Here is a 40,787-nt window from a genome sequence, read left to right as displayed (position 1 = left end):
GGGTTAGGTACCGGACTTGATCTTGGTCCACACCCGCGTACGTGCACGCTCGGCGTCGCGCGGCAGCGGCGTCAGGGTGTACAGCGTCTTCATGGCTTCGGCCGTCGGGTACAGGTTGGGGTTGTTGCGGATCGCCGGGTCAACCAGGTCGGTGGCGTCCTTGTTCGGGTTCGGATACCCGACAAAATCACTGATCGGCGCAATCACCTTCGGTTGCAGCAGGTAGTTGATGAAGGTGTGGGCGTCTTCGACGTCTTTTGCACCTTTCGGAATCGCCAGCATGTCGAACCAGATCGGTGCGCCTTCCTTGGGCAGGCGCATGTCGACCACGACGCCGTTCTTCGCTTCCTTGGCGCGGTTGGCCGCCTGGGAGAAGCTGCCCGAATAGCCGACGGCCACGCAGATATCGCCATTGGCGATGTCAGCCATGTACTTGGACGAGTGGAAGTAGGTGATGTACGGACGGATCTTCATCAGCAAGGCTTCTGCCTTGTCGTAGTCCTTCGGATTCTTGCTGTTAGGATCGAGCCCCAGATGTTGTAGGGCCAGCGGCAGAATCTCTGAAGGCGAATCCAGCAGTGTCACGCCGCACTGCTTGAGTTTGCTGATGTTCTCTTCCTTGAAGATCAGGTCCCAACTGTCCACCGGCGCCTTGTCACCCAGCACCGCCTTGACCTTGTCCGGGTTGAAGCCGATCAGGATGGTGCCGTACATGTAGGGCACGGCGAACTTGTTGCCCGGATCGTTGGCCTCCAGCAGCTTCATCAGGCTGGGGTCCAGGTGCGAATAGTTGGTCAGCTTCGACTTGTCCAACGGCTGGAACACACCGGCTTCGATCTGCTTGGCCAGGAACACGTTGGACGGCACCACCACGTCGTAGCCGGAATTGCCGGTCAGAAGCTTGGCTTCCAGCGCTTCGTTGGTGTCGAAGATGTCGTAGATCAGCGGGACCTTGGTGTCCTTCTTGAAGTTTTCCAGGGTCTGCGGGGTGATGTAGTCGAACCAGTTGTAGACGCGCAGGGTCTTGGGCTCGTCGGCGTGCGCTGCGCCGCCGAGCATGACCGCGCCTGAGGTCGTGAGCAGTGCCGATGCGATAAAACGCTTGAGTCTGTTCATCGTTGTTCTCTTCTTCTGATTGATTGGGTCAGACGCTTTCGAAACCTTCCAGCACGTTCACCGCATTGATGCCGATTTCCTCGACGGCATAACCGCCCTCCATCACGAACAGCGTTGGCTTGCCCAGCCGCGCGATGCGCTCGCCCATGCGCAGGTAGTCGGGGCTGTCGAGCTTGAACTGCGAGATCGGGTCGTCCTTGTAGGTGTCCACGCCCAGCGAGACCACGACGATATCCGCGTCGTAGCGTTCGATCTCGGCGCAGGCCTGGTCCAGTGCGGCGCTCCAGGTCGGCCAGTCACTGCCTGCGGCCAGCGGATAGTTGAAGTTGAAGCCTTCACCGGCGCCGCTGCCCAGCTCGTCGTCGTACCCCAGGAAGAACGGAAATTCGGCTTCGGGGTGGCCGTGAATCGAGGTGAACAGCACGTCGCTGCGCTCGTAGAAAATCGACTGCGTGCCGTTGCCGTGGTGGTAATCGACGTCGAGAATCGCGACCTTCTTGTGGCCCTGGTCGAGGAATGCCTGGGCGGCGATGGCGGCGTTGTTCAGGTAGCAGTAGCCACCCATCACGTCGCTGGCGGCATGGTGTCCCGGCGGCCGGCACAGGGCAAATGCGCTGCGGGCGCCATTCTGGATCGCGGCCTGGGCGGTCAGGGCCACCTGAGCTGCGCTGTACGCGGCTTGCCAGGTGCCTGCGGTGATCGGCGCGCCGGCATCGAACGTGTAGTAACCCAACTGGCCATGCAGGCTGGTGGGCATGACCGAACGCAGCGTGCGCGCAGGCCAGGTGTAGGGCAGCAGGTCGCCTTCGGGGTTGGTAGCGGCCCAGCGGTCCCAGGCGCCTTTGAAGAATTCCAGGAAAGCCTGGGTGTGGATGCGCTGGATCGGTTCGATACCGAAATCTTTCGGGGCTTCGACGGCGCCAATCTCGCGGTCCTTGACCCGTTGCAGCACGTGGTCGGCACGGGACGGCATCTCGAAGCAGGGCATCAGCTTGCCGTCGATCAACTCGCAGCGTCCGTGGTGCAGATGGTGATCGTCTGAATAGATCGTCAGCATTTTCTTGTTCTCCTGTGGGCTAGGTTGTCCGACATTCTTGAGGCGCGGGGCCTTTCGGAGAACGGCGGAAACGGCCAAAAGGGGATTTATTCGGCCATAAAGTCTGTCCGTAAATCGCCCCTGAATAGGGCAAAGCGCCCCGTTTCGAGGCATATGACCAAACCCGGGTGGCGTGCGGTCAAACCCGAAACTGACTGGGCGCCACGCCGCTCCAGCGAATGAACGCCTGACGAAAGCTCGCGGTTTCACTGAAGCCCAGCACTTCGGCGATGCGATGGATCGGCAGTTGATCCTCTTGCAGCAGTTGCTTGGCCCGGTCGAAGCGTAGCTCGTCCAGCAACTGCTGATAGCTGCTGCCGGTGGCTTGCAGGTGGCGGCGCAGGGTGCGCTCGGAGCAGTTCATCTTTTGCGCGATTACGCCAAGGCTCGGCGTCTGTTCGAGCTGGTCTGCCAATAGGTGGCGGATCCGCCGCAGCCAGGCCTGGCGTCCGGTGAATTCGATGTTCTGCTTGCGGCAGCGCTCGCGCATGTCGCGGTGGGTGATGGGGTCGGCGAGGGTCAGGGGCTGATCGAGCAGGCGTTTGTCGAAGGCGAAGGCGTTGTCTTCAGCTTTGAAGTGCAGCGGGCAGTCGAAACTCTCGCGGTAGCTGGCCTGATAGTCGGGGGCGGCATGGGCGAAACGGGCACCGAGCAACGGCAGCGATCTGCCCAGCAGGTCATCGCAGATCACCTTCAGCGAGGCCAGGCACAGCTCGGCATTGAACACCCGCAGGCTTTCGTCGTCGCGGTAGTCGCTGGCACTGAACCAGATACGTTCGCCGTCTTCGATCAATTGCAGTTCGAACAGCGTCCCCAGCAGCGCCGGATACTCCAGCGCCAGGCGCAGGGCGTCACCGAAAGTGGCACTGGTGAGCAGGGCGTAACCGAGAATCCCGTAGGACGACACATGCATGCGCCGCCCCAGCGGCAAGCCGATCTCCCGGCGCAACGCCACGGCGTTGGCGCAGACCTGCATTTCCTGGAAGGTCGTGATACGAATGTCCGGCCGCCCGAGGTCGGCTTGCGTGATCCCGCTCCCGGCCAGCAACGCTTCGCTGGCCCAGCCTTCGGCGCAGAACGTTTCCAGCACCAGGGAAACGGCGTTGAGGGTGGTGAGGTGGGAATGCAGCATGAAGACCTTCCGATGGTTCTTTTGATCGGAAGAGGGGAGCAAGACGTGTGCCGCAACGGGCGGGGGCTTTTGATTCTGGCCGAAGGCCGTAGCAGCACGGCTTGCCGGCGGGGCGTTCTCAGGATCGCCCCGCCGGCAAGCCGTGCTGCTACGCGAATGACGCGCTGTTAACGCAACTCCCCACACACATCCAGCTCCACCAACCGGCGCACTTCTGCGATGGACAGGCCTGCGCCGAGCAGGGCGTGCAGCTTGCCGAACGCCGCTTCGCGGGTCATGCCGCCGCCGGAGAGTACGCCCACGGTGCGCAGGCGGCTGCCGGCTTCGTAGACGTCCAGTTCGACGCCGCCTTCGTGGCATTGGGTGATCGCGACCACGCAGATGCCTTGTTCCTGGGCCCGTTGCAGGCTGTCCAGGAAGGCGGGGTTGTCGCTGGGGCCGGTGCCGCTGCCGAAGCATTCGAGGATCAGGCCTTGAATGCCGCTGTCGATCAGGCCGTTGAGCTGACTCGCGCCGATGCCCGGGAACAGCGGCAATACGGCGACTTCGGCCAAGTGTTTAGGCTGCCGGTAGTCCAGCGCCGCAGGCAGATTCCCGGCAGCCTCGCCACCGCGAGCGCGGTTCAGCGCAGCGAAGGGGTTGCGCCCGAAACTGCGAATTTTTGCGCAGCGGGTCGGTTGCAGCAGCTCGCCGTGGAAATACAGATGCACGCCGGAGGCCAGGCCTTCGCCGAGGGCCTGCAGGGCGCCGTTGACGTTTTCCCAGGCATCGCTGTCCGGCACGCCGGCTGGCAGCATGGAGCCGGTGAACACCACCGGCGCATTCAGCCCCAGCAATTGAAAGCTCATGGCCGCCGCGCTGTAGGCCAGGGTGTCGGTGCCGTGCAGGATCAACACAGCGTCGCAACCTTGGCTTTCAACCGCATCGACCACCGCTTCGCGCAGGCGCTGCCAGTAGGCAGGCGTCATGTTGGCGCTGTCGATCAGGGGAGACATTTCGCGAAATTGCCACTGCGGCACCACCAGCGCAGGCTGGCCAGCCAGTTGTGCGGCCATCCGCGCCTGGAATCCGGACGCTGGCGCCAGGCCGTTCTCGCTGGCCTGCATGCCGATGGTGCCACCGGTGTAGAGCACCATCACTTGCTTGGCCGGTGCGTGGTTGTCGCGATTCATGCATGTCTCCCTGGGCTGATGTTCAGATGGTCATGGTGCGTCGGCGAGTGCTTTGTCGCCGGCCTTTGCGGGCTGGGCAGCAGCTTGCTCGTGGCCGGGCTTGGGCCAGGCCTTGAGGTCCAGATCCAGGTCGGGGAACTTGCTGGAGTCGAACACCGGGGTGTCGATGCCTGCCTTACGCTGTTCATCGTAGTCACGCAGGATACGCAAACCGACCTTGAACAGCATCGCCAGCGCGATCAGGTTCACGAACGCCAGTAGCGTCATGGTGATGTCGGCAAATGCGAATACGGTGCCAAGGTCTTCCACCGCGCCCCACAGGATCAGCGCCAGCACCAGTGCACGGTAGCCGAGCAACGCCTTGCGGCTCTCGCCGATCAGGAAGCGCAGGCTGTTCTCGCCCAGGTAATAGTTGTAGAGGATCGAGGTGAAGACGAACAGCGCCAGTGCAACGCTGATGAACAGTTTGCCCCAGTCACCGACCACCGCAGCCAGCGAGTTCTGGGTCAGCGCAATGCCGTCGCCTTCGAAGCCCGGGGTGTAGAAGCCCGACAGCAGGATCAGCAGCGCGGTACAGGTGCAGATGACGAAGGTATCGAGGAACACGCTGAACGCCTGGACCACGCCCTGGGCGACCGGGTGCTTGACCTCGGCGACCGCGGCGACGTTTGGCGCACTGCCAAGGCCCGCTTCGTTGGCGAACACGCCGCGCTTCACGCCCATCACGATCGCGCTGCCCAGCAGGCCGCCGAACACTTCGTCCAGGCCGAAGGCGCTTTTGACGATGGTCATCAGCATGTGCGGAACGTGTTCGAACTGCACGCCGATCACGTAGAGGGTCACGGCGATGTAGACCAGCGTCTTGACGGGTACCAGCAGGTCGGCCACGGCCGCGATGCGCTTGATGCCGCCGACGAAGACCAGGCCCAGCAACACCGCCAGTGCGATACCGGCGTAGGTAGGCGATACCCCGAAGGCGTTATTGAGCGAGTGGGTCACGGCGTGGGATTGCAGGCCGTTGAAGGCGAAACCGAAGGTCACCAGCAGCAGGACCGCCATGACCATGCCCAGCCAGCGCTTGCCCAGGCCGTGCTGGATATAGAAAGACGGGCCGCCGCGGTACTGGCCTTCGGAGTCGCAGCGCTTGTACAACTGACCCAGAGAACATTCGAAGAAACTGCTGGCCATGCCGACCAGGGCAGTGACCCACATCCAGAACACCGCGCCCGGTCCGCCCAGGGTCACGGCGATGCCGACACCGGCGATGTTACCTGCGCCCACTCGGCCAGCCAGGCTGAGCATCAGCGCCTGAAACGAACTCAACTGGCCCGAGCTGCTGCGCAGACTCTCGCGAAACACCGCGAACATGTGAAAGAAGTGACGCAATTGAACGAAACGCGAGCGAATCGTGAAATATCCACCGAGCCCGACAATGAGCACGATCAGTAGTTTTCCCGAGAGGAAGTCGTTGATGACTTCAAGCATTGGATGTTCCTCGCTTTTTTAGAGGGGGCGCACTATACCGGTGCGCGTTATCGGAGTCTGTAGACCGTTTCCTAAATATCCGGAGCCAACACCGACCCTGTAGGAGTGAGCTTGCTCGCGATAGCGGTGTGTCAGCTTGCATATTCATGGCTGATCCACCGTCATCGCGAGCGAGCTCACTCCTACAGGGACGAGATAGGCCTCGAAATCGCGGGCAAAAAAAAGGGCCTGGAAGCGTGTACTTCCGGCCCTCAAAAGGGTGAGGGGTGTCTAGGCCCTCAGCCTGGTGATCGTGTTGCAGTCAAAACGGGTGTCACGCAATCAGGCCTTCAGGGGCACCAATCGTGGAGCGATCATGTTTTCCGGGCGCAGGATGTCGGCGAGCATCACTTCGTCGAGCAGGCCTTCCTCGCGCACCAGTTCCAGCACGCCACGGCCTGTTTCCAGGGCGACGCGGGCGATACGGGTGGCGTTTTCGTAACCGATGTACGGGTTCAGCGCGGTGACCAGGCCGATCGAGTGCTCGACCAGCTCGCGGCAACGCTGTTCGTTGGCGGTGATGCCGACGATGCAGTGCTCGCGCAGCATGTCCATGGCGCGCTGCAGCAGGCGGATCGAGTCGAAGATCTTGTAGGCGATCAGCGGCTCCATCACGTTCAGTTGCAGTTGGCCGCCTTCGGCTGCCACGGTCAGGGCCAGGTCGTTGCCCATGATTTCGAAGGCGCACATGTTCACGGCCTCCGGAATCACCGGGTTGACCTTGCCCGGCATGATCGAACTGCCTGGCTGGCGCGCCGGCAGGTTGATTTCGTTGATGCCGGTGCGCGGGCCGCTGGACAGCAGGCGCAGGTCGTTGCAGATCTTCGACAGCTTGACCGCGGTGCGCTTGAGCATGCCGGAGAACAGCACGAAGGCGCCCATGTCGGAGGTGGCTTCGATCAGGTCGGCGGCTGGAACCAGTGGCTGGCCGCTGATGATTGCCAGGCGTTCCACGGCCAGGTGCTGGTAGCCGGGGTCTGCGTTGATGCCGGTGCCGATGGCGGTGCCGCCCAGGTTCACTTCGGTCAGCAGCTCAGGTGCCAGGCTGCGCAGGCGGTTGAGGTCTTCGGTCAGCGTGGTGGCGAAGGCGCGGAACTCCTGGCCGAGGGTCATCGGCACGGCATCCTGCAGTTGGGTGCGGCCCATCTTCAGGACGTGGGAGAACTCCTGGCCCTTGGCGGCGAACGCCTGGATCAGGCTGTCGAGGCTGGCGAGCAGGGCGTCGTGGCCCAACAGCAGACCCAGGCGGATGGCCGTCGGGTAGGCGTCGTTGGTCGACTGCGCCATGTTCACATCGTTGTTGGGGTGCAGGTACTTGTACTCGCCCTTGGCATGGCCCATCGCTTCCAGAGCGATGTTGGCGATGACTTCGTTGGCGTTCATGTTGGTGGACGTACCGGCGCCACCCTGAATCATGTCGACCACGAACTGCTCGTGGAAATCACCGCGGATCAGACGTGCACAGGCTTCGCTGATGGCTGCGTGCTTCTCGCTGCTCAAGTGGCCCAACTGATGGTTCGCATCGGCGGCTGCTTGCTTGACCATGGCCAGGCCCACGACCAGCTTGGGGTAGTGAGAGAGCGGAACGCCGGAGAGGTGAAAGTTGTTCACCGCGCGCAGGGTCTGGATGCCGAAGTAGGCATCAGCGGGGACTTCGAGGGTGCCAAGCAGATCTTTTTCGATGCGAAATGATGCAGCGGAGGACATGATAGAGAAACTCTCAAATGGGACACGGTCTGAGCCGGAACGCCTTGAATACTAGGCTTGTGGATGATTGCGGACCAATGCTGTTAAGCGCTAGCCTATGCACAAACGGCATAATGTTGATGTGACGTTCGGATTGTGACGAGCGTGTGAACAGATATTTTGAAAGCCCCACGTTCCTGTAGGAGTGAGCTTGCTCGCGATAGCTTTTGGTTTGGACCGAATTGGTTGTCCGGCACACCGTCATCGCGAGCAAGCTCACTCCTACAGTGGATCGCATTCGAACCGAATCACGGCGTGCAGCCAAAATCGCCAAGACGGGTAGCCCCGGAGAACACCATGAATCTGGAAAGCAAATGGCTGGAAGACTTCAGCGCCCTGGCTGCCACTCGCAGCTTCTCCCAGGCGGCCGAGCGGCGGTTTGTGACCCAGCCGGCGTTCAGCCGCAGGATTCGCAGCCTTGAGGCCGCATTGGGCCTGCAACTGGTCAACCGCTCGCGCACGCCCATCGAGCTGACGGCGGCGGGGCAACTGTTCCTGGTCACGGCGCGCACGGTGGTCGATCAGCTCGGCGAAGTGCTGCGCCATCTGCATCATCTGGAGAGCGGGCAGGGCGAGGTCATGCAGATTGCGGCGGCGCACTCGCTGGCATTGAGCTTCTTCCCGCGCTGGATCGCCCAGTTGCGCAACGAAGGCCTGAACATCGCTACCCGGCTGGTCGCCACCAACGTTGGCGACGCCGTGCATGCCCTGCGCGAAGGCGGCTGCGACCTGATGCTGGCCTTTTATGATCCGGATGCCGCGCTGCAGATGGACGCCGAGATATTCCCTTCGCTGCACCTGGGCATGACCGAGATGCTGCCGGTCTGCTCGGCAGATGCCGACGGCAAACCGTTGTTCGATCTGGAGAGCGATCAGAGCGTGCCGCTTCTGGCTTACAGCGCCGGGGCGTTTCTGGGCCGTTCGGTGAATCTGCTGTTGCGCCAGCGTGCGCTGCGCTTCACCACGGTGTATGAAACGGCGATGGCCGACAGCCTCAAGGGCATGGCCCTGCAAGGATTGGGGATCGCCTGGGTGCCAAGGTTGTCCATCGCCGCCGAGCTGGAACGAGGCGAACTGGTGGTCTGCGGTGGTGCGCAATGGCATGTGCCGCTGGAGATTCGCCTGTACCGCTGCGCCCTGGTGCGCAAGGCCAACGTGCGGTTGCTGTGGCGCAAGCTCGAGGGTGGCGTGGCGCAGCCGGTCACTTGACCTGCAGGTCAGTAATCACGGGCGCTGGCGGCTATTTGCGGGCTGCTGACAGGAGGTCATCAGCCGTCTGTCAAACCTCACTCTTTGCGGTATACTGCGCGGCCTTTGGCCGGTTGCACTGGTCATAATTCGTACGACAAGCCACGCCGGTTCTCCCGCGTGGCTTGTTGTTTTTAGACGCGCCTGCGGGCGCCCGATGAAGAGGCACGACGATGAGCGCACTGGTTGGCGTGATCATGGGCTCCAAGTCCGATTGGTCCACCCTTAGCCACACCGCCGATATGCTGGAAAAGCTCGGCATTCCGTACGAAGTCAAAGTGGTATCGGCCCACCGCACTCCGGACTTGCTGTTCCAGTACGCTGAAGAGGCTGAAGGCCGTGGCATCGAGGTGATCATCGCCGGTGCTGGCGGTGCTGCTCACCTGCCGGGCATGTGCGCCGCCAAGACCCACCTGCCGGTGCTGGGCGTGCCTGTGCAATCCTCGATGCTGTCGGGTGTCGATTCGCTGCTGTCCATCGTGCAGATGCCAGCAGGCATTCCGGTTGCCACCCTGGCGATTGGCAAGGCCGGTGCGATCAACGCAGCGCTGCTGTCGGCCAGCATCCTGGGCGCCAAGCACCCGCAATTCCATGCAGTGCTGAAAAAATTCCGCACTGAGCAGACAGACAGCGTTCTGGACAATCCAGACCCACGCGAGGCCTGAGTTTTCATGAAGATCGGCGTAATCGGTGGCGGCCAGCTGGGTCGCATGTTGGCACTGGCGGGCACCCCGCTGGGTATGAACTTCGCCTTCCTGGACCCTGCGCCGGACGCGTGCGCCGCTGCACTGGGCGAGCATCTGCGTGCCGATTACGGCGATCAGGACCACTTGCGTCAGCTGGCTGACGAAGTGGACCTGGTGACCTTCGAATTCGAAAGCGTGCCTGCTGAAACCGTGGCGTTCCTGTCGCAGTTCGTGCCGGTCTACCCGAGCGCCGAAGCCCTGCGCATCGCCCGGGACCGCTGGTTCGAGAAGAGCATGTTCAAGGACCTGGGCATCCCGACGCCTGCGTTCGCCGACATCCAGTCCCAGGCGGACCTGGACGCGGCAGTCGCCAGCATCGGCCTGCCGGCGGTGCTGAAAACCCGCACCCTGGGTTACGACGGCAAGGGCCAGAAAGTCCTGCGCAAGCCTGAAGATGTGGTCGATACCTTCGCCGAGCTGGGCAGCGTGCCTTGCCTGCTCGAAGGCTTCGTGCCGTTCACCGGTGAAGTGTCGCTGATCGCCGTGCGTGCCCGCGATGGCGAAACCCGCTTCTACCCGCTGGTGCACAACACCCACGACAGCGGCATCCTGCGCCTGTCCATCGCCAGCACCGACCACCCGTTGCAGGCACTGGCCGAGGATTACTCGAGCCGTGTGCTCAAGCAGCTGGATTACGTGGGCGTGATGGCATTCGAGTTCTTTGAAGTCGATGGCGGCCTGAAAGCCAACGAAATCGCTCCGCGCGTTCACAACTCCGGTCACTGGACCACCGAAGGCGCCGAGTGCAGCCAGTTCGAAAACCACCTGCGCGCCGTTGCCGGCCTGCCGCTGGGTTCGACGGCCAAGGTGGGCGAGAGCGCGATGCTCAACTTCATCGGCGAAGTGCCAGCCGTGGACAAGGTCATTGCCGTCGATGACTGCCACCTGCATCACTACGGCAAGGCGTTCAAGGTCGGTCGCAAGGTGGGTCATGCCACCGTGCGCAGCAAGGACCGCGCAACGCTGGATCGCCAGGTGAAGCTGGTTGAGGCGCTGATCAAGAACTGATCCCCCGCGGTCGCTTCCTGTAGGAGTGAGCTTGCTCGCGATGGCGGTGTGTCTGTGACGAATTCGTGTCTGACGCACTGCCATCGCGAGCAAGCTCACTCCTACAGGTTCGTGGGGAATCGTGTTGAACCATTCATCCCCCCAACCCCTCTCATAGCGTGTTGCCGATTGCCGACTAGGCTTTGGCATATTCATTCAAACAGAGGGAAATGGCATGGGCATCATCGGAACCATCTTCATCGGCCTGATCGTGGGGCTGCTGGCTCGTTTTCTGAAACCCGGCGACGACAGCATGGGCTGGATCATGACCATCATCCTGGGTATCGCAGGCTCGCTGGTCGCGACCTACGGCGGTCAGGCACTGGGTATCTATCAGGCAGGCGAGGGCGCCGGTTTCCTGGGTGCTCTGGTCGGTGCAATCGTGCTGCTGGTCATCTACGGCATGATCAAAAAGAAATGAAACCGGTTCCGGCCCTCTGCGCTATCAGCGCGCAGAGGGCTAGAATGCGCGGCACTTGAATTCCCCTTGCCGAGCCTATCGATGCGTCGTCTTCTCCTGCTTCCCCTGCTGCTGGTCTGTGCACTGGCCAGCGCCGCCGAACCCCCTGAAACCGACTGGCTGGAACTGATGCCCAAGTCGGACCAGAAAGCCCTCGAAGCCATGCCCGAGATCGATCACAACTCCCCGGAAGCCAAGGGGACGTTCGATGCCAAGGGCGGCCTCAAGCAGAGCAAGGGCTTGCCCGCGGTGATGTACTCGACCAAGACCGTCGCGGCCATGAACAACAAGATCATTCGCCTGGGCGGCTATCCGGTGCCATTGGAAACCGACGCCAAGGGCCACAGCACGCTGTTCTTCCTGGTGCCTTACCCGGGTGCCTGCATCCACGTACCGCCACCGCCGCCCAACCAACTGGCGCTGGTGCGCTATCCCAAGGGTCTGAAGATCGACGATATCTACACGCCGCTGTGGGTCATCGGCACGCTGAAGATCGAGACGGTCAACCATGACCTGGCCGATGCGGCGTACGCGCTGGATGCGTCGAAGGTGAGGGTGGTGACTGAGGCGGATTTGTAAGCGCGACCATGCCTGCGATCACGGGCCTTCAGGCTCACATAAATACTGTGGGAGCGAGCTTGCTCGCGAAAGCGGCGTAACGGACCCCGGAAATGTTCCGGATGTGCCGGCCTCTTCGCGAGCAAGCTCGCTCCCACAGGTGCTTGGCGGGCTTTTAATTGACGTCCAGCGGCTCGGCGCAGATGCTTACGCTCATCGCGTGCATGTCGCCCGGCTTGAGCGTCACGATGTCGCTCATGACGTTCGCGGTCTCGACGCACACCATGCTCTGCCAGCCATCGGCCTGCATGTCGCTGAAGGTCTTGGTCTTCTCGATCCACGGGTTCCACACCACCGAGGAGTTCGAGCCAAGGGTCTGGATCTGGATCCGACGCTTCCAGCCAGGGTCGACAATGGAAATCAGGTCCGGGGTGCCCTGGTAGATCCGGTCGGTCTCGCCCGTGAAGGTGATGTCACCGGCCTGCACTTGCGGCGTGTCCCAGCTTTCCAGTGTGTTCAGGTAGCTCACCCCGTCCAGGCCTTCGATGCTGACCTGGCGCACGTCGCTGACGGCGAAATAGCTGTGCAACGCCTGGCTGATGGTGACGTCTTCGGGGCCGGCGTTGAAGCTCAGCAGGCTGACGTTCAGCGCAGCGTCCATGCGGATCTGCAGCTTCACGCCGACAGTGTGCGGCCAGCCGGGCAGATGACCTTCGGCCTTGGGTTGAATGAACTCGACGATCAAAGCATCGCCATCTTCGCCCATGCCCATCAACTCCCAGTCGATGGCACGGACTTCACCGTGGGCGTTGGCCGGCTCGCTGCTCTGGCGCATGTCCTGTACAGCTTGCGGGTTGCGCTGGAAATTGCCGAACCACGGCCAGCAAATCGGCATGCCGCCGCGAATTGCCTTGCCGTGCTTGAACACCGCGCCTGGGTTGGACCAGATCAGCGGCTCGTCGCCGTCGATCTGATAGCTGACGATGTGCGCACCCTGCTGGGCGACCACCAGTTCGGCCTGGCCGTGGCGGATGCGCCAGCAATTGAGCTCACCGAGCTGGATGGATTCGACTTCTGGCGTAGGCATAGGGGTACTCACTCAAAGGACAGTGACTGAATCAGACTCTGCCAAGCTTGATGAGTTTACCGCCCGATGCCAAGTGCGTTGACGCCTGCCCTGCGCTTAGCGCCGCGCAGGTACCGAACGGGTGCGCCCGCTGCCATCGATGGCCACGAACACGAACATGGCCTCGGTGACCTTGCGCCATTCGCTGGACAGCGGATCGTCGCTCCACACTTCAACCATCATGCGGATCGAGCTGCGGCCGATTTCCAGGGTCTGGGTATAAAAGGACAGTTGCGCGCCCACCGCCACCGGCACCAGAAACGCCATGCGGTCGATGGCCACGGTCGCCACGCGGCCACCTGCTACCTTGCTGGCCATCGCCGTGCCGGCCAGATCCATCTGGGCAACCAGCCAGCCGCCGAAGATATCGCCAAAGCCGTTCGTTTCGCGCGGAAGCGCAGTGATTTGCAGAGCCAGATCGCCCTGCGGGATTGGATCTTCCTGTTCAAGTTCGTTCATTGCGGGGTCCCTCTGACCCATGACTCTCTAAGTCTTCAATACATTTAATTAGGGAAACTCTGCGAAAACGACTTGGGTAAATGGTTTCGCACAACTTCCCTCAAAGACCGGTTGAGTCGCGGTCGGCAAGTATATCGGTCCATGCGTCACGAGACGACCGCCGGGTTCCCATTGTGGCGGGCTCTCGTTGCAATCCATGTGCATTCACGCGCAATTTGCTATCGTGCCGAACCGATTTGGCGCACTACGCCGTTATTGGCACGCAATTTTGATGCCCGATTACCTCTTCGAGACGATAAATCGCGTGTAGCACCGTTACCCACGGCTGCCTCGTTGTTGATTTTTTGTCCCAGGAAAGCCTCAAAAGAGAAGCCATTGTCATGTCCTCTGTGTCTTCAAGTGCTGCGCAGCCTTCGCGCCCACTGACCCGCAACGATTACAAAACCCTGTCGCTGTCTGCCTTGGGCGGCGCGCTGGAGTTCTACGATTTCATCATTTTCGTCTTCTTCGCAGCCGTGGTGGGCAAGCTGTTCTTCCCCGTGGACATGCCTGAATGGCTGCGTCTGATGCAAACGTTTGGCATTTTCGCCGCTGGCTATCTGGCTCGCCCACTGGGCGGCATCGTGATGGCGCACTTCGGTGACCTGCTGGGCCGCAAGAAAATGTTCACCCTGAGCATTTTCCTGATGGCTGTGCCGACCCTCATCATGGGCCTGCTGCCCACCTATGCGCAGATTGGCATCTGGGCGCCGCTTTTGTTGCTGCTGATGCGCGTCATTCAGGGCGCCGCCATTGGTGGCGAAGTGCCAGGGGCGTGGGTATTCGTTTCCGAGCACGTTCCCGCACGTAACGTCGGTTACGCTTGTGGCACCCTCACCTCGGGTCTGACTGCGGGCATCCTGCTCGGCTCGCTGGTCGCCACCTGGATCAACAGCATTTACACACCGGCCGAGGTTTCGGACTACGCCTGGCGCATTCCTTTCCTGCTGGGCGGGGTGTTCGGCCTGATGTCGGTGTACCTGCGCCGCTGGCTGCACGAGACGCCGGTGTTCGCCGAGCTGCAACAGCGCAAGGCCCTGGCCGAGGAAGTCCCGCTCAAGGCCGTGCTGCGCGATCATCGCGGCGCCGTGGTGTTGTCGATGCTGCTGACATGGCTGCTGTCGGCAGGTGTGGTGGTGGTCATCCTCATGACCCCGACCCTGCTGCAGACCAGCTACGGTTTCGCCCCGGCAGACACTCTCAAGGCCAACAGCCTGGCCATCGTCCTGCTGAGCCTGGGTTGCATCGGCGCAGGCGCCCTGGCAGACCGCTTCGGCGCGGGCCTGGTGTTCCTGATCGGCTCGCTCGGGTTGTTGATCACCTCGTGGACCTTCTACCACACCGTCGGCGCCCACCCGGACCTGCTGTATCCGCTGTACGCGCTGACCGGCCTGTTCGTCGGCACCATCGGCGCCGTGCCGTTCGTGATGGTCAAGGCGTTCCCGCCGGTGGTGCGTTTCTCCGGGCTGTCGTTTTCCTACAACCTGGCGTATGCGATCTTCGGTGGCCTGACGCCTATGGTCGTGACACTGATGCTCAAGGCCAACCCGATGGGCCCGGCCTGGTATGTGGCGATCCTGTGTGGACTGGGGATGGGAATCGGGCTGTTTCTGCTCAAGAAAAAGGTCGCTTGATTCAGTCTGCTGACTGAGCAATATCCTGTAGCAAATTCATGGCTCCATTAAAGGCCGTTCCTTCAAAAGAGGCGCGGCCTTTCATTTCATTGTCACAATTCGGACATAGAGTAGTCACATGGCCATCATTGATCCCGGCCGACTCTCTTTTCTCGCCAGGAGCCAGGCATGACATTCAAGCGTTTGATGACCGCATTCACCCTGGTAGCCGTCAGCGTGCCCGCTGTCCAGGCCGTTGCTGCGGTCGATCCGGCGATCAAGCCCTACGTTAAAACCACCGGTGTATCGGGCAACCTGTCCAGCGTCGGCTCCGACACCCTGGCCAACCTGATGACCTTGTGGGCCGAGGCCTACAAGAAAGAGTACCCCACGGTAAACATCCAGATTCAGGCCGCCGGCTCCTCCACCGCGCCACCGGCGCTGACCGAAGGCACCGCGACCCTGGGCCCGATGAGCCGCAAAATGAAGGACGGCGAGTTGTCGGCTTTTGAGCAGAAATACGGCTACAAGCCCACCGCGATTCCCGTGGCGGTGGATGCGCTGGCCGTGTTCGTGCACAAGGACAACCCGATCAAGGGCCTGACGATGCAGCAGGTCGATGCGATTTTCTCCGCCACGCGGCTGTGCGGCGCCAAGGCCGAAGCCAAAACCTGGGGCGACGTGGGCGTAGCGGGGGATCTGGCGGGCAAGACCATCCAGCTGTTCGGCCGCAATTCGGTGTCGGGCACCTACGGTTATTTCAAGGAAGAGGCCCTGTGCAAGGGCGACTTCAAGGCCAACGTCAACGAGCAGCCGGGCTCGGCCTCGGTGGTGAGCTCCATCAGCAGCTCGCTGAACGGCATCGGTTATTCCGGCATTGGTTATAAAACGTCCAGCGTGCGCACGGTGCCGCTGGCGAAGAAAGAAGGCGGCGAATTCGTCGAAGACAACGAAGCGAACGCTCTGAACGGCACCTATCCGTTGGCGCGCTTCCTTTATGTGTACGTCAACAAGGCACCGAACAAGCCGCTCAACCCGCTTGAGGCCGAGTTCGTAAAACTGATTTTGTCCAAACAAGGTCAGGAAGTTGTCATCAAAGACGGGTACATTCCACTTCCAGCCAAGGTTGCCAGCAAGGCATTGGCTGATCTGGGGCTTTAACAAGGGGACGGCACGCAGAGCTGTCATAGAACCCAGTTGCGGGATGGCAGGTTCGTCCCGCCAATTGAACGAAAAGGCCTTATGGAACGAGGCTCGCAAAAATGAGCAGTCCGTTGCCACGATTATCGAGGCGGCGGGCTTTTTTGCGTCACCACGCTGTCATGTATTTGTCATGTGCAGTGACTAGGGTGTGCGCATGAATGATTTGGCCAATTCATCGATGACCGACAAGTCTCCACCCGAGCGCATTGATTTCAATACGCCGCAGCTACAACGCAAGCGTCGTATTCGTGCGCTAAAGGACCGGCTCACACGCTGGTACGTGCTGGTGGGCGGCCTTGCCGTGCTGGCCGCAATCACTCTGATTTTCTTCTACCTGGCCTACGTCGTGGTGCCGCTGTTCCAGGGCGCGAAACTGACCACCCGGCCTGCCCTGGCCCCAGCCTGGCTGCAGGATGCCGGCAATCCCATGGTCTTCGCCATCGAGGAGCAGAACGAGGTCGGCATGCGTGTGTCCGACAACGGCCAGGCGATATTCTTCCTCATCAAGGACGGCTCCGAGCTTTCTCGCGTGAGCCTGCCGGTGCCTGCGGGCGCCCATGTGACCTCGGTCGCCAAGGATCAACCCGGCAAGCCGGTGATCGCCGTCGGCCTGTCCAACGGCCAGGTACTGGTGTTCAAGCACGCCTATCCGATCAGCTACCCGGACAACAAGAAAACCATCACCCCTGCCATCACCTATCCGTACGGCGAGACCCCGCTGGTGCTGGATCAGGAAGGCCGGGCGGTGGAGCACGTCAGCCTCAATGCCGGCGACTCCACATTGATCGTGGCCGGTTCCACCGGGACTCAGCTGCATGTGGTCTCGGTTAGCCAGACTGAAAACCTGATGACCGGCGAGACCACCAACGATCAAAGCCGCATCGAGCTGCCGCAGTTGTCCGCCACCGTGAAGGCGATCTACGTCGATCCGCGCCAGCAGTGGCTGTACGTCATCAACGGCCGCGCCCAGGCGGACGTGTTCGACCTGCGCGATCGCAGCCTCAACGGTCGCTACAAGCTTCTGGAGGACGCCAACGCCGAGATCACCGCCAGCATCCAGTTGGTGGGCGGTATCTCGCTGATGATCGGCAACTCCAAGGGCGGCATTGCCCAGTGGTTCATGGCGCGGGACGTCGATGGCGAGATGCGCCTGCAACACATCCGCGATTTCAGCATGAACGGCGCGCCGATCTCGCAGATTGTGCCGGAGCAACGCCGCAAGGGTTTCATCGCCATGGACAGCGCCGGCAAGCTTGGCGTGTTCCACAGCACCGCACACCGCACGCTGCTGATCGATCAGGTGGCCGATGGCCCGGCGCTGATGGCCATGTCGCCTCGGGCCAACCTGGTGCTGGTCGAGCAGCACGGCAAGCTGCAGCCGCTGAGCCTGAGCAATCCGCACCCGGAAGTCTCGTGGAGCGCGCTGTGGGACAAGGTCTGGTATGAAAACTACGACAAGCCCCAGTACATCTGGCAGTCCACGGCGGCCAACACCGACTTCGAGCCCAAGCTGAGCCTGGCGCCACTGACCTACGGCACGCTCAAGGCCGCGATCTACGCGATGTTGCTGGCAGCACCGCTGGCGGTGGCTGCGGCGATCTACACCGCCTACTTCATGGCCCCGGGCATGCGCCGCAAGGTCAAGCCGGTGATCGAATTGATGGAAGCCATGCCCACGGTGATCCTCGGTTTCTTCGCCGGGCTGTTTCTGGCGCCGTACCTGGAAGGCCATCTGCCGGGGATCTTCAGCCTGCTGCTTTTCACGCCCGTTGGCATCCTGCTGGCCGGGTTTGCCTGGTCGCGCCTGCCCCAGTCGCTGCGCCTGCGGGTGCCCGAAGGCTGGGAAAGCGCGATCCTGATCCCGGTGATCCTGCTGGTGGGCTGGGTGTCGCTGGGCATGAGTTCGCACCTGGAGAACTGGTTCTTCGACGGCGACATGCGCTCCTGGATCACCAATGACCTGGGCATTACCTACGATCAGCGCAACGCGCTGGTGGTCGGCCTGGCCATGGGCTTTGCGGTGATCCCCAACATCTACTCCATCGCCGAAGACGCCGTGTTCAGCGTGCCGCGCAGCCTGACCCTGGGTTCGCTGGCGCTGGGGGCGACGCCTTGGCAGACCCTGACTCGCGTGGTGATCCTGACCGCCAGCCCCGGCATCTTCTCGGCGCTGATGATCGGCATGGGCCGCGCGGTGGGCGAAACCATGATCGTGCTGATGGCCACCGGCAACACGCCGATCATGGACATGAACCTGTTCGAAGGCATGCGCACCCTGGCGGCCAACGTCGCGGTGGAGATGCCCGAGTCCGAAGTGGGCGGCAGCCATTACCGCGTGCTGTTCCTGGCGGCGCTAGTGTTGCTGATGTTCACCTTCGTCATGAACACCTTGGCAGAGCTGATTCGTCAGCGCCTGCGCAAGAAGTATTCGTCTCTCTAGGGCAGGTAGAAACTGATGAAAAAGACCTCCCTGAAGAACTGGTTCAAAAGCGGTGCCCCCGGCGTGTGGATGAGCGCGGGCGCCGTTTCCATTGCCGTCGTCATGACCATTGGCCTGCTGGCGGTGATTGCCGTGCGCGGGCTGGGGCATTTCTGGCCGGCGGATGTCATCTCCGCACAATACGACGTGCCCGGCCAAGAGCGGCATGTGCTGGTGGGCGAGCTGGTGCAGTCCGAGCAGGTGCCTCGCGCGCGGCTCAAGAGCGCCGGGCTGCCGGTGCCCGACCAGGGCCCGGAATTCATGACCCGCGACCTGTTCAAGGTCGGCAACCGTGACATCAACCGCAGTGATTTCAGCTGGATCGTCGGCGACTGGCTGACCGACCAGCGCAAGCCTGCCGATCTGATGACGATTGAGCGCCGCGAGTGGGGCAACTTCTACGGCTATCTGGTCAACGTCAAGGAAGGCGACAGCGTGGTGGCTGAAGGTGAGGCCGCGTGGCCGCAGCTTCATGAGCGCATCAAGCGCGTGCAGAAGATCGCCGATGAGCTGAACCGTCTTGAGAAAACCGAAATCGGCGCGGTCAACCACGGGATCGAGCGTCTGCGCCTGCAGGCCCGCAAGCTTGAGCTCAACGGCACGCTCGACGCCCAGGCTCAGGCCGACATGGCCACAGAACGCGCCGAGTACGATGCCCGCTACAAGGCAATCGAATCGCGGCTGCTCGCCCTGCACACCGACTTCAACCGCGACAGCCTCACCGCGCGCGATGCCAACGGCAAAGAGGTGGTCATCAGCCTGGGCAAGGTGGTGCATGCCTACCAGCCCAACGCCATGGGCGTTGCGACCAAGCTGGGCTTCTACTTCACCAAGCTCTGGGAGTTCCTGAGCGACGATCCGCGGGAAGCCAACACCGAAGGCGGGATCTTCCCGGCGATTTTCGGCACCGTGATGATGACCCTGATCATGGCCGTGATCGTGACGCCGTTCGGCGTGCTGGCGGCGGTCTATCTGCGCGAATACGCCCGTCAGGGCCCGATGACCCGGCTGATCCGTATTGCGGTGAACAACCTGGCGGGTGTACCGGCCATTGTCTACGGGGTGTTTGGCCTTGGCTTCTTCGTCTACGTGCTGGGTGGCTCCCTCGACCGGCTGTTCTTCCCCGAGGCGCTGCCTGCGCCCACCTTCGGTACGCCGGGCTTGCTGTGGGCGTCACTCACTCTGGCGCTGCTGGCGGTACCTGTGGTGATCGTCGCGACAGAAGAGGGCCTGGCGCGCATTCCGCTGACCCTGCGCGAAGGCTCGCTGGCGCTGGGCGCGACGAAGGCCGAAACCCTGTGGAAGATCGTCCTGCCCATGGCCAGCCCCGCGATGATGACCGGCCTGATCCTGGCCGTGGCCCGCGCCGCTGGCGAAGTCGCGCCGCTGATGCTGGTGGGCGTGGTCAAGCTCGCGCCGTCGCTGCCGGTGGACGGCAACTACCCTTATCTGCACCTTGACCAGAAGATCATGCACCTGGGCTTTCACATCTATGACGTGGGCTTCCAGAGCCCCAACGTCGAAGCGGCGCGGCCGCTGGTGTACGCCACGGCGCTGTTGCTGGTGCTGGTGATTGCCCTGCTGAACCTGTCGGCAGTGACCATCCGCAACCGCCTGCGCGAGAAATACCGGGCGCTCGATGGATAAAACCAGCGTCAAGCGGCAAGCAATAAGCGGCAAGCAAAGCCGTAGTCGCGTTTGCCCGAACTTGCAGCTTACGGCTTGAAACTTGCCGCCAAGAACGAACAGAGAACCGAAGATGCAGAAAGATCCCCACACCCACGGCATCAACATGTCGGCCCTGGGTCGCAAGCGCCAGGGGCTGGACCTCGCCCGTGAAGACATCGCCCTGGAAGTGCCGGGCCTGAACCTGTTCTACGGTGAAAAACAGGCGCTGTTCGATATCGCGCTGAACATTCCCAAGCAGCGGGTGACCTCGTTCATTGGCCCGTCGGGCTGTGGCAAATCGACCCTGCTGCGCAGCTTCAACCGCATGAACGATCTGGTGGACGGCTGCCGGGTGCAGGGCGAGATCAAGCTCTACGGGCGTGACATCAACACCCGCACCGAAGACGTCGCCGAACTGCGTCGCCAGGTGGGCATGGTGTTCCAGAAGCCCAACCCGTTCCCCAAGACCATTTACGAGAACGTGGTCTACGGCCTGCGGATTCAGGGCATCAACAAGAAGCGTGCGCTCGACGAAGCGGTCGAGTGGGCACTGCGTGGCGCGGCACTGTGGGATGAGGTCAAGGACCGCCTGCACGAGTCGGCGCTCGGGCTTTCCGGTGGTCAGCAGCAACGTCTGGTGATCGCCCGCACTATCGCCGTCGAACCCGAAGTACTGCTGCTCGATGAGCCGTGCTCCGCGCTCGACCCGATTTCGACGTTAAAAGTCGAAGAGTTGATCTACGAACTGAAATCCAAATACACCATTGTGATCGTTACCCACAACATGCAGCAGGCGGCGCGTGTATCGGATTACACCGCATTTCTGTACATGGGCAAGGTGGTCGAGTACGGCGACACCGATACGGTGTTCACCAACCCGGCCAAAAAACAGACTGAAGACTACATAACCGGTCGTTACGGCTAGCACGTGTTTCGTCAGCCCTGAACCACCGCGCAATCAATCGGACGGACACTCAGCATGATCAAAGACAGCCATACACATCACATCTCCCAGCAGTTCAACGCTGAACTGGAAGAAGTTCGCAGCCACCTGCTGGAAATGGGTGGTCTGGTCGAGAAGCAGGTCAACGACGCGGTTACCGCACTGATCGACGCCGACTCGGGCCTGGCCCAGCGCGTTCGTGAAGTCGACGACCGCATCAACCAGATGGAACGCAACATCGACGAAGAATGCCTGCGCATTCTGGCGCGTCGTCAGCCTGCGGCCTCGGACCTGCGTCTGATCATCAGCATCTCCAAGTCGGTGATCGACCTGGAGCGCATCGGCGACGAATCCACCAAGATCGCCCGCCGCGCCATCCAGCTCTGCGAAGAAGGCGAGTCGCCACGCGGCTACGTGGAAGTGCGCCACATCGGCGATCAGGTACGCAGCATGGTGCGTGATGCCCTGGACTCTTTCGCTCGCTTCGACGCTGACCTGGCACTGTCGGTCGCCCAGTACGACAAGACCATCGACCGTGAGTACAAGACCGCCCTGCGTGAACTTGTGACCTACATGATGGAAGATCCACGCTCGATCTCCCGCGTTCTGAACGTGATCTGGGCGCTGCGTTCGCTGGAGCGTATCGGCGACCACGCTCGCAACATCTCGGAGCTGGTGATCTACCTGGTGCGCGGCACCGACGTGCGTCACCTGGGCCTCAAGCGCATGCAGGAAGAAGTCAAAGGGCTGTCTGCCGAAATGCCTAATGTTCCGGACTCGCCTGACGATAAGTAAGATTGCCTGAGAAAAAACGCCTGGCGAATGCCAGGCTTTTTTTTGGGCCAACCGGCTGTTTTGGGGCCGCTTATTTCAGTCACCCGCGAATAAATATCCCGGTGCCGTCAAACAATTTGGCAGTTGGCCACTAGCCAGCGATATGCTCGCCATTTGCGGTGAACACGCCATCAGGAGCGTCAATGAGTAAAGTCAGTGTGTTGGTGGTGGATGATGCGCCGTTCATCCGCGATCTGGTGAAGAAAGGTTTGCGTAACGCGTTTCCCGGCATCACCCTGGAAGACGCGGTCAACGGCCGTAAAGCTCAGGTGCTCCTGACCCGCGAGGCGTTCGATCTGGTGCTGTGCGACTGGGAGATGCCCGAGATGTCGGGTCTGGAACTGTTGACCTGGTGCCGCCAGCAGGAAAGCCTCAAGGGCATGCCGTTCATCATGGTGACCAGCCGTGGCGACAAGGAAAACGTGATCCAGGCCATTCAGGCCGGGGTCTCGGACTTCATCGGCAAACCGTTCACCAACGAGCAACTGCTGACCAAGGTCAAGAAGGCGCTGCACAAGGTCGGCAAGCTGGAGGCCCTGATGAGCAGCGGCCCGGCTCGCGTTAATGCGGCGTTCGCCAATGACTCGCTGGGCGCTCTGACTGGCAACCGTCCGGAAGTGGTCAACGCGACCCCTGCGGCCGCCGCACCTGCGCAGCCGTTGGTCAAACCCATGGCCAAGCCGGCGGCACCTGCCGAGCCGAGTGGCCGTGGCCAGGGCCAGTTGCGCCTGTCCAGCGGCATCCAGCAGTGCATCATCAAGGCGCTGACCCTCAAGGAAGCCTCGCTGGTTGTCCGTCGCAGCGAAGCCTTGCCGCAGATCCTCGACAGCGCCGTACTCGACCTTGAGCAGGGAGAGAACGCAGAAGTGGCGCGGTTGAACGGTTATCTGCACGCCATCGCCGCGTTCGAGCAAAAGCCCGACAGTGACTGGCTGCAATTGACTTTCCGCTTCGTCGACCAGGACACCCAGAAGCTCGACTACCTGTCGCGCCTGATCGCCCGGGGTACGGCGCAGAAGCACTTTATTCCTGGCGCCTGACCGTTTGCCCCGGCGGCGTTCTCGTGGACGCCCCCGCCGGCAAGCCGTGCTGCTACGGGGCATTGGTAAGATACAAACGTATGGGTGATGAGTTCCCGTAGCAGCCGGGCTTGCCCGCGGGAGCGATCTTGAGGGCGCCCACGCCGGCAAGCCGGACTGCTACGGGGTGGTTTGCGCAAGTCTGCATAGAAATTGCACATTCCCTCGCGCTCGCCCCTGACGCGAATTCCTTGACGCTTCGTCTGTCACCGATTGATACGGATGAGTCCTTTTCCGTCGGTTTCGCTGTTAGGCTGGGCGCCAATCGTCCCCTTAGCCAGGCCTATCCTGATGTTAGAGCGCTTGCTGGTGGTGTGTGTGTTGTTGCTGGCTGCGCAATCGGCCGCAGCTGTCACTATCTACCGATTCACCGATGCCAACGGAGTGGTCTCGTTTACCGATCAACCCGTCCCCGGCGCGCAAGTGATGAAACTGCGCGAGCGCATGGTCGAGCGCATCGACAGCCAGGTGCGGCTGAACGTCAAGAAAGCCAGGGGCGTGGACAGCCTCTACGTGCGCAACGACCTGTATGCGCCGGTCGAAGTGGAACTCAGGCTCTCGGGCGTGAAGAACGTGGTCGGGGTTGCCGATCAGGTCATCCGCCGCACCATTCCCGCCCGCAGCAACGAACGTCTCATCGCGCTGAGCCCACAGATCCCCAGCAGGGCCATGGCCTACAAGTCCAGCCTGCGCTCCATCGTCGGCGATCCGCAGCGCAGCGCGTCTTTCGCAGGCCTTGGCTACCGTTATCCGCTGCCGTGGGTGGGCGGGCCGTTCCGCATCAGCCAGGGGCCCAACGGGCAGTACAGCCACACCGGCGCCAAGAGCCGCTACGCCATCGACATCGCGATGCCTGAAGGCACCCAGATCATCGCGGCGCGCAGTGGCACGGTGATCAAGACCGAGAACGGGCAGTCAGGGCGGGGCGCCAATCCGTCGGGCAACTTCGTGCGCATCCTGCATGACGACGGCACCATGGGTGTGTATCTGCATCTCAAGCAGGGTTCGGTGAGCGTCAGGGAAGGCGAGCGTGTGGCCGTGGGGACGCCGCTGGGGCGTTCTGGCAACACCGGCAACAGCACCGGGCCGCATCTGCACTTCGTGGTGCAGCGCAACGTGGGGCTGGCGCTGGAGTCGATCCCGTATGAGTTCGCCCAGCCGGTGCAGCGCCTGCCCAATTTCGCGATTGGCGGGAATTGATTGCACCTGTGGGAGCGCGCTTGCCCGCGACGGAGGTGCTGATCATTCCCACGCTCTGCGTGGTAACGCCGCCCCGGACGCTCCGCGTCCGATGGCTGGCCGACGCAGAGCGTCGTGGGATGCATTCCCACGCGGAGCGTGGGAACGATCACGGCGTCTGGTGGATCAATCCAGCTTCAAAACCTTCGCCAGCACGATCTTCGGGCCTTTCATCTTTTTGATGATGATGCGCAGCCCTTCGACTTCCATCACTTCCTCTTCCTCAGGCACGCGCTTGAGGCTGTCGTAGATCAGGCCTGCCAGGGTTTCGGCTTCGACGTGGTCCAGATCGATGCCCAACAGGCGTTCGACCTTGAACAGCGGCGTGTCGCCCCGTACCAGCAGTTTGCCGGGCTGGTAGGCGAGGATGCCGCGCTCGGCCTTGCGGTGTTCGTCCTGGATGTCGCCGACCAGCACTTCCAGCACGTCTTCCATGGTCAGGTAGCCGATGACCTTGCCGTCGGCTTCCTCGACCAGCGCGAAGTGCGCGCCACCCTGGCGGAACTGCTCCAGCAGGCGCGACAGCGGCATGTGCTTGGACACGCGCTCAACCGGGCGAATCAGTTCGGCGAGGTTGAAGGATTCAGGAATGTGATCCAGCGCCGCCAGCTCCAGCAACAGGTCCTTGATGTGCAGAATGCCTTCGAACTCGCCGCTTTTTGCGTCGTACACCGGGTAACGGCTGAATTTGTGGCGGCGGAACAGCGCAAGAATTTCTTTCAGCGGCGCGTTGGAATCCAGGGTAACGAGGTCTTCCCGGGAGTTGGCCCAGTCCACCACTTCGAGCTCGCCCATTTCCACGGCCGAGGCCAGCACGCGCATGCCCTGGTCGCTCGGGTCCTGGCCACGGCTCGAGTGCAGAATCAGTTTCAGTTCTTCGCGGCTGTAATGGTGCTCGTGATGCGGGCCAGGCTCGCCCTGGCCGGCAATGCGCAGGATGCCGTTGGCGCTGGCGTTGAGCAGGTAGATCGCCGGGTACATGACCCAGTAGAACAGGTACAGCGGCACCGCCGTCCACAGCGACAGCAGCTCGGGTTTGCGGATGGCCCAGGACTTGGGCGCCAGCTCGCCGACCACGATGTGCAGGTAGGAGATCACGAAGAAGGCGGAGAAGAACGACACGCCCTTGATGACTTCCGGCGAGCCGATGCCGACAGCTTCCAGAAGCGGTGCCAGCAGGTGGGCGAAGGCCGGTTCACCGACCCAGCCAAGGCCCAGCGAGGCCAGGGTGATACCCAGCTGACAGGCCGACAGGTAAGCGTCGAGCTGGCTGTGAACCGTGCGCAGGATGCGGCCGCGCCAGCCGTTCTTGTCGGCGATGGACTCCACGCGTGTGGCGCGCAGTTTGACCATGGCGAACTCTGCCGCAACGAAGAAACCGTTGAGCAGGACCAGGATCATTGCGAAGAGAATCATGCCGAAGTCGGCGAAAATTGAAGCCAGGCTAATACCAGGGGAAGGGTCCATGATGGAGTTTTGCAGGTTCCGTATAAGTGCAGGGATGAAATAAACCCTCACAAATGGAGGGCATAAGCGGGCCAATTTAGCGGCTATCTGCCGCCTTTACTAGGCCTTGGTCATCTGTACCGGGGCAAAGTTGCAGATAAACACACTGCCTTTGCCCTGCACGCTGTTGATCTCAAGCGAGCCACGGTGGCGCAACAGCACGTGCTTGACGATCGCAAGGCCCAGCCCCGTGCCACCGGTGTTGGAGGCGCGGCTGGAGTCCACCCGATAGAAACGCTCGGTCAGGCGGGGAATGTGTTTGGGGTCAATGCCTATCCCGGAGTCCTGCACGCTCAGGTGCGCGCCCCGGCCGTCTACCCACCAGCGGATGCGGATCTGGCCTTCTGCCTGGGTGTATTTCACCGCGTTGAAGATCAGGTTGGAGAACGCGCTGCGCAGTTCCGCTTCACTGCCCTTGAGGTTCGTGTCGCTATCGATATCCAGCGTGATCTTCTGATTCTTGCTGCCCGACAGCGCCTGCGCGTCGGCGGCGATGCTCTGTAGCAGGGCCGGTACCGCGATGGGCTGGTTGTCGGAGGGGTAGTCGGTGGCTTCAAGCTTGGCCAGCAGCAACAAGTCATTGAGTAGCGTCTGCATGCGCCCGCCTTGCTGCTGCATCTGTTGCAGCGCGCGGGCCCAGCGCGGGTTGATCTCGTCCACGTTGTCCAGCAGCGTCTCCAAGTACCCGCAGATCACGGTCAACGGCGTGCGCAGTTCGTGGGACACGTTGGCGACGAAATCCTTGCGCATCTGCTCAAGCTGATACAGGCGGGTCACATCGCGCACCAGCATCAGGTGCTCATTGTTGCCGTAGCGGGTAATCAGCATCTGGATGCGCAGGCGGTCGTTGACCGGGGAGGGGATCTCAAGCGGCTCGGCGTAACTGCCTTGTTCGAAGTATTCCTTGAAGCGCGGATGGCGCACCAGGTTGGTCACCGGCTGGCCGCTGTCCTGGGGCGTCTTGAGGCCCAGCAGGGTTTCAGCGGCGCGGTTCCACCACTCCAGGTTGCCCTCGCTGTCGAGCATGATGACTGCGTCTTTGAGCGCTGCGGTGGATTCCTGAACACGGTCGATGACTGCCTGCAGGCGGCCTCGCACGCGCTGGTCGCGGCGTTGCAGGTGATAGATGCTGTCGAAGACTTCGCCCCACAGGCCGTATCCATCCGGTGGCGGCTCGTCAGGCTTGTGATGGCGCAGCCAGTGATGCAGGCGCATCAGCTGTTTGAGGGTCCAGGCCAGGTAAAAGCCCAGGCCGATTGTCAGGCACCAGCCGTAATGGCCGCTGACCAGGCCCGCCAGCAGCGAGACTGTAATCAACAGCAGCAGATGGCGGATCAGGGTGCCATGCCAGTTGTGGTTCAATTAACGCGTCCTTGTCTTCAGCGAACGGATTCGCTCCCAAAAGCTGTCTCAGCTTTTGGTGGAAAAACGGTAGCCAGTACCGCGGACGGTTTGTACCAGATTTTCGTAGGCATCACCGAGTGCTTTACGCAGGCGACGAATGTGTACATCAACGGTGCGCTCTTCGACGTAGACGTTGCCGCCCCAGACCTGGTCCAGCAACTGCCCGCGGGTGTAGGCGCGTTCCTGGTGAGTCATGAAGAACTGCAGCAGGCGGTATTCGGTCGGGCCCATCTCGGCAGGTTTGCCGTCGATGGTCACGCGGTGGCTGATCGGGTCCAGCAGCAGGCCGCCGACTTCGATTGGCGATTCGCCATCGTTGGGGCCAGCGCGGCGCAGCACGGCCTTGAGGCGTGCGACCAGCTCGCGAGGAGAGAATGGTTTGGTGATGTAGTCATCGGCGCCGACTTCAAGACCCTGGATCTTGTTGTCTTCCTCACCCTTGGCCGTGAGCATGATGATCGGGATGTCACCGGTCAGCTCGTCGCGCTTCAGGCGGCGGGCCAGCTCGATGCCCGACGTGCCGGGCAGCATCCAGTCGAGCAGGATCAGGTCGGGTTTGCGGTCGACGATGACGGCGTGGGCCTGTTGAGAGTTCTCCGCCTCCATGCAGTCATAGCCAGCCATTTCCAGCGCAACGGCGATCATTTCGCGAATGGGCGCTTCGTCGTCGACGATCAGAATGCTCCTGCCAACCATGCCTCGAACCTCATGTCATTTAACTGTCTTGGGGCGCATTAGATAACGGAATTATTGCAGTCGTGTGACAGGTTAGTTGGCCACGGGCGTTATGTCCGGTCCAGAGCTACGCTTGTGGTCTTGTCCCACAAAGATTGTCCCACCCTGGATCAACAAGAAGAGGATGTACCTATGGCTAGAATTTCCACTGCTGTTATGGGTCTCTTGGGCGCTGCCGCGCTGGTATCGTCCAGCCTGGCCTTCGCTCATCATCAGGCGATGGAAAAGGACGGCGTACTGACCGACCACCATGGCATGACGCTCTACACCTTCGACAAGGACACCTCGGCCGGCAAGTCGGTCTGCAATGACCAGTGCGCAACCAACTGGCCGCCGCTCAAGGCCGGTGCCGAAGACAAGGCCGAAGGCGACTGGACCATCATCAAGCGCGACGACGGTGCCTCGCAGTGGGTCTATAAAGGCAAGCCGCTGTACACCTATAAGGAAGACAAGGCCGGTGACAAGACCGGCGACGGCAAGGGCGGCGTCTGGCACGTTGCCAAACCTTGAACTAGGGGCTGACGTTGCGCTGGCCTGCGGTCAGCGCAACCACCGCTTTACCTCAACCAATAGTCCAGCACGATCCCCACGAAAATCGCCAGTCCCGCCCAATGGTTATGCAGGAATGCCTTGAAGCAGGCCTGTGGATCCTTGCTGCGTGTGGACCAGAACTCCCAGGCGAAGCAACCGGCCGCCACCAGAAGGCCGAGGAAGAAATACAGCCCAAGCTCGAAGCGCGAACCGGCCAACATCAGGCAGAACAGCGCCAGGCATTGCAGGGTCAGGATGATCACGCGGTCGGCATCGCCGAACAGCACAGCGGTGGACTTCACACCGATCTTCAGGTCGTCCTCGCGGTCGGTCATCGCGTAGTAGGTGTCGTAGCCCACCGTCCACAGCAGGTTGGCGATGTACAGCAGCCAGGCGGCGGCGGGCAGGTTGCCGGTCTCGGCGGTGAACGCCATCGGCATGCCCCAGGAGAACGCAGCGCCCAGCACCACCTGCGGGTAATAGGTGTAGCGCTTCATGAAGGGGTAAGTCGCGGCCAGCGCCAGGCCGCCGAATGACAGCCAGACTGTCGTGGCGTTGGTCAGCAGTACCAGCGCGAAGCTCAGCCCCACCAGCACCGCGAACAGCGTCAGCGCTTCCCTGGAAGTGACCTTGCCGCTCACCAGCGGGCGCTGCTCGGTGCGTTTGACGTGGCCATCGACCTTGCGGTCGGCAAAATCGTTGATGACGCAGCCAGCGGCACGCATCAGGAACACGCCGATCACGAAAATCAGCACATTGCCCAGCGACGGCGAACCCTTGCCCGCGATCCACAAGGCCCACAGCGTCGGCCACAGCAGCAGGTAGATGCCGATGGGTTTATCGACGCGGGTCAGTTGAATGAAGTCCCAGGTGCGTGGGTGCAGGCGGTTCAGGGACTTGAGCAGCGACAGGTACATCAGTGACGCTCCTTGTTGAAGTCGGCGGCTTGATCGATGGCGTGCCAGACGGTGGGCAGAAACACCTCGGCCACCAGAATGCTCAAGCCACCACGGGTAAAGCACGACCGGCGCCCCCACAGGCCGTGCGCGGTATCGGCGTTCGGCAGCCATTCTTGCGGGTACTGGCAGATCTGCAACGGGCCGCGGGTGAAGGCGCGGTCGCTGAACAGCAGCTCGCCCAGTGAGCGGGTGCCCAGCTCATCCATGTGCAGGCCGTCGTGTTCCAGCGCCTGGCGGCCGGCCACACTGCGGGCGAACACCCACTTCTGGCCGTGGCCTTGCAGGTATACCTCGCGCACCCAACCCTCGCTGCCTTCGGGCAACTGCAAGGCGCTGCACTCATCGGCGCGCAAGGTCTGCCAGCCTTCGAACTGCGGCGCGACGCTGAAGCCATCGTGGGACAGGCGGGTCAGGCGGCGGGTCAGGGAGTCTTCGTGGAACAGCCACTCGAGGACGACAGGTTCGGGCGCTTGCGTCAGTTCATCGCGCAGCAGCCATCGGGGCGTCGGACTTGCAGGATTTTGCTGGATCACAGTGAGCAAACATTGGCAGTAATCGAGGCGGCGAGCTTAGCATGATTGCAGGGCCTCACTTGAAGCCGGGACGCGGCTTTGGCGTCAATGAAACTTGCGTCATCGCCCCCCGATCAGTAAAACGCCCTGACCCGGTTGAAAACCTGCGCGAGCACAGCGCGGCGGCCGGGCACGTTTAGCCTTGGAAAACGAGAGAACCGAACCATGAAAAAGTGGCAATGCATTGTCTGTGGCCTGATCTACAACGAAGCCGATGGCTGGCCTGATGACGGCATCGCGCCGGGCACCCGCTGGGAAGACGTACCCGAAGACTGGCTCTGCCCGGACTGCGGCGTAGGCAAGATGGACTTCGAAATGATCGAAATCGCCTGATCCGCCATTCCCCAAACGACTCAAGGAGAAATGAATGAACGCACCTGTGGTGATTGTCGGTACTGGCCTTGCGGGCTACAACCTGGCCCGGGAATTTCGCAAGCTCGATGGCCAAACGCCGCTGCTGCTGATCACCGCCGATGACGGGCGTTCCTACTCCAAACCCATGCTCTCCACCGGCTTTGGCAAGAACAAGGATGCCGACGGCCTGAGCATGGCCGAACCCGGCACCATGGCCGAGCAACTGAACGCCGAAGTGCGCACCCACACCCGGGTCAGCGGCATCGACCCTGGCCACAAGCGCCTGTGGATCGGCGAGGAAGCGGTGCACTATCGCGACCTGATCCTGGCCTGGGGCGCGCAAACGGTAAGCGTGCCGGTGGAGGGCGACGCCGGCGATGCGATCTTCCCGATCAACGATCTGGAAGACTACGCCCGCTTTCGCGCGGCGGCGGCAGGCAAGCGCCGGGTACTGATCCTGGGCGTGGGCCTGATCGGCTGCGAGTTCGCCAATGACCTGATCGTCGGCGGGCATGAGGTGGATCTGGTCGCGCCCTGTGAGCAGGTGATGCCGACGCTGTTGCATCCTGCAGCCGCAGCGGCGGTGCAGGCCGGGCTCGAAGGCTTGGGCGCGCGATTCCATCTGGGGCCGGTGCTGACGCGACTTTCGCGCCGTGAAGATGGCCTTGAGGCGCATCTCTCCGATGGCCAGGTGATCGAGTGCGATCTGGTGGTCTCGGCCATCGGCCTGCGCCCGCGCGTCGATCTGGCCGCCGCTGCCGGCCTTGAGACGGGCCGGGGCGTGGTGGTGGACCGTCACCTGAAAACCTCTCACGCCAATATCTACGCGCTTGGTGACTGCGCCGAGGTCGATGGCCTGAACCTGTTGTACGTGATGCCGCTGATGAGCTGCGCCCGGGCGCTGGCGCAAACCCTGGCGGGCACGCCGACCGCCGTCAAATACGGCCCGATGCCGATCACCGTGAAAACCCCGGTGTGCCCGCTGGTTGTCTCCCCCGTGCCCAAGGGCATGGAAGGCGTATGGACAGTCGAAGGGCAGGGCGCGGACATCAAGGCGCTGTGCCACGCCGCTGACGGAAGCCTCCTGGGATACGCCCTGACAGGCGCGGCGGTGATGGAGAAACTGGCCCTGAACAAGGCGCTGCCGCCGCTGCTGGCGTAAATAACTGTCGTTCTGTCGGATAAGGCACGTTTTTGTTGATACAAACGTCGCTCACGCACTGGCGTCGGAATCGGCGCCATGCCATCCTCATTGCGGTCTGCCGCTACGTAGAGCCGTTGCGGCACCTGCTCGCTGCCCCTGGAAGGGCTGCACGGGACATAAAAACAAAAAACCGTAAAAGAGGCTTCATATGCGTAAACCAGAACTCGCAGCCGCTATTGCTGAAAAAGCAGATCTCACCAAAGAACAAGCCAATCGTGTCCTCAACGCCGTCCTGGATGAAATCACCAACGCCTTGCACAAGAAGGACAGTGTGACGCTGGTTGGCTTTGGCACCTTCCTGCAACGCCATCGCGGCGCACGCACAGGTAAAAACCCACAGACCGGCGAGCCGGTGAAAATCAAGGCCAGCAACACCGTTGCGTTCAAGCCGGGCAAGTTCCTGAAAGACAGCGTCAATCCGTAATACCACGCTGGACGCCTTGCGGAGGGCGAACAGCGTACAGATGGGCATACCCGGACAGCGGGATGCCCATTTTTATTGCCCGCGATTCGTGTGGTGCCACAACCACTTTACGACCGGCAGGTTCTGCTTCTGCCCCTCGCCATCAAGCCCGATACACTGCCGCTAAAAGCTGCATTGGCTGCTCAACGGTAGAGGTCTTGGACATGAAGTTTCGTTTTCTTCTCTGGATGCTGGGCCAATTGATGGCCCGCGCCAGCCGCAACAACCCCGCGTTCCAGCAACAACTGGCGGGCAAGGATCTGACCTTTCAATTGCAGACCACCGACGGCAAGGTGGCCCGGCATTTTGTCGTGCGTGACCAGCGTGTCGTCAGCCGGGGTGGCGCGGTAGCATCGCCAGCGTTCGCCATTTCATTCCGGGACGCCGCCTACGGCTTCGCCACGATGCAGGCGAAGAACAAGCAGTTGGCGTTCATGCAGGGGATTCAGGACAAGAACATTCAGGTGACCGGCAATACCGGCCTGGTGATGTGGTTTCAGGGCCTTACGAAATACCTGAAACCGAAGAAGAAGTAGACCCCGTAGCAGTCCGGGGTCCAACGTTCACCCCAAACCCGTAGCAGTCCGGCTTGCCGGCGTCGGCGCCTTCAAGATCGCCATCGCGGGCAAGCGCGCTCCTACAAAGGGCCTGTGTTCACCTCAAACCCGTAGCAGCCGGGCTTGCCCGCGGGAGCGATCTCGAGGACGCGCCCGCCGGCAAGCCGTGCTGCTACGGGTCATGCGGTGTCAGTGAAACTGCGAAGCCAGTTCGCGCAGCAGCACTTCGGCTTCGAGCACTTTTTGCACCACTTCTTCGGCTTTCTCGCGCGGCAGCTCCAGGCGCTCGAACAGCTCGTCCGGGATGCCTTCCACCGGGCCCGAGCCAATGCCTTCCTTGCGCAGCAGACGCACCGCCAGGCACACCAGGTTGGCGTACTCGTGGTATTCGCCGGCGTACTGCGGGTCGTGCTGGAAGCGCAGGGCGGTCGCCAGTTCTTCGGGCATGTCCCAGTTGCGCATCAGCCAGGAACCGATCTGCTCGCGGCTGATACCCAGCAGGTGCTGCTCCACGAAGCTGTGGTGCAGGTGCGGGTTCACTTCGATCTGGCGGCAGATCAGCGAGAAGTGCGGCGGAAACACGTGAGCCAGCAGCAGATAGCCGAAGTTGTGCAGCAGACCGGCCAGATAAGTCAGGCCGCTTTCCGGGCGCTTGGCGCGCGGCATGGCGCGGGTCAGGCCTTCGATTACCGCGGCGGTGTAGATCGACTGCTGCCAGTAAGGCGTGGCGTGCTGCGGATGGTCCTTCGGCAGTTCGAGGGTCTTGCCCAGCGCCAGGCCCAGGGCCAGGTTGATGACCAGGTCAAAGCCCAGCACGCGAACGATGGCGTCCTCGACCGAACGGATCTTGCCGGCAGAACCGTAGTACGGCGATGCGGCCCAGCTGACCACTTGAGCGGCCAGCGCCGGATCGGTTTCCACGACGCCAGTGATGTCATCGATGGTGGCGTCCGGGTCTACTCGAAGTTTGATGATCTTCTGCGCGGTGTCGGCCAGCGGTGGAATTTCCACGGTCGCTTCCAGACGCTGCTGGATCCGGCGCGCTGTGAAGTTCTGCACCGCCTTGGTGATTTCCTCGCGGTCATCGTCAGGACGGGTCAGGTTCGGCTGCACGGAGGTGACGGGCTCGCCAAAACGCGCGGCGCTGGCTTTGCTCAGCAGGGTCTTGAAGTCGTCGCTGCCGATTTCCAGCAGCAGGCCTGGCTCGCCAGAATCGATCAGCACGGTCGATTCCTGCAGCACGCGCTCATCGTACAGGCAAGGCGAACTGGTCAGCGCCGGAAGCGCCGGCAGGGCATGCAGATTGTTCTTGCCCAGCATCTGGCTCAGATGATCCTGCGAGACCGCCGTCAGCTTGCGCCCGGTGAGTTCGGTCAGGCGGTTGAGATCCAGCAGCTGATTTTGCGGGAACAGGATCAGCAATGCGCCGACGGAATCGTGGACCAGAATGGCCTGGACCTTCTGCGCGCTGGGGAGGTTTTCGTCGTCCATGACTTCGCGGTAGCTGATGGCAGCTTTGCCAAGCAACTGCCGGATGACAGACGGGGCGTGTTGGGTTGCGTCGATTTGGGCAACTTCTGTCATGGCCTGTATCCAGATTCCTACAATTGCTGAAGTATAACCAGCTTAGTTGTCGTATAGGTGAGACAAGTTCTTATTGCTGACTGAATCACACTTGCCCGTATTGCTGCCCGTGCCGCAGCCATCTTTCGAGCAAGGGGCTGACGTGTTGCGGCCAGCGTTCCAGCAGCGCCTGGGCGGCGTCCCTGACCGAAGGCAGTAGGTCGGCGTCGCGCATCAGGTCCGCGACCTTGAACTGCAGCAGGCCCGTTTGTCGGGTGCCGAGCATCTCGCCCGGCCCACGCAATTCGAGGTCTTTCTCGGCGATCACGAAGCCGTCGTTAGTCTCGCGCATGATGCCCAGACGCTGCTTGCCGATCTGTGACAATGGCGGGTGGTACAACAACACACAATGACTGGCCGCGCTACCCCGGCCAACCCGCCCGCGCAACTGGTGCAACTGCGCCAGGCCCAGGCGTTCCGGGTTCTCGATAATCATCAGGCTGGCATTGGGCACGTCCACGCCGACTTCGATCACCGTCGTCGCCACCAGCAGTTGCAGGTTGCCCTGCTTGAACTCGGCCATGACCGCAGCTTTTTCGGCGGGCTTCATGCGGCCGTGGATCAGCCCGACCTTGAGCTCGCCCAGTGCGCTGGTCAGCTCTTCAAAAGTGGTCTCGGCGGCCTGGCAGGTCAGCTCTTCGGATTCTTCGATCAGCGTGCACACCCAGTAGGCCTGGCGGCCCTCGGCGCAGGCATTGCGCACGCGCTCGACCACCTCGATACGGCGGCTGTCGGCCACCAGCACGGTGTTGACCGGCGTGCGGCCCGGCGGCAGTTCGTCGAGGATCGAGGTGTCGAGATCGGCGTAGGCGCTCATCGCCAGGGTTCGCGGAATCGGCGTTGCGGTCATGATCAACTGATGCGGGCACATCAGGCCGCCCACGCCTTTCTTGCGCAACGCCAGGCGCTGCTGCACACCGAAGCGGTGCTGTTCGTCGATGATGACCAGGGCCAGGTTCTTGAACTGCACCTCGTCCTGGAACAGCGCATGGGTGCCGACGACCATCGGCGCGCCGTTGGCGATCTGTTCCAGCGATGCGGCGCGGGCCTTGCCCTTGAGCTTGCCCGCCAGCCACGCAGTCTCGATGCCCAGCGGTTCGAGCCAGCGGGTGAAGTTGATGTAGTGCTGCTCGGCCAGAATCTCGGTGGGCGCCATCAGCGCGACCTGATACCCGGCTTCCAGTGCCTGCAATGCTGCCAGCGCCGCGACCACGGTTTTGCCTGCGCCGACGTCGCCCTGAATCAGCCGCAGCATCGGTTCCTGCTGACTGAGGTCGTAGGCGATTTCCTTGCCCACACGTTGCTGCGCGCCGGTAGGCGGGAAGCCGAGGTTGGCGAGGAACTGTCTGGGCAGGCGCTTGGCAATCGGCAGCGCCGGGGCGCGTTGGGAGCGCAGGCTTTCACGCAGGCGTTGCTGGGAAAGCTGGTGCGTCAGCAGTTCTTCGAATGCCAGCCGGTGCTGTGCCCAGTGATGGCCCAGCGCGAGCTCTTCGACATCGGCGTCGGCCGGCGGGTGATGCAGGTAGTGGATGGCATCGGCCAGCGGCGCCAGTTGGTAGTCCCGGGCCAGTTCGTCCGGCAGCCAGTCCGGCAGGCTGCGCGGGCCGAGCATGCCCAGGCTCTGCTGGGTCAACTGGCGCAGGCGCTGCTGGGTCAGGCCTTCGGTGGTCGGGTAGATCGGGGTGAGGGTCTGCTCCACCGCGATGTGCTCTTCGCCGGTGATGGCGCGGTATTCGGGGTGATAGATTTCCAGCCCCGACGCGCCGGGCCGGGCTTCGCCGTAGCAACGTACGTGGGTCCCACGCTTGAGGCCGTCTTTCTGGGCATTGCTGAAGTGATAGAAGCGCAGGCTCAGCACGCCCGTGCCGTCACCCAGCCGCACCAGCAGGCTGCGGCGCTTGCCCATGACCACGTCGGCGCCACTGACCACGCCTTCGATTACCGCATCCTGCCCGGGCCGCAAGGCGCCGATGGGCACGACGCGGGTGCGGTCCTGATAACGCAGGGGCAGGTGAAACAGTACGTCCTGGATATTTTCCAGCCCGACTTTCGCCAGCTTTTCAGCCATGGCCTCGCCGACGCCCTTGAGCGCCGTGACCGAGACGTGAGACAGCTCCGTCATACCGCTACTTAGCTCGCCTGTGCCTGGGCTTTGGGGCGGGCAACGGAGCACAGGCGGATCGAGTCGGCCAGGATCTCGATGGCCTTTGGACGCGGGAAACTGGCACGCCAGGCGATGGCGACGGTGCGGAACGGAACCGGAGCGGACAGCGGACGAACCTCGATCACGCCGGGGGCGTAATGGTGGCTGTCAACGGCCGACATCGGCAGGATCGAAACGCCCAGGCCCGAAGCCACCATGTGGCGGATGGTTTCCAGCGAGCTGGACTCGACCGTGGTGTGCTTGGCGCTGTCGCCGCCCTTGACCAGGGTCGGGCAGGCTTCGAGCACCTGGTCGCGGAAGCAGTGGCCTTCGCCCAGCAGCAACAGGCTCTTGTCGTTGAGCGCTGCGGCGTCGATGGAGGTCTTCTGGGTCCAGGGGTGATCGGCCGGCATCAGCACGTAGAACGGCTCGTCGTACAGGGACATGGTCAGTACGTCGGCTTCGTTGAACGGCAGGGCGATGATGATCGCGTCGAGTTCACCGTTGCGCAGTTTGTCGCGCAGCACGTGGGTGAAGTTCTCTTCGATGTACAACGGCATCTGCGGGGCGACCCGGTGCAGTTGCGGAATCAGGTGGGGAAACAGGTAAGGGCCGACGGTGTAGATGGCGCCGACCTTCAGCGGGGCGGTCAGCTGGTTCTTGCCGGTCTGGGCCAGTTCACGGATGCCCTGGGCCTGTTCGAGCACCTTTTGCGCTTGAGCCACGATGCCCTCGCCAACCGGCGTCAGACGTACCGCACTCTTGCTGCGCTCGAAAATCAGCACACCGAGTTCATCTTCCAGCTTCTTCACGCCTACCGACAGGGTCGGCTGGCTGACGTGGCAGCGTTCGGCGGCATGGCCGAAATGCTGCTCTTGAGCGAGGGTAACGATATAGCGCAATTCTGTGAGGGTCATAGCGTGCGTCCATGAAGTTGCGGCCCCAGCATAGCGGGTGCAATCGATAGACGCACGTTATCAAACCCTCTGTTGTCGCAAAATCACCGTTTCAGCGTTTATCCAGGGAATAAACGAAGGGCGCGACCACTTCCAGCGTGCCGTTGTTGAGCAGTTCGGCCGGCGGCTTGGGCAACGGCTGGGCACGACGAATCATTTCCAGTGTGGCCCGATCCAGCGAGGCGCTGCCTGAACCCCCGGCAATTTCGTAGGACAGTACGCGGCCTTCGCCATCCACGACGAAGCGCAGACGGTTGATGCCCTGCATGCCACGACGACGCGCATCATCCGGATACTTCTTGTACTTGCTCAGGTGGCGCAACAGATCACCCTGCCAGCTTGGCAGTGCGGTGCTCGGTGGCGTTGGCGGAGCAGGTTCCGGTGCGGCCGATTTCTCGGGCTTTGCGGTCGAAGGGGGAGTGTCCACCGGCTTTTCATCGGCAGGCTTTTCTTCCTTCGGCGGCTCGACCTTTTTAACGGGCTTTGGCGGCTGTGGTTTCGGCTTGGGCTTGACCGGTTTTGGAATGGCGATTTCCGGCTTCGGCGCTTCGGCGATTGGCGGAATCGGCAGTTCCTCTTCCGGCGCAGGCGGCTGCGGCGGTTGCACCACTTTGGGTGGTGGAGGCGGAGCGGGCTCGGGTACAGGCGCCAGCTCAACCATCATCGCCGCCGGTGGCAGCTCGATGGCCTGCGGGGCGGACCAGTGCAGCGCGACGAAGATCGCCCCGGCATGGACCGCCAGCACCAACAACAGACTACCGCTATAGCGCGTCAGTTTTTGGCGCGTATTGATCATTTCTTACCAACCGTCTCAAGACCGACCAGGCCGACTTTCAGGTAACCGGCCCCGCGCAGCGCGTTCATGACTTCCATCAGGTCGCCGTAATCCACGCCCTTGTCGGCCTGGAAGAAGATGGTGGTGTCTTTCTTGCCCTTGGTCTTGGCGTCCAGCACCGGACCGATCTGCTCGCGAGCGACCTTCTCGTCGCCCAGGTACAGGCTCTGGTCGGCCTTGACGCTCAGGAAGATCGGCTTCTCGGGTCGGGGCGCCGGCTTGGCCGTGGAGGCGGGCAGGTCGACCTTGATGTCCACGGTGGCCAGAGGCGCCGCCACCATGAAGATGATCAACAGCACCAGCATGACGTCGATGAACGGCGTCACGTTGATTTCGTGGTTCTCGGCGAGGTCATCGCCACCTTCGTTAAGATGCAGGCCCATGGCTTACCCCATTTTTACCATGTGCGGTTGCTGGGCACGCTCGGCGGTCGGCTGGTGATCCAGGTCGCGGCTGACCAGCAGCAGTACTTGGGCCGAGGCATCGGATACCTGCGCCTTGTAGCCTGCGATGGAGCGGGCGAAGACGTTGTAGATGACCACGGCAGGAATCGCCGCGACCAGGCCCAGTGCGGTGGCCAGCAGTGCCTCGGCGATGCCGGGAGCTACGACTGCAAGGTTGGTGGTCTGGGTCTTGGCGATGCCGATGAAGCTGTTCATGATGCCCCACACGGTACCGAACAGGCCGACGAAGGGCGCGGTGGAGCCGATGGTGGCGAGCACGCCGGTGCCCATGCTCATGTTTCGGCCGCAAGCGGCTACCAGACGCTCCAGGCGGAAGCTGACGCGCTCCTTGATGCCTTCGCGCTCTCGGCTGTTGACCGACAGGTGCATCTCTTCGAGGGCATCGTGCACCAGCAGGTTGGCCAGGGTGCCTTGCTTCTTGGCACCGGCGCTGGCTTCGTCCAGAGTACGGGCGCGCTTGAGGGCGGCGATTTCGCCCTTGAGGCGACGCTTGGCGCCCAGCAGCTCGAAGCCTTTGGCGATCCAGATGGTCCAGGTGATGATCGAGGCGATGGCCAGGCCAATCATCACGGCTTTGACGACGATGTCGGCGTTCTTGTACATGCCCCATGGCGACAGGTCGTGGGACATGCCCAGGCTGTTGTCTTCGGCAGCGGCTTCAACCGACTCGACCGGTGCAGCGTCCTGAACGGCAGGGGCTGCGGTGGTGTCAACTGGCGTAGCGGCAGGGGCTGCAGGTTGAACCGCCGGTGCCGGGGACTGAGCCGGAGCGTTCGAGTCGGCCAGCGCCACAGGCGCCAGCATGAGGCTGAACAATACGGCGGCAATCGCGCGACCTGCACGTGGCAGGGCCGAAGACGTGATCGACGAAGCGGGGGATTGATTAAGTGTCATGCTGGCCCGACCTGATATGAAAAAGGTGTTTCGTTCTGAATGCGACGCGCTGGCACGAGGCGAGCGGTGAAGAACAAAGGGCCGATATTATTGCAAGTAATTCTTGTTAACAAAAGTAATAGAGTATCTTTTTTTAACACGAATGCGTCCCGATGGTCGCATTCCAGCCTTGTTTTACGGACTAGAACCTACTTTTGATGTGGAGATTGGCCATGACGGTGCCATCCGTTTTGATAGCTGGCTGCGGGGATATTGGCGGGCGCCTGGCCGCTGAGCTGTTGCCTCAGGGGTGGACGGTCTACGGATTGCGCAGGAGCGTCGCCAAGCTGCCCCGCGGCGTGCGCGGGGTCAGTGGCGACCTGTTCGACGCACGCATGCCCGAGCAATGGCCGGAAGGGCGTATCGATTACCTGGTCTACAGCGCGACGCCCAGTCAGCGCGATGAAGCAGGGTATCGCGCGGCGTATGTCCAGGGCTTGCGCCACGTGCTGGCCTGGACCGAACGCAGCGGGCAGCGGCCCAAGCGGATTCTGTTCGTCTCCAGCAGCAGCGTGTACGGGCAGCAGGACGGGGAGTGGATCGACGAGACGTCGCCTGCCGAAGGCACAGGCTTTTCCGGACAGGTGATGCGCGAGGCCGAGCAGGTGGCGCTGAACAGTGGCATCCCTGCAAGCATCGTCAGGCTCACCGGGATCTACGGTCCGGGGCGCAGTGACCTGATGAATCGTGTGCGTCAGGGCTACAGCGTGGCCGTTGAGCCACCTCTCTATGGCAACCGGATTCATGCCGACGATGCGGCGGGCTTGCTGGCGTTTCTGCTGCAGGCCGATGCGCGCGGCGTGGCGCTCGAGGATTGCTACCTGGGCGTCGATGACGCGCCTGTGGCGCTGGCTGAGGTGGTCGACTGGATGCGCGAGCGCCTGGGAGTGACGCAGTGGTCGGATGAAAACAGCGTTCGCCGCGCAGGCAGCAAGCGGTGCAGCAATGCACGGGCGAGAGCGCTGGGGTGGGCGCCGCGTTATGCCAGCTACAAGGAAGGGTATGAGGCGATGTTGGCTAA

The 40,787-nt window shown here is 62.1% G+C and carries 38 protein-coding genes; 19 read left to right on the top strand and 19 right to left on the bottom strand.

Going from position 1 to position 40,787, the window contains the following annotated elements; translation table 11 throughout:
- Nucleotides 1–3 precede the first annotated feature (3 nt).
- From NPS29_RS23905 to NPS29_RS23880, 6 genes are all read right to left on the bottom strand, one after another.
- Nucleotides 4–1,116 carry a polyamine ABC transporter substrate-binding protein gene (locus NPS29_RS23905; protein ID WP_274135597.1) on the bottom strand — a complete coding sequence of 371 codons (1,113 nt, stop codon included), beginning with the start codon at nucleotides 1,114–1,116 and terminating at the stop codon, nucleotides 4–6.
- A gap of 28 nt (nucleotides 1,117–1,144) precedes the next feature.
- Nucleotides 1,145–2,173, bottom strand: a complete 1,029-nt coding sequence (locus NPS29_RS23900; RefSeq protein ID WP_274135595.1) for a histone deacetylase family protein — start codon at nucleotides 2,171–2,173, stop codon at nucleotides 1,145–1,147.
- A 178-nt stretch (nucleotides 2,174–2,351) separates the two neighbouring features.
- A complete protein-coding gene (locus NPS29_RS23895) occupies nucleotides 2,352–3,344 on the bottom strand; it encodes an AraC family transcriptional regulator (protein WP_274135592.1) in 993 nt (330 codons plus the stop codon).
- A 167-nt stretch (nucleotides 3,345–3,511) separates the two neighbouring features.
- Nucleotides 3,512–4,516, bottom strand: coding sequence for an asparaginase (locus NPS29_RS23890; protein ID WP_274135590.1), 1,005 nt, complete (start codon nucleotides 4,514–4,516; stop codon nucleotides 3,512–3,514).
- Between the two features lie 30 nt (nucleotides 4,517–4,546).
- A complete protein-coding gene (locus NPS29_RS23885) occupies nucleotides 4,547–6,001 on the bottom strand; it encodes an alanine/glycine:cation symporter family protein (RefSeq protein WP_274135589.1) in 1,455 nt (484 codons plus the stop codon).
- 321 nt (nucleotides 6,002–6,322) lie between these two features.
- A complete protein-coding gene (locus NPS29_RS23880; RefSeq protein WP_274135588.1) occupies nucleotides 6,323–7,747 on the bottom strand; it encodes an aspartate ammonia-lyase in 1,425 nt (474 codons plus the stop codon).
- 336 nt (nucleotides 7,748–8,083) lie between these two features.
- Here NPS29_RS23880 and NPS29_RS23875 point away from each other — a divergent pair, with 336 nt between their 5' ends.
- The 5 genes from NPS29_RS23875 to NPS29_RS23855 all read left to right on the top strand — a co-directional run bounded on the left by NPS29_RS23875 (nucleotide 8,084) and on the right by NPS29_RS23855 (nucleotide 11,866).
- On the top strand, nucleotides 8,084–8,995 hold the full coding sequence (locus NPS29_RS23875) for a LysR substrate-binding domain-containing protein (RefSeq protein ID WP_274135587.1): 912 nt from the start codon (nucleotides 8,084–8,086) through the stop codon (nucleotides 8,993–8,995).
- A gap of 212 nt (nucleotides 8,996–9,207) precedes the next feature.
- Nucleotides 9,208–9,699 carry a 5-(carboxyamino)imidazole ribonucleotide mutase gene (gene purE, locus NPS29_RS23870; RefSeq protein ID WP_074754780.1) on the top strand — a complete coding sequence of 164 codons (492 nt, stop codon included), beginning with the start codon at nucleotides 9,208–9,210 and terminating at the stop codon, nucleotides 9,697–9,699.
- Between the two features lie 6 nt (nucleotides 9,700–9,705).
- Entirely contained in the window at nucleotides 9,706–10,788 is a 1,083-nt protein-coding gene (locus NPS29_RS23865; RefSeq protein ID WP_274135584.1) for a 5-(carboxyamino)imidazole ribonucleotide synthase, read from the top strand.
- A 214-nt stretch (nucleotides 10,789–11,002) separates the two neighbouring features.
- Nucleotides 11,003–11,248, top strand: coding sequence for a GlsB/YeaQ/YmgE family stress response membrane protein (locus NPS29_RS23860; protein WP_274135582.1), 246 nt, complete (start codon nucleotides 11,003–11,005; stop codon nucleotides 11,246–11,248).
- A gap of 81 nt (nucleotides 11,249–11,329) precedes the next feature.
- Nucleotides 11,330–11,866, top strand: a complete 537-nt coding sequence (locus NPS29_RS23855) for a DUF3299 domain-containing protein (RefSeq protein ID WP_274135580.1) — start codon at nucleotides 11,330–11,332, stop codon at nucleotides 11,864–11,866.
- Between the two features lie 154 nt (nucleotides 11,867–12,020).
- Here NPS29_RS23855 and NPS29_RS23850 read toward each other — a convergent pair whose 3' ends face one another.
- Entirely contained in the window at nucleotides 12,021–12,932 is a 912-nt protein-coding gene (locus tag NPS29_RS23850) for a D-hexose-6-phosphate mutarotase (protein ID WP_274135578.1), read from the bottom strand.
- A 96-nt stretch (nucleotides 12,933–13,028) separates the two neighbouring features.
- Complete coding sequence (locus NPS29_RS23845) at nucleotides 13,029–13,430, bottom strand: acyl-CoA thioesterase (protein WP_274135576.1); 402 nt, start codon at nucleotides 13,428–13,430, stop codon at nucleotides 13,029–13,031.
- Nucleotides 13,431–13,810: 380 nt separating this feature from the next.
- Here NPS29_RS23845 and NPS29_RS23840 point away from each other — a divergent pair, with 380 nt between their 5' ends.
- From NPS29_RS23840 to NPS29_RS23805, 8 genes are all read left to right on the top strand, one after another.
- Complete coding sequence (locus tag NPS29_RS23840; RefSeq protein WP_274135574.1) at nucleotides 13,811–15,103, top strand: MFS transporter; 1,293 nt, start codon at nucleotides 13,811–13,813, stop codon at nucleotides 15,101–15,103.
- A 168-nt stretch (nucleotides 15,104–15,271) separates the two neighbouring features.
- Complete coding sequence (locus NPS29_RS23835) at nucleotides 15,272–16,243, top strand: phosphate ABC transporter substrate-binding protein PstS family protein (protein ID WP_274135573.1); 972 nt, start codon at nucleotides 15,272–15,274, stop codon at nucleotides 16,241–16,243.
- A gap of 469 nt (nucleotides 16,244–16,712) precedes the next feature.
- On the top strand, nucleotides 16,713–18,725 hold the full coding sequence (locus NPS29_RS23830) for an ABC transporter permease subunit (protein WP_425312553.1): 2,013 nt from the start codon (nucleotides 16,713–16,715) through the stop codon (nucleotides 18,723–18,725).
- A gap of 15 nt (nucleotides 18,726–18,740) precedes the next feature.
- Entirely contained in the window at nucleotides 18,741–20,411 is a 1,671-nt protein-coding gene (pstA, locus tag NPS29_RS23825) for a phosphate ABC transporter permease PstA (RefSeq protein WP_274135571.1), read from the top strand.
- A gap of 112 nt (nucleotides 20,412–20,523) precedes the next feature.
- Nucleotides 20,524–21,357 carry a phosphate ABC transporter ATP-binding protein PstB gene (pstB, locus tag NPS29_RS23820; RefSeq protein ID WP_274135570.1) on the top strand — a complete coding sequence of 278 codons (834 nt, stop codon included), beginning with the start codon at nucleotides 20,524–20,526 and terminating at the stop codon, nucleotides 21,355–21,357.
- 54 nt (nucleotides 21,358–21,411) lie between these two features.
- On the top strand, nucleotides 21,412–22,170 hold the full coding sequence (gene phoU, locus NPS29_RS23815) for a phosphate signaling complex protein PhoU (RefSeq protein WP_274135569.1): 759 nt from the start codon (nucleotides 21,412–21,414) through the stop codon (nucleotides 22,168–22,170).
- 182 nt (nucleotides 22,171–22,352) lie between these two features.
- On the top strand, nucleotides 22,353–23,249 hold the full coding sequence (locus NPS29_RS23810; protein WP_274135568.1) for a response regulator: 897 nt from the start codon (nucleotides 22,353–22,355) through the stop codon (nucleotides 23,247–23,249).
- A gap of 330 nt (nucleotides 23,250–23,579) precedes the next feature.
- Nucleotides 23,580–24,488, top strand: a complete 909-nt coding sequence (locus NPS29_RS23805; protein WP_274135566.1) for a peptidoglycan DD-metalloendopeptidase family protein — start codon at nucleotides 23,580–23,582, stop codon at nucleotides 24,486–24,488.
- A 165-nt stretch (nucleotides 24,489–24,653) separates the two neighbouring features.
- On the opposite strand, the gene NPS29_RS23800 is transcribed toward NPS29_RS23805, so the two are convergent.
- The 3 genes from NPS29_RS23800 to phoB all read right to left on the bottom strand — a co-directional run bounded on the left by NPS29_RS23800 (nucleotide 24,654) and on the right by phoB (nucleotide 28,133).
- Nucleotides 24,654–25,994, bottom strand: a complete 1,341-nt coding sequence (locus NPS29_RS23800) for a hemolysin family protein (RefSeq protein ID WP_274135564.1) — start codon at nucleotides 25,992–25,994, stop codon at nucleotides 24,654–24,656.
- Nucleotides 25,995–26,093: 99 nt separating this feature from the next.
- Nucleotides 26,094–27,395 (bottom strand): phosphate regulon sensor histidine kinase PhoR, encoded by a 1,302-nt coding sequence (phoR, locus tag NPS29_RS23795; protein WP_274135562.1) that lies wholly within the window; start codon nucleotides 27,393–27,395, stop codon nucleotides 26,094–26,096.
- Nucleotides 27,396–27,443: 48 nt separating this feature from the next.
- Nucleotides 27,444–28,133, bottom strand: coding sequence for a phosphate regulon transcriptional regulator PhoB (gene phoB / locus NPS29_RS23790; RefSeq protein ID WP_062379821.1), 690 nt, complete (start codon nucleotides 28,131–28,133; stop codon nucleotides 27,444–27,446).
- Between the two features lie 171 nt (nucleotides 28,134–28,304).
- Here phoB and NPS29_RS23785 point away from each other — a divergent pair, with 171 nt between their 5' ends.
- Nucleotides 28,305–28,682, top strand: a complete 378-nt coding sequence (locus NPS29_RS23785; protein WP_425312552.1) for a COG4315 family predicted lipoprotein — start codon at nucleotides 28,305–28,307, stop codon at nucleotides 28,680–28,682.
- 47 nt (nucleotides 28,683–28,729) lie between these two features.
- Here NPS29_RS23785 and ubiA read toward each other — a convergent pair whose 3' ends face one another.
- On the bottom strand, nucleotides 28,730–29,620 hold the full coding sequence (gene ubiA / locus NPS29_RS23780; protein ID WP_274135559.1) for a 4-hydroxybenzoate octaprenyltransferase: 891 nt from the start codon (nucleotides 29,618–29,620) through the stop codon (nucleotides 28,730–28,732).
- Nucleotides 29,620–30,195: a chorismate--pyruvate lyase family protein gene (locus NPS29_RS23775; RefSeq protein WP_274135557.1), complete on the bottom strand. Its 576-nt coding sequence runs from the start codon at nucleotides 30,193–30,195 to the stop codon at nucleotides 29,620–29,622. Before NPS29_RS23775 ends, ubiA begins: the two co-directional genes overlap by 1 nt.
- Nucleotides 30,196–30,399: 204 nt before the next feature.
- Between NPS29_RS23775 and NPS29_RS23770 the strand changes: the two genes are divergently transcribed.
- From NPS29_RS23770 to NPS29_RS23755, 4 genes are all read left to right on the top strand, one after another.
- On the top strand, nucleotides 30,400–30,567 hold the full coding sequence (locus NPS29_RS23770; protein WP_108236219.1) for a rubredoxin: 168 nt from the start codon (nucleotides 30,400–30,402) through the stop codon (nucleotides 30,565–30,567).
- 34 nt (nucleotides 30,568–30,601) lie between these two features.
- Nucleotides 30,602–31,750, top strand: coding sequence for an NAD(P)/FAD-dependent oxidoreductase (locus tag NPS29_RS23765; RefSeq protein WP_274135554.1), 1,149 nt, complete (start codon nucleotides 30,602–30,604; stop codon nucleotides 31,748–31,750).
- Between the two features lie 190 nt (nucleotides 31,751–31,940).
- Nucleotides 31,941–32,216, top strand: a complete 276-nt coding sequence (locus tag NPS29_RS23760) for an HU family DNA-binding protein (RefSeq protein WP_037017594.1) — start codon at nucleotides 31,941–31,943, stop codon at nucleotides 32,214–32,216.
- A 203-nt stretch (nucleotides 32,217–32,419) separates the two neighbouring features.
- Complete coding sequence (locus tag NPS29_RS23755; RefSeq protein WP_274135552.1) at nucleotides 32,420–32,791, top strand: SCP2 sterol-binding domain-containing protein; 372 nt, start codon at nucleotides 32,420–32,422, stop codon at nucleotides 32,789–32,791.
- A 210-nt stretch (nucleotides 32,792–33,001) separates the two neighbouring features.
- Here the strand turns inward: NPS29_RS23755 and NPS29_RS23750 are convergent, their stop codons facing one another.
- The 6 genes from NPS29_RS23750 to exbB all read right to left on the bottom strand — a co-directional run bounded on the left by NPS29_RS23750 (nucleotide 33,002) and on the right by exbB (nucleotide 39,727).
- On the bottom strand, nucleotides 33,002–34,396 hold the full coding sequence (locus tag NPS29_RS23750; RefSeq protein ID WP_274135551.1) for an aminoacyl-tRNA deacylase and HDOD domain-containing protein: 1,395 nt from the start codon (nucleotides 34,394–34,396) through the stop codon (nucleotides 33,002–33,004).
- A gap of 85 nt (nucleotides 34,397–34,481) precedes the next feature.
- Nucleotides 34,482–36,557 carry an ATP-dependent DNA helicase RecG gene (gene recG, locus NPS29_RS23745; RefSeq protein WP_274135550.1) on the bottom strand — a complete coding sequence of 692 codons (2,076 nt, stop codon included), beginning with the start codon at nucleotides 36,555–36,557 and terminating at the stop codon, nucleotides 34,482–34,484.
- A gap of 8 nt (nucleotides 36,558–36,565) precedes the next feature.
- On the bottom strand, nucleotides 36,566–37,495 hold the full coding sequence (locus NPS29_RS23740; RefSeq protein ID WP_274135549.1) for a hydrogen peroxide-inducible genes activator: 930 nt from the start codon (nucleotides 37,493–37,495) through the stop codon (nucleotides 36,566–36,568).
- A 91-nt stretch (nucleotides 37,496–37,586) separates the two neighbouring features.
- The gene (locus tag NPS29_RS23735) at nucleotides 37,587–38,330 is read right to left on the bottom strand and encodes an energy transducer TonB (protein ID WP_274135548.1); all 744 of its coding nucleotides are present in this window, start codon (nucleotides 38,328–38,330) and stop codon (nucleotides 37,587–37,589) included.
- Nucleotides 38,327–38,752: a TonB system transport protein ExbD gene (exbD, locus tag NPS29_RS23730; protein WP_274135547.1), complete on the bottom strand. Its 426-nt coding sequence runs from the start codon at nucleotides 38,750–38,752 to the stop codon at nucleotides 38,327–38,329. The genes NPS29_RS23735 and exbD overlap by 4 nt, the downstream gene beginning before the upstream one ends.
- A gap of 3 nt (nucleotides 38,753–38,755) precedes the next feature.
- The gene (exbB, locus tag NPS29_RS23725; RefSeq protein WP_274135546.1) at nucleotides 38,756–39,727 is read right to left on the bottom strand and encodes a tonB-system energizer ExbB; all 972 of its coding nucleotides are present in this window, start codon (nucleotides 39,725–39,727) and stop codon (nucleotides 38,756–38,758) included.
- Between the two features lie 212 nt (nucleotides 39,728–39,939).
- Here exbB and NPS29_RS23720 point away from each other — a divergent pair.
- The coding region (locus NPS29_RS23720; protein WP_274135545.1) for an SDR family oxidoreductase at nucleotides 39,940–40,787 on the top strand (848 nt) is incomplete at its 3' end.

Origin of the sequence: Pseudomonas putida (genome assembly GCF_028682175.1) — a bacterium.
GTDB classification, from domain to species: domain Bacteria; phylum Pseudomonadota; class Gammaproteobacteria; order Pseudomonadales; family Pseudomonadaceae; genus Aquipseudomonas; species Aquipseudomonas putida_AD.
The sequence above is the reverse complement of the archived record's forward strand: the minus strand, read 5'-3'. Positions and strand labels throughout refer to the sequence as shown.

Excerpts from the sequence above, each read along its gene's own strand:
- NPS29_RS23905 (WP_274135597.1), bottom strand. The coding sequence starts at position 1,116 with ATGAACAGACTCAAGCGTTTTATCGCATCGGCACTGCTCACGACCTCA.
- NPS29_RS23900 (WP_274135595.1), bottom strand. The coding sequence starts at position 2,173 with ATGCTGACGATCTATTCAGACGATCACCATCTGCACCACGGACGCTGC.
- NPS29_RS23895 (WP_274135592.1), bottom strand. The coding sequence starts at position 3,344 with ATGCTGCATTCCCACCTCACCACCCTCAACGCCGTTTCCCTGGTGCTG.
- NPS29_RS23890 (WP_274135590.1), bottom strand. The coding sequence starts at position 4,516 with ATGAATCGCGACAACCACGCACCGGCCAAGCAAGTGATGGTGCTCTAC.
- NPS29_RS23885 (WP_274135589.1), bottom strand. The coding sequence starts at position 6,001 with ATGCTTGAAGTCATCAACGACTTCCTCTCGGGAAAACTACTGATCGTG.
- NPS29_RS23880 (WP_274135588.1), bottom strand. The coding sequence starts at position 7,747 with ATGTCCTCCGCTGCATCATTTCGCATCGAAAAAGATCTGCTTGGCACC.
- NPS29_RS23875 (WP_274135587.1), top strand. The coding sequence starts at position 8,084 with ATGAATCTGGAAAGCAAATGGCTGGAAGACTTCAGCGCCCTGGCTGCC.
- purE (WP_074754780.1), top strand. The coding sequence starts at position 9,208 with ATGAGCGCACTGGTTGGCGTGATCATGGGCTCCAAGTCCGATTGGTCC.
- NPS29_RS23865 (WP_274135584.1), top strand. The coding sequence starts at position 9,706 with ATGAAGATCGGCGTAATCGGTGGCGGCCAGCTGGGTCGCATGTTGGCA.
- NPS29_RS23860 (WP_274135582.1), top strand. The coding sequence starts at position 11,003 with ATGGGCATCATCGGAACCATCTTCATCGGCCTGATCGTGGGGCTGCTG.
- NPS29_RS23855 (WP_274135580.1), top strand. The coding sequence starts at position 11,330 with ATGCGTCGTCTTCTCCTGCTTCCCCTGCTGCTGGTCTGTGCACTGGCC.
- NPS29_RS23850 (WP_274135578.1), bottom strand. The coding sequence starts at position 12,932 with ATGCCTACGCCAGAAGTCGAATCCATCCAGCTCGGTGAGCTCAATTGC.
- NPS29_RS23845 (WP_274135576.1), bottom strand. The coding sequence starts at position 13,430 with ATGAACGAACTTGAACAGGAAGATCCAATCCCGCAGGGCGATCTGGCT.
- NPS29_RS23840 (WP_274135574.1), top strand. The coding sequence starts at position 13,811 with ATGTCCTCTGTGTCTTCAAGTGCTGCGCAGCCTTCGCGCCCACTGACC.
- NPS29_RS23835 (WP_274135573.1), top strand. The coding sequence starts at position 15,272 with ATGACATTCAAGCGTTTGATGACCGCATTCACCCTGGTAGCCGTCAGC.
- NPS29_RS23830 (WP_425312553.1), top strand. The coding sequence starts at position 16,713 with ATGGTCTTCGCCATCGAGGAGCAGAACGAGGTCGGCATGCGTGTGTCC.
- pstA (WP_274135571.1), top strand. The coding sequence starts at position 18,741 with ATGAAAAAGACCTCCCTGAAGAACTGGTTCAAAAGCGGTGCCCCCGGC.
- pstB (WP_274135570.1), top strand. The coding sequence starts at position 20,524 with ATGCAGAAAGATCCCCACACCCACGGCATCAACATGTCGGCCCTGGGT.
- phoU (WP_274135569.1), top strand. The coding sequence starts at position 21,412 with ATGATCAAAGACAGCCATACACATCACATCTCCCAGCAGTTCAACGCT.
- NPS29_RS23810 (WP_274135568.1), top strand. The coding sequence starts at position 22,353 with ATGAGTAAAGTCAGTGTGTTGGTGGTGGATGATGCGCCGTTCATCCGC.
- NPS29_RS23805 (WP_274135566.1), top strand. The coding sequence starts at position 23,580 with ATGTTAGAGCGCTTGCTGGTGGTGTGTGTGTTGTTGCTGGCTGCGCAA.
- NPS29_RS23800 (WP_274135564.1), bottom strand. The coding sequence starts at position 25,994 with ATGGACCCTTCCCCTGGTATTAGCCTGGCTTCAATTTTCGCCGACTTC.
- phoB (WP_062379821.1), bottom strand. The coding sequence starts at position 28,133 with ATGGTTGGCAGGAGCATTCTGATCGTCGACGACGAAGCGCCCATTCGC.
- NPS29_RS23785 (WP_425312552.1), top strand. The coding sequence starts at position 28,305 with ATGGCTAGAATTTCCACTGCTGTTATGGGTCTCTTGGGCGCTGCCGCG.
- ubiA (WP_274135559.1), bottom strand. The coding sequence starts at position 29,620 with ATGTACCTGTCGCTGCTCAAGTCCCTGAACCGCCTGCACCCACGCACC.
- NPS29_RS23770 (WP_108236219.1), top strand. The coding sequence starts at position 30,400 with ATGAAAAAGTGGCAATGCATTGTCTGTGGCCTGATCTACAACGAAGCC.
- NPS29_RS23765 (WP_274135554.1), top strand. The coding sequence starts at position 30,602 with ATGAACGCACCTGTGGTGATTGTCGGTACTGGCCTTGCGGGCTACAAC.
- NPS29_RS23760 (WP_037017594.1), top strand. The coding sequence starts at position 31,941 with ATGCGTAAACCAGAACTCGCAGCCGCTATTGCTGAAAAAGCAGATCTC.
- NPS29_RS23755 (WP_274135552.1), top strand. The coding sequence starts at position 32,420 with ATGAAGTTTCGTTTTCTTCTCTGGATGCTGGGCCAATTGATGGCCCGC.
- NPS29_RS23750 (WP_274135551.1), bottom strand. The coding sequence starts at position 34,396 with ATGACAGAAGTTGCCCAAATCGACGCAACCCAACACGCCCCGTCTGTC.
- recG (WP_274135550.1), bottom strand. The coding sequence starts at position 36,557 with ATGACGGAGCTGTCTCACGTCTCGGTCACGGCGCTCAAGGGCGTCGGC.
- NPS29_RS23740 (WP_274135549.1), bottom strand. The coding sequence starts at position 37,495 with ATGACCCTCACAGAATTGCGCTATATCGTTACCCTCGCTCAAGAGCAG.
- NPS29_RS23735 (WP_274135548.1), bottom strand. The coding sequence starts at position 38,330 with ATGATCAATACGCGCCAAAAACTGACGCGCTATAGCGGTAGTCTGTTG.
- exbD (WP_274135547.1), bottom strand. The coding sequence starts at position 38,752 with ATGGGCCTGCATCTTAACGAAGGTGGCGATGACCTCGCCGAGAACCAC.
- exbB (WP_274135546.1), bottom strand. The coding sequence starts at position 39,727 with ATGACACTTAATCAATCCCCCGCTTCGTCGATCACGTCTTCGGCCCTG.